Annotated in this window: 53 protein-coding genes (1 of these 53 running past the window's edge); 23 read left to right on the plus strand and 30 right to left on the minus strand. The window is 73.0% G+C overall.

The features are described from left to right. Window positions 1-47: 47 nt before the first annotated feature. From ODJ79_RS26650 to ODJ79_RS26660, 3 genes are all read right to left on the minus strand, one after another. Window positions 48-368, minus strand: coding sequence for a hypothetical protein (locus ODJ79_RS26650; protein WP_263026324.1), 321 nt, complete (start codon window positions 366-368; stop codon window positions 48-50). 284 nt (window positions 369-652) lie between these two features. Beyond that, window positions 653-1,219 (minus strand): Uma2 family endonuclease, encoded by a 567-nt coding sequence (locus ODJ79_RS26655; RefSeq protein WP_263026325.1) that lies wholly within the window; start codon window positions 1,217-1,219, stop codon window positions 653-655. Between the two features lie 83 nt (window positions 1,220-1,302). After that, window positions 1,303-1,686 carry an iron chaperone gene (locus ODJ79_RS26660; protein ID WP_263026326.1) on the minus strand — a complete coding sequence of 128 codons (384 nt, stop codon included), beginning with the start codon at window positions 1,684-1,686 and terminating at the stop codon, window positions 1,303-1,305. Between the two features lie 29 nt (window positions 1,687-1,715). Here ODJ79_RS26660 and ODJ79_RS26665 point away from each other — a divergent pair, with 29 nt between their 5' ends. Beyond that, window positions 1,716-1,943, plus strand: a complete 228-nt coding sequence (locus ODJ79_RS26665) for a hypothetical protein (protein WP_263026327.1) — start codon at window positions 1,716-1,718, stop codon at window positions 1,941-1,943. Here ODJ79_RS26665 and ODJ79_RS26670 read toward each other — a convergent pair. The 3 genes from ODJ79_RS26670 to ODJ79_RS26680 are packed head-to-tail and all read right to left on the minus strand — an operon-like array spanning window position 1,915 to window position 5,012. Next, window positions 1,915-2,484 carry a DUF4255 domain-containing protein gene (locus ODJ79_RS26670; RefSeq protein WP_263026328.1) on the minus strand — a complete coding sequence of 190 codons (570 nt, stop codon included), beginning with the start codon at window positions 2,482-2,484 and terminating at the stop codon, window positions 1,915-1,917. The two genes, ODJ79_RS26665 and ODJ79_RS26670, sit on opposite strands and share 29 nt — an antisense overlap. Then, a complete protein-coding gene (locus ODJ79_RS26675) occupies window positions 2,465-4,387 on the minus strand; it encodes an ATP-binding protein (RefSeq protein ID WP_263026329.1) in 1,923 nt (640 codons plus the stop codon). Before ODJ79_RS26675 ends, ODJ79_RS26670 begins: the two co-directional genes overlap by 20 nt. Before the next feature lie 4 nt (window positions 4,388-4,391). After that, the gene (locus ODJ79_RS26680) at window positions 4,392-5,012 is read right to left on the minus strand and encodes a response regulator transcription factor (RefSeq protein ID WP_263026330.1); all 621 of its coding nucleotides are present in this window, start codon (window positions 5,010-5,012) and stop codon (window positions 4,392-4,394) included. A gap of 189 nt (window positions 5,013-5,201) precedes the next feature. On the opposite strand from ODJ79_RS26680, the gene ODJ79_RS26685 reads away from it, so the two are divergent. The 3 genes from ODJ79_RS26685 to ODJ79_RS26695 are packed head-to-tail and all read left to right on the plus strand — an operon-like array spanning window position 5,202 to window position 10,539. After that, a complete protein-coding gene (locus tag ODJ79_RS26685; RefSeq protein ID WP_263026331.1) occupies window positions 5,202-6,890 on the plus strand; it encodes a transglycosylase SLT domain-containing protein in 1,689 nt (562 codons plus the stop codon). Window positions 6,891-6,915: 25 nt separating this feature from the next. After that, window positions 6,916-7,977, plus strand: coding sequence for a hypothetical protein (locus tag ODJ79_RS26690; protein ID WP_263026332.1), 1,062 nt, complete (start codon window positions 6,916-6,918; stop codon window positions 7,975-7,977). A gap of 9 nt (window positions 7,978-7,986) precedes the next feature. Continuing rightward, entirely contained in the window at window positions 7,987-10,539 is a 2,553-nt protein-coding gene (locus ODJ79_RS26695) for an Hsp70 family protein (protein ID WP_263026333.1), read from the plus strand. Here ODJ79_RS26695 and ODJ79_RS26700 read toward each other — a convergent pair. Next, entirely contained in the window at window positions 10,521-11,954 is a 1,434-nt protein-coding gene (locus tag ODJ79_RS26700) for a dynamin family protein (RefSeq protein WP_263026334.1), read from the minus strand. The genes ODJ79_RS26695 and ODJ79_RS26700 overlap by 19 nt on opposite strands. Window positions 11,955-12,034: 80 nt before the next feature. Beyond that, on the minus strand, window positions 12,035-13,834 hold the full coding sequence (locus ODJ79_RS26705) for a dynamin family protein (protein ID WP_263026335.1): 1,800 nt from the start codon (window positions 13,832-13,834) through the stop codon (window positions 12,035-12,037). Window positions 13,835-14,596: 762 nt separating this feature from the next. On the opposite strand from ODJ79_RS26705, the gene ODJ79_RS26710 reads away from it, so the two are divergent. Continuing rightward, a complete protein-coding gene (locus tag ODJ79_RS26710; RefSeq protein ID WP_263026336.1) occupies window positions 14,597-16,183 on the plus strand; it encodes an acyl-CoA dehydrogenase family protein in 1,587 nt (528 codons plus the stop codon). Between the two features lie 9 nt (window positions 16,184-16,192). On the opposite strand, the gene ODJ79_RS26715 is transcribed toward ODJ79_RS26710, so the two are convergent. After that, entirely contained in the window at window positions 16,193-17,665 is a 1,473-nt protein-coding gene (locus ODJ79_RS26715) for an ATP-binding protein (RefSeq protein ID WP_263026337.1), read from the minus strand. A 45-nt stretch (window positions 17,666-17,710) separates the two neighbouring features. Between ODJ79_RS26715 and ODJ79_RS26720 the strand changes: the two genes are divergently transcribed. Beyond that, window positions 17,711-18,652 carry an inositol-3-phosphate synthase gene (locus ODJ79_RS26720; RefSeq protein ID WP_263026338.1) on the plus strand — a complete coding sequence of 314 codons (942 nt, stop codon included), beginning with the start codon at window positions 17,711-17,713 and terminating at the stop codon, window positions 18,650-18,652. Window positions 18,653-18,656: 4 nt separating this feature from the next. Here ODJ79_RS26720 and ODJ79_RS26725 read toward each other — a convergent pair whose 3' ends face one another. Beyond that, entirely contained in the window at window positions 18,657-19,379 is a 723-nt protein-coding gene (locus tag ODJ79_RS26725) for an SDR family oxidoreductase (RefSeq protein WP_263026339.1), read from the minus strand. A gap of 101 nt (window positions 19,380-19,480) precedes the next feature. On the opposite strand from ODJ79_RS26725, the gene ODJ79_RS26730 reads away from it, so the two are divergent. Next, on the plus strand, window positions 19,481-20,281 hold the full coding sequence (locus ODJ79_RS26730) for a helix-turn-helix domain-containing protein (protein WP_263026340.1): 801 nt from the start codon (window positions 19,481-19,483) through the stop codon (window positions 20,279-20,281). Here the strand turns inward: ODJ79_RS26730 and ODJ79_RS26735 are convergent. Continuing rightward, window positions 20,278-21,231 (minus strand): aldo/keto reductase, encoded by a 954-nt coding sequence (locus ODJ79_RS26735; RefSeq protein WP_263026341.1) that lies wholly within the window; start codon window positions 21,229-21,231, stop codon window positions 20,278-20,280. The two genes, ODJ79_RS26730 and ODJ79_RS26735, sit on opposite strands and share 4 nt — an antisense overlap. Before the next feature lie 88 nt (window positions 21,232-21,319). Between ODJ79_RS26735 and ODJ79_RS26740 the strand changes: the two genes are divergently transcribed. Together ODJ79_RS26740 and ODJ79_RS26745 are read left to right on the plus strand one after the other, a co-directional pair. Continuing rightward, the gene (locus tag ODJ79_RS26740; protein ID WP_263026342.1) at window positions 21,320-22,510 is read left to right on the plus strand and encodes a cytochrome P450; all 1,191 of its coding nucleotides are present in this window, start codon (window positions 21,320-21,322) and stop codon (window positions 22,508-22,510) included. Window positions 22,511-22,520: 10 nt separating this feature from the next. Beyond that, window positions 22,521-23,396 (plus strand): LLM class flavin-dependent oxidoreductase, encoded by an 876-nt coding sequence (locus ODJ79_RS26745; protein WP_263026343.1) that lies wholly within the window; start codon window positions 22,521-22,523, stop codon window positions 23,394-23,396. A gap of 35 nt (window positions 23,397-23,431) precedes the next feature. Here ODJ79_RS26745 and ODJ79_RS26750 read toward each other — a convergent pair whose 3' ends face one another. Together ODJ79_RS26750 and ODJ79_RS26755 are read right to left on the minus strand one after the other, a co-directional pair. Next, entirely contained in the window at window positions 23,432-24,727 is a 1,296-nt protein-coding gene (locus ODJ79_RS26750) for a mannitol dehydrogenase family protein (RefSeq protein WP_263026344.1), read from the minus strand. 42 nt (window positions 24,728-24,769) lie between these two features. Beyond that, window positions 24,770-25,984 carry a cellulose-binding domain-containing protein gene (locus tag ODJ79_RS26755; protein ID WP_263026345.1) on the minus strand — a complete coding sequence of 405 codons (1,215 nt, stop codon included), beginning with the start codon at window positions 25,982-25,984 and terminating at the stop codon, window positions 24,770-24,772. A 281-nt stretch (window positions 25,985-26,265) separates the two neighbouring features. Here ODJ79_RS26755 and ODJ79_RS26760 point away from each other — a divergent pair, with 281 nt between their 5' ends. Together ODJ79_RS26760 and ODJ79_RS26765 are read left to right on the plus strand one after the other, a co-directional pair. Next, entirely contained in the window at window positions 26,266-26,577 is a 312-nt protein-coding gene (locus ODJ79_RS26760; protein ID WP_263026346.1) for a hypothetical protein, read from the plus strand. A 79-nt stretch (window positions 26,578-26,656) separates the two neighbouring features. Continuing rightward, entirely contained in the window at window positions 26,657-28,117 is a 1,461-nt protein-coding gene (locus ODJ79_RS26765; protein WP_263026347.1) for an SDR family oxidoreductase, read from the plus strand. Here the strand turns inward: ODJ79_RS26765 and ODJ79_RS26770 are convergent. The 7 genes from ODJ79_RS26770 to ODJ79_RS26800 all read right to left on the minus strand — a co-directional run bounded on the left by ODJ79_RS26770 (window position 28,089) and on the right by ODJ79_RS26800 (window position 35,794). Next, window positions 28,089-28,505 carry a hypothetical protein gene (locus ODJ79_RS26770; protein WP_263026348.1) on the minus strand — a complete coding sequence of 139 codons (417 nt, stop codon included), beginning with the start codon at window positions 28,503-28,505 and terminating at the stop codon, window positions 28,089-28,091. The two genes, ODJ79_RS26765 and ODJ79_RS26770, sit on opposite strands and share 29 nt — an antisense overlap. Before the next feature lie 414 nt (window positions 28,506-28,919). Further along, window positions 28,920-29,708, minus strand: coding sequence for a hypothetical protein (locus tag ODJ79_RS26775; RefSeq protein ID WP_263026349.1), 789 nt, complete (start codon window positions 29,706-29,708; stop codon window positions 28,920-28,922). Continuing rightward, window positions 29,701-32,655 carry a DEAD/DEAH box helicase gene (locus ODJ79_RS26780; RefSeq protein WP_263026350.1) on the minus strand — a complete coding sequence of 985 codons (2,955 nt, stop codon included), beginning with the start codon at window positions 32,653-32,655 and terminating at the stop codon, window positions 29,701-29,703. The genes ODJ79_RS26775 and ODJ79_RS26780 overlap by 8 nt, the downstream gene beginning before the upstream one ends. Then, a complete protein-coding gene (locus ODJ79_RS26785; RefSeq protein ID WP_263026418.1) occupies window positions 32,652-33,074 on the minus strand; it encodes a DUF5990 family protein in 423 nt (140 codons plus the stop codon). The genes ODJ79_RS26780 and ODJ79_RS26785 overlap by 4 nt, the downstream gene beginning before the upstream one ends. A gap of 44 nt (window positions 33,075-33,118) precedes the next feature. Then, on the minus strand, window positions 33,119-34,354 hold the full coding sequence (locus tag ODJ79_RS26790) for a RimK family alpha-L-glutamate ligase (RefSeq protein ID WP_263026351.1): 1,236 nt from the start codon (window positions 34,352-34,354) through the stop codon (window positions 33,119-33,121). A 24-nt stretch (window positions 34,355-34,378) separates the two neighbouring features. Continuing rightward, entirely contained in the window at window positions 34,379-35,389 is a 1,011-nt protein-coding gene (locus ODJ79_RS26795; protein WP_263026352.1) for an alpha/beta hydrolase, read from the minus strand. 39 nt (window positions 35,390-35,428) lie between these two features. After that, window positions 35,429-35,794 carry an STAS domain-containing protein gene (locus ODJ79_RS26800; RefSeq protein WP_263026353.1) on the minus strand — a complete coding sequence of 122 codons (366 nt, stop codon included), beginning with the start codon at window positions 35,792-35,794 and terminating at the stop codon, window positions 35,429-35,431. Window positions 35,795-35,927: 133 nt separating this feature from the next. Here ODJ79_RS26800 and ODJ79_RS26805 point away from each other — a divergent pair, with 133 nt between their 5' ends. Together ODJ79_RS26805 and ODJ79_RS26810 are read left to right on the plus strand one after the other, a co-directional pair. Continuing rightward, window positions 35,928-37,394, plus strand: coding sequence for an amino acid permease (locus ODJ79_RS26805; protein ID WP_263026354.1), 1,467 nt, complete (start codon window positions 35,928-35,930; stop codon window positions 37,392-37,394). Then, window positions 37,391-38,212: a universal stress protein gene (locus tag ODJ79_RS26810; protein WP_263026355.1), complete on the plus strand. Its 822-nt coding sequence runs from the start codon at window positions 37,391-37,393 to the stop codon at window positions 38,210-38,212. The genes ODJ79_RS26805 and ODJ79_RS26810 overlap by 4 nt, the downstream gene beginning before the upstream one ends. Window positions 38,213-38,247: 35 nt before the next feature. Here the strand turns inward: ODJ79_RS26810 and ODJ79_RS26815 are convergent, their stop codons facing one another. Next, window positions 38,248-39,141, minus strand: coding sequence for a serine/threonine-protein kinase (locus ODJ79_RS26815; protein ID WP_263026356.1), 894 nt, complete (start codon window positions 39,139-39,141; stop codon window positions 38,248-38,250). Between the two features lie 74 nt (window positions 39,142-39,215). On the opposite strand from ODJ79_RS26815, the gene speB reads away from it, so the two are divergent. Next, complete coding sequence (speB, locus tag ODJ79_RS26820; protein ID WP_263026357.1) at window positions 39,216-40,316, plus strand: agmatinase; 1,101 nt, start codon at window positions 39,216-39,218, stop codon at window positions 40,314-40,316. Here speB and ODJ79_RS26825 read toward each other — a convergent pair. The 4 genes from ODJ79_RS26825 to ODJ79_RS26840 all read right to left on the minus strand — a co-directional run bounded on the left by ODJ79_RS26825 (window position 40,278) and on the right by ODJ79_RS26840 (window position 44,148). Continuing rightward, the gene (locus ODJ79_RS26825; RefSeq protein ID WP_263026358.1) at window positions 40,278-40,901 is read right to left on the minus strand and encodes a TetR/AcrR family transcriptional regulator; all 624 of its coding nucleotides are present in this window, start codon (window positions 40,899-40,901) and stop codon (window positions 40,278-40,280) included. The genes speB and ODJ79_RS26825 overlap by 39 nt on opposite strands. A gap of 202 nt (window positions 40,902-41,103) precedes the next feature. After that, window positions 41,104-42,780, minus strand: coding sequence for a multicopper oxidase family protein (locus tag ODJ79_RS26830; protein ID WP_263026359.1), 1,677 nt, complete (start codon window positions 42,778-42,780; stop codon window positions 41,104-41,106). After that, entirely contained in the window at window positions 42,777-43,214 is a 438-nt protein-coding gene (locus ODJ79_RS26835) for a DUF6220 domain-containing protein (protein ID WP_263026360.1), read from the minus strand. Before ODJ79_RS26835 ends, ODJ79_RS26830 begins: the two co-directional genes overlap by 4 nt. Then, complete coding sequence (locus ODJ79_RS26840; protein WP_263026361.1) at window positions 43,207-44,148, minus strand: carboxymuconolactone decarboxylase family protein; 942 nt, start codon at window positions 44,146-44,148, stop codon at window positions 43,207-43,209. Before ODJ79_RS26840 ends, ODJ79_RS26835 begins: the two co-directional genes overlap by 8 nt. Before the next feature lie 143 nt (window positions 44,149-44,291). On the opposite strand from ODJ79_RS26840, the gene ODJ79_RS26845 reads away from it, so the two are divergent. From ODJ79_RS26845 to ODJ79_RS26855, 3 genes are read left to right on the plus strand one after another with little or no spacing between them, the layout of a single operon-like run. Next, on the plus strand, window positions 44,292-45,422 hold the full coding sequence (locus ODJ79_RS26845) for a sensor histidine kinase (protein ID WP_263026362.1): 1,131 nt from the start codon (window positions 44,292-44,294) through the stop codon (window positions 45,420-45,422). Beyond that, a complete protein-coding gene (locus tag ODJ79_RS26850) occupies window positions 45,419-46,081 on the plus strand; it encodes a response regulator (RefSeq protein ID WP_263026363.1) in 663 nt (220 codons plus the stop codon). The genes ODJ79_RS26845 and ODJ79_RS26850 overlap by 4 nt, the downstream gene beginning before the upstream one ends. After that, window positions 46,078-47,172, plus strand: a complete 1,095-nt coding sequence (locus ODJ79_RS26855) for a M20 family metallopeptidase (RefSeq protein WP_263026364.1) — start codon at window positions 46,078-46,080, stop codon at window positions 47,170-47,172. Before ODJ79_RS26850 ends, ODJ79_RS26855 begins: the two co-directional genes overlap by 4 nt. Before the next feature lie 161 nt (window positions 47,173-47,333). Here the strand turns inward: ODJ79_RS26855 and ODJ79_RS26860 are convergent, their stop codons facing one another. The 4 genes from ODJ79_RS26860 to ODJ79_RS26875 form a co-directional block, all read right to left on the minus strand. Further along, window positions 47,334-47,801 (minus strand): response regulator transcription factor, encoded by a 468-nt coding sequence (locus ODJ79_RS26860; RefSeq protein ID WP_263026365.1) that lies wholly within the window; start codon window positions 47,799-47,801, stop codon window positions 47,334-47,336. Between the two features lie 296 nt (window positions 47,802-48,097). Continuing rightward, window positions 48,098-49,006 (minus strand): hypothetical protein, encoded by a 909-nt coding sequence (locus tag ODJ79_RS26865; protein ID WP_263026366.1) that lies wholly within the window; start codon window positions 49,004-49,006, stop codon window positions 48,098-48,100. 43 nt (window positions 49,007-49,049) lie between these two features. Next, window positions 49,050-49,985 carry a sulfotransferase family protein gene (locus tag ODJ79_RS26870; RefSeq protein ID WP_263026367.1) on the minus strand — a complete coding sequence of 312 codons (936 nt, stop codon included), beginning with the start codon at window positions 49,983-49,985 and terminating at the stop codon, window positions 49,050-49,052. Between the two features lie 95 nt (window positions 49,986-50,080). Further along, window positions 50,081-50,233: a hypothetical protein gene (locus tag ODJ79_RS26875; protein WP_263026368.1), complete on the minus strand. Its 153-nt coding sequence runs from the start codon at window positions 50,231-50,233 to the stop codon at window positions 50,081-50,083. A 451-nt stretch (window positions 50,234-50,684) separates the two neighbouring features. Between ODJ79_RS26875 and ODJ79_RS26880 the strand changes: the two genes are divergently transcribed. The 6 genes from ODJ79_RS26880 to ODJ79_RS26905 all read left to right on the plus strand — a co-directional run bounded on the left by ODJ79_RS26880 (window position 50,685) and on the right by ODJ79_RS26905 (window position 55,353). Then, a complete protein-coding gene (locus ODJ79_RS26880) occupies window positions 50,685-51,620 on the plus strand; it encodes a glycosyltransferase family 2 protein (protein ID WP_263026369.1) in 936 nt (311 codons plus the stop codon). A gap of 8 nt (window positions 51,621-51,628) precedes the next feature. Then, a complete protein-coding gene (locus ODJ79_RS26885; RefSeq protein ID WP_263026370.1) occupies window positions 51,629-52,393 on the plus strand; it encodes a glycosyltransferase family 2 protein in 765 nt (254 codons plus the stop codon). Between the two features lie 102 nt (window positions 52,394-52,495). Beyond that, window positions 52,496-52,747, plus strand: a complete 252-nt coding sequence (locus ODJ79_RS26890; protein ID WP_263026371.1) for a hypothetical protein — start codon at window positions 52,496-52,498, stop codon at window positions 52,745-52,747. A gap of 68 nt (window positions 52,748-52,815) precedes the next feature. After that, window positions 52,816-53,478, plus strand: coding sequence for a hypothetical protein (locus tag ODJ79_RS26895; RefSeq protein WP_263026372.1), 663 nt, complete (start codon window positions 52,816-52,818; stop codon window positions 53,476-53,478). Between the two features lie 2 nt (window positions 53,479-53,480). Then, complete coding sequence (locus ODJ79_RS26900; RefSeq protein WP_263026419.1) at window positions 53,481-54,155, plus strand: nucleoside/nucleotide kinase family protein; 675 nt, start codon at window positions 53,481-53,483, stop codon at window positions 54,153-54,155. Between the two features lie 16 nt (window positions 54,156-54,171). Next, the gene (locus ODJ79_RS26905) at window positions 54,172-55,353 is read left to right on the plus strand and encodes a metallophosphoesterase (protein ID WP_263026373.1); all 1,182 of its coding nucleotides are present in this window, start codon (window positions 54,172-54,174) and stop codon (window positions 55,351-55,353) included. A gap of 10 nt (window positions 55,354-55,363) precedes the next feature. Here ODJ79_RS26905 and ODJ79_RS26910 read toward each other — a convergent pair whose 3' ends face one another. Continuing rightward, window positions 55,364-56,023: the 3' portion of an Hsp70 family protein gene (locus tag ODJ79_RS26910; protein WP_263026374.1), read on the minus strand. The gene runs 1,545 nt beyond the window's last position; 660 of the gene's 2,205 nt are visible here — the last part of the coding sequence; its start codon lies beyond the right edge, outside the window — the gene reads right to left on this strand; the stop codon is at window positions 55,364-55,366.

Raw genomic sequence — 56,023 nt, forward strand, 5'->3', positions numbered from 1 at the left:
GCTGATCATCGGCGGACATATCGATGGACCCAGGCCGATGCCGGCGCTCATCGCCGACGCTTCAGCAGATCTTGAAAGGCCACGATGATCGAAGCCGACCTGGCCTCGCGCCGCGCCGTCTCCGGAACCTCCTGTTCGAGGCGCGACCAAGCGTCAAGTGCGGTCCGGACGCCGGCCCAGATGAAAGGGATGGCCAGGGCGCTGGTCAGCAGAAACCAAGCGCTCAAGTCGGCGCAGGCGACGATCAGTGCCGAGATCATTCCCCAGGCAAGGCCGCCCACGTAGAGCCGGGCGGCCCGAAGCACGCGGGGGTAGGCGTCTGCCCGCCGGATCTCGTCGAACCCGGAGTACCTGTCTGTCGAGCTCATGACCGTGTCCTCGAAGCGCGGCGGGCGATTAGTTGATCATGCGCTGATGCCATGCCGTCGTCAACCATCGGGGAGGTGCGGCCGGGCGAGACCCGGGAAGCGGATCCTGCCCGGGCACCCGCGCGCGCAAAGTGCCGACACCCATCTCACCTCGGGACCGCGGCGCGGCCCCGTGCACGCCGATCGCCACCAGCGTGACCGCCACCGCTGACACGGCGACGGCGCGACGCTGAAGCCCGCGGTCAGGGTCCGATCATGACGAAGCCAGCCGGACTCCGGACAAATCAAATCTGGCCGAGATCGACCTCGACGAGGAATGGCGCGCTCAGCTTCACCACGCCGGTGAAGACTTCGCCACCCCGGTAGCGTCCCGTTGCCGGGTCGAGAACGTACGTGTAGACGAGAGGCGCACCGGTCGCGGCCTGCTCCACCCGCCAGTAGAACTGGATACCAGCCCTCGCGTACTGGTCGGCCTTGACGATCCGGTCGGTCGTCTCCGACCCGGGAGAAACCACCTCGACCACCAGAAGCACATGCTCGGGTCGTGTCGGCGTGATGTCGATGGTCTCCGCCCGGTAGACCGTCACGTCGGGACGACGGTTGTTCAGTGGCACGTCCTGGAGCCGGACATCGAAGTCGGTATCGGCGTTCCAATCCGGTCCCGCGGCAGCATCCAAGGCGTTCGCCAGGTGCCTGGCCAGGCGGTTGTGCCGCTTGGAGGCGCTCGGACTCACGAGGACCATCCCATCCACGATCTCGATGCCCGCACATTGCTCTTCGGTCCAGGTCGCGTATTGCTCGGCCGTGACCTGCTCATGCATCCAGGCCGGCGCGACCATCTCGACAGTCATACACACCTCCTGAATGGTGATCGGCGACCAACCTCAAGATAGCGTGGCTCCGGCGACAGGCAGATCGCTCAACGGTTCTACGCCTATTTGTCATGAGTTGGACCCCTTCCAAGCGCACCGCTGGCCGCGTCGATCTCGTCGCGGCGTTGCTCCACGAGGGCGTCGAACGCGTCGTCCGGGAGGTGCTGCCGGTCGGTGAACTTGATGCCGCCCTTGGTGGACTCGAAGCCCTGCCACCGCGCGGTCACGCTCTCGACGACCGCCGCGCTGAACGGGAACACCGAGTAGCCCCGCTTGGTGGCGACCACGCTGACCAGCGGCCGGTCGCGGTAGCGCAGCGCCGCCATGCCGTAGCTTCGGCCCTCCTCGGCCTGCGGCTCCACGCCGAGGGCCCGGGTCCGGTACCGCTCGATCACCGAGCGGGCGGGCTCCCCCAGGCCGGCGATGTAGTCAGTCAGCTCACCCATGCCAGCATCCTGACACCTACGATGTCGGCATGGCGGCCGGACGCGTCACCTGGCTGGGCGGGGCGGTCTGGGCCGGCTCCTGGTACCTGATGTATCTGGAGATCACGCGCTGGCACCACGTGCGGCCCTCGCTGGCCTTCAACTCGGACATCGCCCCGGGCGCCCGCCCGGGCGGCCCGCTGCTGCTGCTCTACGGCGTGTGCGTGGCCGCCCCGATCGTGACGATAGTCAGCGCCGTTCGGCGGCCTGGACGATGACGGTCTCGGTGGGCGGCCCGGCGGCGGCGCGCAGCGCGGCGTCGACGGTGACCGTGACGACCAGGTCGAGGCCCGGTTTCAGCTGACCGCCCAGGGCCGACCAGAAGTCCGAGTTCTCGCTGCCGTCGCCGCTGCGCAGCCGCAGGGTGGGCAGCGGACGCACCTCGGTGAAGCCGCCGCGCAGGTGGTCGGTGCTGATCACCGGGTTCAGCAGCAGGGCGTTCAGCACGTCACCGAGCAGCGAGTGCTCGTCGCGGACCTCGCTGGTCCAGGCGGTGACCAGGTACCGGCAGTCGACCCGGGGCAGCGGGTCGCGCCGGTACCGGCGGCCGTCGGCCTCCTCGACGATCACCTCGCCGTAGTCGCGTTCGGCCAGGTTGGGGCGGATGTCCCAGAGGTAGAGGTCGACCGTGGGCCGGGTGGACAGGGCCGCCGACCATTCGCCGTCGGGCGCGTCGAAGGCGATGTCGACGTCGCGGGCCGGCAGCGGCACCACGTCGCGCAGGAAGGCCTCGAGGGTTTCATCCAGCAGGTGCAGCATCGGTGGCGTCCTTGCTCACGAGGTCCCAGTAACGATCAAATTCTTTTTCCGTACGCAGGCGGCCCAGCTTCTGGAACTCCCGCTTCACGCTCAGCACCGCGTGCCGCATGGTGATCGGGCCGCCCTCCGCGGCGGCCAGGAACGCGGCTCCCAGCGCGGCGTTGCTGATCACACCACCGGTGATCTTGAACTGGCGGGCGAGGAAGTCAAGGTCGAGATCGCCGGCGACCGGCGCGGTGGACGGGAACGCCTGCCGCCAGATCAGCCGGCGTTCGGGCTCCTCGGGCGGCACGAAGTCGATCGCCACCGAGATCCGGCGGGAGAACGCGGCGTCGATGTTGCGCTGCAGGTTCGTGGCGAGAACCACCAGGCCGTCGTACGTCTCGAGCCGCTGCAACAGGTAGGCGACCTCGATGTTCGCGTACCGGTCGTGCGCGTCGCTCACCTCGGAGCGCTTGCCGAACAGCGCGTCCGCCTCGTCGAAGAACAGCACCAGGTCACCGGCCGCGGCCGCCCCGAAGATCCGTTCGAGGTTCTTCTCGGTCTCGCCGATGTACTTGCTGACCACCGCGGACAGGTCCACCTTGTACAGGTCGAGGCCGAGCTCGCCGGCGACGACCTCGGCGGCGAGCGTCTTGCCGGTGCCGGACGGGCCGGCGAACAGGGCCACCACGCCGGTGCTCGGGGCGGTCCGGAAGCGCCACCGGCCGTAGACCGTGTCCCGCTCGCGGTGCCGGGCGGCCAGCTCGCGCAGCTGGGTGGACTCCTCGGCGGGCAGGATCAGGTCGGGCCAGCCCCGCCGCGGCCGGATCCGCACGGCCACCCCGTCGAGATGGCCTCCGGCCAGGCGGCGTACGGCCGGCGCCACGAGCCCGCCGTCGGTGTGCGCGGCCGTCGCGACCAGGCGCAGTTGCTCCCGGCTGAGGCGGTAGGCGGGGTCGGGGTCGCGGCCCATGGCACGCTGCCAGTCCTCGGGGCCGGCCGCGCCGTCGAACACGGCGATCTCGCGCCAGGGCCGGTCGGGGACGGATTCGAGGGGCTGCTCGCCCCGCGAGGAGAGGACCCAGCCGAGGTGGGTGGCGCGCTGGATGACGTCGCGGCCGGCGGCCGGCAGCGCGGCCGGCAGATCGACGACCACGGTGGACCGGGTGATCGTCGCCTCGCGGATGACGGCCTGCCAGGCGAGGTCGGTCTCCGGCGGCGGCACGACCAGCAGCCGTTGGCCGCCGAGGGCGTGCAGGCGGCTCTCCCGGTCGCCGCCGTGCACGAGCACCAGTTCCGATTTTCCGGAAATAGTGCCCGAACGGGCGGCGGTGCCGGGCGGGAGGGCAGGGTCGGGCGAGTCGTCGCCGGCCAGGTGCCAGATCAGCCGGGCGGCGGGCTCGGCGACCTGCGTGCCCCACGGGCCGTCGCCGGTGACCCGGGCCAGGGCGGAGCGGATCAGGCCGCCGCGCGGGGCGACGGCACGAACGCCGACGTGATCGTCCTCGACGAAGATGCGGCCGAGGGTGGCCAGGGTCAGCCGGGGCAGCTGCACCGAGTCCTGGATGTAGCCGACCAGCCGCTGCCGGGCCGGCGACATCTCCACCGCCAGCAGCAGCGCCAGGACCTCGGCCTCGCCGACGGTGAGTCCCGCGTTCTCGGCGACCGTCCCGAACGGTCCACTGAGCTCGAACGCCTCGCGGGCCTCGACGACCGGCCCGGCGGCACCGGCTCGCACCGCGGCGACCCGTTCCACGCCCGGGCCGTCGAGGCCGGGCAACCCGGCGAGCAGGCGTTCCACCTCGTCGTCGGTGACGTACAGGCCGGCGAAATCTCTCGGTGGCCGGCCCTCGGCCAACCGGCAGATCAGGGCCTCGCGCTGGAGCAGCGCGTCGGCCAGCATCATCCAGGCCTCGGCCACCGGGTCAGATCACGCCCTCGCGCGTCGCCACCGCGACGGCCTGTGCCCTGGTGCGGCAGTTCAGCTTGGTCAGCACGTCGTGCACCACGTTCTTGACCGTGCGCTCGGAGAAGCACAGGTCCTCGGCGATCCCCCGGGTGTCCATCCCGTCGGCGAGCAGCCGCAGCACCGACCGCTCCCGGGGGTTGAGCCCGGCCGGTCCGAGGTGCGAGGTCTGGGTGACGTGCAGCAGCAGGCGGGACAGCATGTCGGCGGGCAGCGCCACGTTGCCGGCGACCACCGAGCGCAGGCTGGTGACGAGGTTTTCGGCGGTGAGCGTGCGGTGCGGCAGGATCGCGCTGACCCCGGTGTCGACCATCTCGCGGACGGCCTGCTCGGTGACGTCGCGGACGGTGGCGACCAGCCGGGTGCCGCGGTCCTCGACCAGGCGGACGGCGCGGCGCAGGGTGGGTCCGGCGTACTCGAAGACCAGCACATCGAGATCGGCGATCACCGGCTCGGGGGACAGCACCGCGCTCTCGCCGCGCACGACGAAGTCGGCCTGCTGCAGGCAAGCCGCCATGCCACGGCGGACGATGGCATGACTGTCATCGATCCACACCGTGGCCAGTCGTGTTGAGTTCATGCGTTGTTCCCCCTGGTCAGTGCCCAATGAGCGGGCAACTGCCCAGACATGATGGCCCGAAAAAGTCGATCAGAACAATAGCTCGATCGGCTCTGTCGTTGATCCAACTCTGTTGCCCCTTTCGCTGCCCTTTCGCGCAACCCGGACGTCCCGTATACAGAGTGGATTACCGTGTCTACCCTCGGGGACATGCCGAGGTACTCCGCCGAACAGATCTACGGTTTCGCCCGACGGGCGGGCTTCTCGCCCGACGAGTCGGCGACCATGACCGCGATCGCACTGGCCGAGTCGGGTGGCAACTCCAAGGCGCACAACCCGGTGGGCGAGGACTCGCGCGGCCTGTGGCAGATCAATGGAAAGGCCCACCCGGACTTCCTCACCAAGTACAACCTGTACGACCCGCTGGACAATGCGCGGGCCGCGTTCGAGATCTCCCACCGGGGCGAGGACATCTCACCCTGGACGACCACGCACGGCGGTCTCAGCTCGCGCTACGTCCGGTTCAAAGAGGAGGCTCAGGCGGCCGCGGTCGCGTACGGCGACGGTTCCGGCCGCGGCATGTGGAGCGGCACCCGCGGCTACGGCGACCACGAGCCGGCCCACGGGATGACCGAGCTGCCCGGCGCCGCGGTGCACGACGTGGCCGGCACGCCGATGGCCGACCTGGTGAGCCGGACCGCCGCGCCGGCCGGCAACAACGCCGCACTCGACACTTTCCTGCGAGTTGCCAAGGCGCAGATCGGCGACCGTTACGTGTTCGGCGCGAAAGAGGACCTCACCAATCCGAACCCGTCCGTCTTCGACTGCTCCGACTTCACCGAATGGGCGGCCTACCAGGCCGGGACGAAGATTCCGCGCACCGCCACCGAGCAATACCTGTTCTTCAAGAAACAGGGTTTGCTGATCGACCCGGCAAAGGCCAAGGACACGCCGGGCGCGCTGCTGTTCCACTTCGACCGCGAGCCGCGCCCGGGCGACGGCCGCACCCCCGGCGCGCACGTGGCGATCAGCCTCGGCGACGGCCGGGTCGTCGAGGCGGCCAACCCGCGGGCCGGGGTCCGCGAGGCCAACGCCGGCAACCGGTTCGAGTTCGCGGCCATCATCCCCGGCATCTCGGACGGCACCGCCACCCCGATCGACAACCCGGTGATGCAGCCGCTGTCCACGCTGGTGCCGCAGACCCCGCTGACCCAGACACTCCCGGTCCAGCCGCCGCCGGATCTCGGCGGGCCGGATTCCGACCACGACGGGCTCAGCGACGCCCTCGAGCGGCGGCTCGGCCTCGACCCGCTGCGCGCCGACACCGACGGCGACGGCCTGTCCGACGCGCAGGAGCTGGTCACGTACGGGACGGACGCCCGCAAGGCGGACTCCGACGGCGACGGGCTCAACGACGCGTTCGAGCTGGCCCAGGGCCTCGACCCGCGCTCGCCCGACTCCGACCACGACGGGCACATGGACGGCTCGCTCACCCCGCTGACCCGGGTCGACTCGGACGGTGACGGCCTCGACGACAACCTCGAGCAGGTGCTCGGCACCAACCCGACGGCGGCCGACTCGGACAACGACGGGTTCAGCGACGCGCTCGAGTACCAGGACGGCTCGAACCCGCTCGACGGGAACGACAACCCGCTGCTGCACCACCCGGCCGGCGCGGCGAACGGCGGCCAGCAGATGCTCGGCGCCCAGCAACAGATGTTCGGCGGCCAGCAGCAGATCTTCGGCGGCCAGCAGCAGACCTACGGCGGGACCATCTACGGCACCGCGCAGCCGATGACCCCGGAGCCGTTCGGGACGCAGCAGGAGGACCCGCTGGGGACGCACCCCGCCGACCAGATACCGGGCGGTCAACTTACCGACCTGAGCGATCTTCACTGACCGGGTTGATGCGACCATCGTGGACGTGGAGCTGACCCTGCCCGACGAACCGGTTGCTCTCGCGCCCGGCGTACCCACCCGCGTGCCCGTCCAGCTGCGCAACCCGTACGCGCAGCCACTCGACCTGCGGATCTACCTGGCCCGTGGCCGGGCCGCCGGGTGGGCCACGGTCGAGCCGCCGCAGCTGAGCCTGCGGCCCGGCGAGACCGCCGAGGTGGCCGTCGTGCTGACCACCCCGGCCGAGCAGCCGCCCAGCTCGTCGCTGGTGCCGTTCACCGTGCACGCCGAGGAGGCGTCGACCGGGGAGCCGGCCGGGTTCGCGACCGCCCTGCTCAAGGTGGCGCTGCCGGTTCCGGTCACCGGGTCGCTGGTCGCCCGGCGGGAGAAGCACACGTACGACCTGTGGCTGGCCAACGACACCCGGCGCGCCGCCCCGCTGCGGATCACCGCCGAGCTCGACCCGCCGTCCGGGCAGGTGCGCGTGGAGCCGGACGCGGTGCTGCTCGAGCCGGGTGCCCGGGCCACCGTCGCGGTGCGGGCCAAGCCCGGCCGCCCGGTCACCGGCCAGCCCCGCCCGTTCGCCGTCCTGATCAAGGTCAGCGACGTGTACGACACGGAACGCCCGCCGTACCTCACCGAGGTCGCCACCGGCAAGAGCAAGCCACTGGTCCGCGCGGTCGTGCTCGGCACCGTCGCGATCGTGGTGCTGGTCGCCGCCACCGCCCTGATCGCGCTGCACACCGGCGGGCACGGCCTGTTCACCGGGCGGCTGTTCAAGGGGCGCGACCAGGCCGCGGCCGCGCCGCAGCAGCAGCCGGTCGAGCAGGTGACCGTGACCCGCCCGTACGCGCTGATCGACGTTTTTCCGCACAGCGGCGGGCAGGCGGCGGCGCAGGCCGAGCTGACCCGGCTGACCGCCGGGGGCATGCCGGTGCGGCTGGTCGACAGCTTCGCCACCGACGTGCTGTCCGACCAGAACGGGGGGTTCTGGGTGCTGCTGCAGGACGGATTCCGCAACCAGCAGGAGGCGGCGACGTACTGCGAACGGTGGCGGACGCTCGCGCCCAAATGCCAGGTCACGTCTTAGGGTCGGGGGATGGCGATGCGGTACGGGTTGGGGATCGACCTCGGCACCACGCACACCGCGGCGGCGGTGTTCGTGGACGGCCGGGTCGAGGTCGTGCGGCTGGGCAGCCGGCGCGCCGAGATCCCGTCGCTGGTCTTCGTCAAGCCGGACGGCGGACTGCTGATCGGCGAGGCCGCCGAGCGGCGCGGGCAGTCCGAGCCGGGCCGGCTGGCCCGCGAGTTCAAACGCCGGATGGGCGACCCGGTGCCGATCCTGGTCGGCGGGGCGCCGTTCTCCGCGCACGCGCTGACCGCGAAGCTGCTGCGGCACGTGCTGGACACGGTCATCCAGCAGCAGGACGGCCCGCCCGCCGCGATCACGGTGACCCACCCGGCGAACTGGGGGCCGTACAAGAAGGAGCAGCTCGACCAGGCGATCAAGCTGGCCGACGCCGGGCCGGTGCGGCTGCGCAGCGAGCCCGAGGCGGCGGCGCTGCAGCACGCGACCGCGCGGCGGATCGCGAACGGCGAGACCGTGGCCGTGTACGACCTGGGCGGCGGGACGTTCGACGTGGCCGTGCTGCGCCGCGAGGGCGACGGGTTCGTGCTGCTCGGCCAGCCCGAGGGTGTCGAGCAGCTGGGCGGGATCGACTTCGACGAGGCGGTCTTCGGGCACGTGCTCAGCGTGCTCGGCGGCATGGCCGACGGGATGGACCCGAACGACACCGAGGCGGTGGCGTCGCTGGCCCGGCTGCGGCGCGACTGCGTGGAGGCCAAGGAGGCGCTCTCCTTCGACACCGAGACGATGATCCCGGTGGCGCTGCCCGGCCTGCACACCCGCGTACGGCTGAACCGGTCGGAGCTGGAAGGCATGATCTCGCCGTCGCTGGACGACACGATCACCGCCACCCAGCGGGCGCTGCGCACGGGCGGGGTCGACCCCGGGCAGCTGAGCGCGTTCCTGCTGGCCGGCGGGTCGTCGCGGATCCCGCTGGTGTCGCAGTTGCTGTCGACCGAGTTCCAGCGGCCGGTGGTGGCCGACCCGCACCCGGAGCACAGCATCGCGATGGGCGCGGCGGTGTCGACCGCGGCGGTCCTCGGCGGTGGGTCACCGTTCTCGAGCGCGACCCCGGCGCCGGGCGCGACGCCGACGCCGCGGCCGGAGGCGACGAATGTGGTGGACATGCCGGTCGGCCGGCGCTCGCCGGTGGTGTCGCCGCAGCGTGGCGGGGCCGCGGGCGCGGCCGTCGCGGGCGGGGTCGCGGGCGGGGCGATCGCCGGCGCCGCCGCGGCCGGCGCCGGGATGTCGGCCGCTCCGCCGATCAGCGGGCCGCCCATCTACAGCGGAAACGCGCCGATCAGCGGCGGCGCGCCGGTCACCTACTCCCGGGGCGCGGCCGCCATTCCCGGCACGACGAACCCGCCGACCACCATCGACCCCGCTCCCACTCCCCCGTACGGGCTGCACGGCGGAAGCGGCGGAAGCGGCGGAAGCGGCGCCGCCCCGATCGTGCCGGGAGGCGGCGGAACCGCCATTCCCTGGCCGCCGCCACCGCTGCCGGCCGCGCCGGGCGGCGACAAGCGCAACCTGGTGAAGTTCCTCGCCATCGGCGCCCTCGTCGTCGCCCTGCTCGCCGGCGGCACCACGGCCGCGCTGGTCTACCTGAACAAGAAGAACGACACCTCCGCCCGGAACACCCCGCTGCCCACGACCGCCGCGACCACCCCGCCGGTCTCGGCGAGCCCGGCGCAGGCCTTCCCGACCGACACCATGCTGATCCGGGTGGACACCGGCGGCCCCACCGGCAGCTCGACCCGCAAGTACAAGGTCTACTACTTCACGCCGGGCACCGCGGCCCGCACCCCGCTGCCCAACTCGGTGTACGGCGACGTGCTGCCGAAGTGGTCGCACTCGCGCCGGCAGATCGCGCTCACCCACGCCTCGCCGGACAGCAAGGTCCACTCGATCTACGTGATGAACGCCGACGGCAGCGACCGGCACCTGGTCGCCGACGACGCCGACGGCCGGGTGGCGTGGTCGGCCGACGACACCCAGATGGCCTTCATGAAGAAGTTCAACGGGGTGCTGCAGATCGCGGTGCTCACCCTGGCAACCGGCGAAATCAAACAGCTGACCCACTCGACGATCCAGAAGGACGACGCGATGTGGTCGCCGGACGGCAAGACCATCCTGTACTGGCTGAACAAGGGCGGGATCAAGCAGATCTACGAGCTGCAGGTGGCGAACCCGAAGGAGCCGGGCCGGCAGATCACCACGCCGGACGTCGGGCCGGCCAACGATCCGGTCTACTCCCCCGACGGGCAGCAGATCCTCTACACCCGCGAGCTGACCGGCGACACCTCGGACATCTGGATGGTCAACCTGGACGGGTCGAACCCGCACCGGATCACCTCGAACCCGGCCCGCGAGATGGACCCGACCTGGTCACCGGACGGGAAGTGGTTCGCGTTCGTGCGCGGCGACTTGAACCATCCGACCATCGTCATCGAGCGGCCCGACGGCACCGGCGAGGTGACGCTGACCAAGCCGCCCGCGCGCGAGGCTCACCCCTGCTGGTTCTGACCCCGGTACTGCTCCGCCAGGATGCCCTCGCAGCTGCGGGCCACCGCGCGGGCGGCGGTCTTCAGCTCGCGCGCCGAGAACGGATGCTCCGCGATCGCCTGCCAGCGGGCGAGGGCCTCGGTCGCGCCCGCGGCGATGCGCCCCGGTGCGGCATTCGGCGGAAGACCCAATCTTGCGTACGCCGCGGCGCCCGCCCCGCCGAGCAGCAGGTCCATCTCGGCCAGTTGGTCGTCGGTGGCCGGCAGCCGGCCCGAGCGCACCTGGTGCAGCAGTCGCAGCTCGACGAACTCGTGCGCGCTGGCCCGGATGCGCTCGGCCTCGGCCGCGAGCGCCGATCCGGGCGGGATGCACTCGTCGAGCACGGCCAGCGCCGAGCGCGCCTTGAGCACCTCGCTGCGGCCGACGAACTGGGCGGCGAACACCTCGCGCAGCCGGTCGATGCCGCTGTGCTCGGTCAGCGCCCGGGCGAGGGCCCCCGAGTCGGCGACCGTCCGCTCCCGGATCAGCCGCACCGACAGCCGTACGCCGAACAGGCCCAGCCGGGCCAGCACGCGGGCACGGTGCTCGCCGGAGGCCGCGAACCGGTCGGCGGTCAGCAGCAGCTCCACCACCTCGTCCATCGGCTCGGCGGCGATCGCGGCGAGAACCTGGTATTCCTGCTCGCGCAGGGTCGCGCCGGCCGCGCCGAGCAGCCCGGCCACCGGGACCACGACCGGGCAGAGCCGGCGCAGCCGCTCGTCCGTCGCGTAGCGGGCGGCGACCCGGGCGGCCGAGTCCATCGCGTCGAGGCGGCAGCCGCCGATCTCGTCGGCCCGCGACAGCACGCCGACCGCGTTGACCGGCGTCCCCTGGGACAGGCCGTCGCCGTGGAACGACTCCAGGAACCGGACGTCGCTGCCGTGCATGTGCCGCAGCAGGTAGATGACCGCGTCGGTCTGCGCGGCCCGCTCCCCCTCGGCCTCCAGGAACGCCATCGCGCGCAGCGAGACGTCGGTGGAGAGCGAGGCGATGCCCGGGGTGTCGATCAGCGTGTGCTGCCGCAGCCGGCTGCTCGGGACCCGCACCTCGAGGTGGTCGATCTGCTCGGCCGGGCGGCCCAGCGAGATCTGCACCGCGCCGTCGCGCCGGGTGAACGGCCGCGCCTCGGCGGTGCCACCGGCCAGATGGGCGGTGACCGCGTACGTCGGACCGTCGGCGTACCAGGTGACGATCCGGGTGCACTCGCCCGCGTCGGTGGCCGCCAGCTCCTCGCCGACCAGCGCGTTGAGCAGGGTGGACTTGCCGGCCTTGACCTTGCCGGCGATGGCCACCCGCAGCGGCTCGTCGATCCGCCGGCGCGCCTGCACGGCCCGGGGGTCGCGGGTCTCCTGCACCGCCCGCTCCAGCAGCACCCGCACCTGATCAAGAAGGTTCATGCTGTGTCTCCTGGGCGTGGACTCGTGGCCCTCGGGATCATGCGGGCCTCGGCGGCCCGCTCGCGCTCGGGACAGCTCGCTCACGCCGCGAGCCTGTCCAATCGGCGGCGCGCCTCGGCCAGCTGCGCGACCTTGGCGTGACGCTGGTCGGGCGGCAGCTCGGCGATCTCGCGGACCGCGGCCTCGGTCGCCGCGGCGGACCGCTCGACGGCCTGCGCCCGGTTGGCGAACTCGTCCCGCAGGAAGCGCTGGGTGCGGCGGATCGCCTCCCGGCAGTCGCGTCCGACGTGGAAGCCGACGTCGTCCACGTACCGTCGCAGTTCGGCCTTGGCCTGCATCCGCCGCTGCAGCACCTGCCGCTCCCGCTCGCTCTTGATCATCCGGCGGCCGAGCGTCATGCCGGCCAGCAGGCCGATCGGCGCGAGGGCCAGGCTGAAGAACGCACCCACCGCGCCGATCATGTAGATCCCGCCGTACGTCACCCGGGCCGCCGTGAAGGCGCCGAGGAACTGCTGCACGCCCGACTTCTGGAAGCTCACGTCCAGCTCGTCCACCTTCCGCAGGGCCAGCTCGGGAGCGGGCAGGTCGACGTCGAGGCTGTCGTACTCCAGCCCGAACCGCTCGGCCACGTCGTGCGCGAGCTGCTCGGTGCGGGTGACCAGCAGCATCAGGTTGTCCACCGCCGCCGAGGCCGCCTCCCGCTGCGCCCAGGCCTGGAAGTCGCGCCAGGTCTCCTTCGGGTCGGACTCGTCGATCAGGTCCTCGCCGCGGCGCACCATCAGCCGCAGCCGCTCGCGCAGGTCGTGCTCCACATCGGAGCTGAGATCCTGCACGCCGTCGCCGAGCACGGTCTGCCAGGAGCCGCCGGCCAGCCAGGCGCCGCGCCGGGTCTTCTCGGCGTATCGCCGTACCACCTCGGGCGTCTTCGCCGGGGCCGCGGCGACGGCCTGCTCGGCCTCGACCCGCTCGCGCAGCTGCGCGACGACGAAGGCGAGCTCGGCCCGCGCCGCCGCGGTCCTGGTCGCCGCCGCCGCGCCCAGCACGTCCCGGCGCAGCACGTCGACCAGCCGCGGGAAGCCGGACTCCTCGTTGAGCTGGGTGGAGTCGCGGGCCTGGGCGCGCATCCGCAGGAACGAGGAGACCGCGACGATCGGGACGTCCAGGCCGGCCCGTCGCAGGTGCCCCTCGTTGATGTCGACGATCCGGCGCCACTCGCCGTACAGGTCGGTCTTGGTGATCACGAGGAAGGCGCGCGGGCAGCGTTCCAGGGCGCGGCGCAGGAAGTCGACCTCGGGGGCGGTGAGCTCCTGGGCGGCGTCGGTGACGAACAGGGCCGCCCCGGCGAGGGAGAGCGCGGCCAGCGTGAGGTTGCCCTGGGCCGAGTCGAGCCCGCCGACGCCCGGGGTGTCGATGATCGACAGTCCGGCCCCGAGCAGCCGCCGGTCGAGGCGCACCTCGACGCCGCGGGTCACCGGCGGCACGTCCCCCTCGGCGGCCGGCGCCGAGGCCGTGCTGCCCTCGGTGATGTACCGGCGCAGGTCGTCGAAGGGGATCGGGACCGGCTCGTCGACGCCGTCCAGCCGCAGGAACGCGGCCGGCGGCCGGCCGAACCGCAGGATGGTCGGAACCGCGGTCACGATGTCCGCGTCCACCGGGCAGATGTCGGTGCGCAGCAGGGCGTTGACCAGCGTGCTCTTGCCCTGCTTGAACTCGCCGACCACGGCGACGGTCGCCTCCTCGGACCGCAGCCGCTGCGCCGCGGCGTCCAGCCGTCCGACGAGATCGCCGCGGCCGGCCGCCTGCGCCAGGGCCCGGGCGTCCGCCAGCCCGTCCAGCACATCGCCCTCGGGCCGGGCCGCCTGCGTGGATGTCGAGGTCACCGACCGCCCCGCCCCCTCCTGGTCCTTCGTGGCGCGTACCCGGCCATTCTCCACCCACCGGGCACCCGACCCACCTGGCGCTCCCCGACCGCCGGACGTACCAGCCTGAATCCACACCGGATTCGGATCAAGTCCCGATCCGGATGGGTGCTCCGCCGGACAGAAATCCGACACCCACAACCCACCCTCGATGTGCGACCTTATGACTCTGTCGCTCGATCGCGGCGCATCCGGCAGTCCCGAGGGCTGGGCGCGCGCAGCCGCCCACCACTACGATGCTTGAGCCTCACCGTTGGGGCCCACCGACCTCCGCACGTACCTCGCGGCACGGCACCCCGCGAGGTGCGTGCGGAGCCCCTCCCCCCTCGCTCCCCCGGATGAAGCGCGCTCGATCTTGGAGAAAGGGCGCGCGCAGCTCGCACGAACGCTCCACTTTCGCCCGTCGCCGCGCGACCTTGGCGAAAAGCGCGCACAGCTCGCACCAAAGCGCCACCCGCACCCCGCCGGCCCGCGACGGCGCGGAGCTCGGCGACTCAGGTGGGCGCGACGCGCGGGACGGCGCGACGCACGGGACGGCGCGACGCACGGGACGGCGCGACGCACGGGACGGCGCGACGCAGGGCGAGTGGCGGCGCGACGCAGGGCGAGTGGCGGCGCGACGCCGAGCGGGCCCGCGGACCGGGCGGCGCTGAACGGGCCGGCGGGATCGGTGCCGGTGGTCGGGGCGTGGCCTCGGAAGCTACCGGCGAGTAGATTGCGGGTGTGACGACCCACGAGGTGTTCAACCAGGCCCCGCCGCTTGTCGACTACGACGTCTCGGCCGATGCCGCGCTGCTGGCCGGCGTGGCCCGGGAGGGCGCGCCCTGGGCGGTCGGCGATCTGCACCGGCTCGGGAAGCTGGCCGGGACGGCGGAGCCGCAGCGGTGGGCGGACGAGGCGAACCGGTACGAGCCGCGGCTGATCACCCATGACCGGTACGGGCACCGGGTCGACGAGGTCGAGTTCCACCCCTCCTGGCATCGGCTCATGGGGGTGGCGGTCGGCGAAGGGCTGGCCGGGGCCGCCTGGGCGGACGACCGCGCCGGGGCTCATGTCGCGCGGGCTGCCGGCCTGTATGTCTGGTCCCAGGTGGAGGCCGGGCACTCGTGCCCGATCTCGATGACCTACGCCGTCATCCCCGCCCTGCGGAACAATTCCGACCTTTCCGAAATGTATGAGCCGCTGCTCGCCGGCCGCGAATACGACCCCGGACTGCGGACACCAACGACCAAGCGCGGGCTGCTGGCCGGCATGGGCATGACCGAGAAGCAGGGCGGCTCGGACGTCCGGGCCAACACCACCCGGGCGACCCGGTCCGCCGACGGGACCTGGCGGCTCACCGGTCACAAGTGGTTCACCAGCGCGCCGATGTGCGATCTGTTCCTGGTGCTGGCCCAGACGGCCGCGGGTCTGTCGTGTTTCCTGGTGCCGAGGGTGCTGCCGAGCGGCGAGAAGAACGTGTTCCGCATCCAGCGCCTCAAGGACAAGCTGGGCAACCGCAGCAACGCGTCCAGCGAGCCGGAGTTCGAGGACACCGTCGCCTGGCTGGTCGGCGAGGAGGGGCGCGGCGTCCGCACCATCATCGAGATGGTCGCGATGACCCGCCTCGACTGCGTGACCGGCTCCGCCTCCGGCATGCGCGCCGCCCTCAACCAGGCGATGCACCACGCCCGGCACCGCTCCGCCTTCGGCCGGCTGCTGGCCGATCAGCCCGCCATGCGCAACGTCCTCGCCGACCTGGCGATCGAGTCCGAGGCGGCGACCGTCCTGGCCATGCGCCTGGCCGGCGCCGTCGACCGGGGCGAGCACGCGTTCCGCCGGCTGGCGATCGCGGTCGGCAAGTTCTGGGTGTGCAAGCGGCAGCCGGCCGTGGTCGGCGAGGCCCTCGAGTGCCTGGGCGGCAACGGCTACGTCGAGGACTCCGGCCTGCCCCGGCTCTACCGGGACGCCCCGCTCAACTCGATCTGGGAGGGCTCCGGCAACGTCCAGGCCCTCGACGTGCTGCGCACGCTGCACCGCGAGCCGGATAGCCTGGAGGCGCTGCTGGCCGAGGTGTCGGGCGTCGACCGGCGGATCGACGAGGCGGTCGCCGGCCTGCGCACGATGGCCATGGACGAGGGACAGGCCCGCCGGGTCACCGAGCGGATGGCGGTCGTCCTGCAGGCGTCGCTGCTCGTGCGGCACTCCCCGGCCGAGGTCGCCGACGCGTTCTGCGCGACCCGGCTGGCCGGCGACTGGGGCCACACCTTCGGCACCCTGCCCGCCGCCGTCGACACCGCGGCGATCATCGAGCGGGCGGCGCCGCAGTAGTCCGGCGGGTCAGCGGGACCCGAGCAGGTCCCGTACGCTCGCCAGCAGCTCGTCCTGCGAGATGGGGGCGACGTGGCCGCCGGTCCGTGCGTCCTGCATCGCCTTGGCCAGCTGCACCCGGCGCAGCACCTCCTTGATGTCCGCCCCGGTCATGCCGTGGCTGGCGTGCGCGAGCGCCACCAGGTCGAGGTCGTCGGCGAACATCTCGAAGCCCGGCTGCTCGTGCGCCGCGATCAGCCCCTGGATCATCTTGCGGAAGATCTCGGCCCGGCTCGCCTCGTCCGGTTTCGGCACGCTGAGCTTCACGTCGAAGCGGCCGGACCGGATCAGCGAGTCGTCCACCCGGTGCGGGAAGTTCGTGGTCGCCACGACCAGCACGTTCGGGTTCTCCTCGATCAGGTCGTTCATCTCCTGCTTGAAGATCCCGGCGACCGCGTTCAGCGCCTGGCTGGCCGCGTCGCCGCCGGCGCCCGCATAGCTGACGATCGAGTCGAACTCGTCGAACAGCATCAGCGTCGGCACCCGGTAACGCCGCGCGTCCCGGAAGATCTGCTTGATGTTGCGCTCCGAGCCGCCCAGCCACTTGTCGAGGATCTCCGGGGTGCGGATCTCCCGGAAGTCCGCGCCGATCTCGTTCGCGAGGGCCCGGGACAGCATCGTCTTGCCGGTGCCCGGCGGCCCGTACATCAGGATGCCCTGCGGCCGGCGTGCGCCCCAGCGCTCCATCGCCTCGGGGTGCCGGAACGACACCGCGATCTCGCGCAGCTCGGCGACCACCTCGGTGAGCCCGCCGACCATGTCGAGCGTGACGGTCTGGGTGGTGGGCGCCGTGCGCGGCGGCACCGCGTCCCGGCTGATCACAAACTTGCGCCCGGTCAGCGAGTTCTCACCGGCCAGCTCGAGCACCGCCTGCAGGGTGAGCCCGACGAAGGCCTGCAGGTGGGCGGGCGTCACGTCGTCCCGCGGCACCTCGGCGAACAGCCGCACGACGGTGCCGCTCTCGTCGTACGTCACGGTCGCCTGCAAACCCACGACGGCGTCCGCGAGGGTGGCGGGCCGGCGGTTCGCGGCCGGCTGGGTGGGTCGATCAAGACCAAGCTTGCGGTACGCCGCGACCGCCGCCGATCCGACACTGTCCACGATCCGGGTGGTGATCGGGTCGCCCTGCTCGATCCGCTTCGCGAGCAGCAGCCCGACCGGGTCCTGCCCCAGCACCAGCTTGCGGATGCGCTCCTTCGAGTACGGCTCGTCGGCCGTGGAGATCGCCGCCGAGAACGCGTGCACCGGCCCGCCCGGCCGATCGGCGCCGGCCACGCTCAGGTCCACCCGTTTCACCGGCTCCGGCCAGCTCGCCTGCCGCAGCAGGTCGACCGGGTTGACCCGGGCCGCGGCCAGCAGGGTGGCCGCGTCGACCATCTCCACGGTGGCGCCCGCGTACTCGAAGATCTCGCCGCGCTGTCGCGCGAAGCTCGCGTCTGGCATGCACCAACAGTGACACGGTTGCACCAGATCGCTACTCTCCCCACCATGATCAACAATGCCAAGGTCGCCGTGGTCGGCGTCGGCAACAACACGTCGGCCCTGGTCCAGGGGCTCGCCTACTACCGTGCGACCGGCTCCGAGGTCGGCGTCCACCGCCCGTCGATCGCCGGGCTCGGGGTCGGCGACATCGACGTGGTGGCGGCCTTCGCGCTCTCCGACGACAAGGTCGGCAAGGACCTGCACGAGGCGATCTTCGCCCCGCCCAACAACGTGCCCGCGCTGCTCCCGTCGCTGCCGCCGGCCGGTGTGACCGTGCAGCGCGGCCTGGTCGACGAGACCGGGGCCGACCGGGTGGTCGCCGCGCTGGCCGGCGCCGAGGTGCTGCTGTACTCCGCGCCGAGCGGCCGGCCGGAGACGGCCCGCGCGTACGCGGCGGCCGCCCTCCGGGCCGGGGTGGCCTTCATCAACACCACCTCGGACCCGGTCGCCCGCGACTCGTCCCTGCTCGACGCGTTCGCCGCGGCCGGGCTGCCGCTGATCGGGGACGACCTGGCCAGCCAGTTCGGCACCTCGGTGCTGCATCGGACGCTGCTGCGGCTGCTGGACGAGCGGGGGCTGACGCTGACCAGCACGTACCAGGTCAATCTCGGGGGCACCGAGGACTTCCGCAATCTGGTGGAGAACCCGAACACCAAGAAGCAGTCCAAGGTGAACGCGGTCGGCTCGGACAAGGTCCAGATGGCGCCGCTGGGCTACCTCCCGCAGTTGCGGTCGCAGAAGGTCGCCCACATCAACGTCGAGGCGCAGGGCTGGGCCGGGACGCCGGTCAGCCTGGAGGTCCGCCTGCGGGTGGACGACCCGTCGGGCGCCGCCGGCGTCAATGTGGACCTGATCCGGGTGGCGGCCGCGGCGCTGCGGTCCGGCGCGGGCGGTTATCCGGCCGAGGCGGCCGCCCTGCTCAAGTCCCCGCCCGGCACCGCCGTCTGACCCTTCACACCAAGCGGTGACCGCCCTCGACGTGCAGGGTCGTCCCGGTGATGAACTCGTTGCCCAGCAACGCCCGGAAGGCCTGCGCGATGTCGGCGGGACGCCCGACCCGCCCGGCCGGGAGCTTGGCGGCCATCGCCGCGAGCCGCTCGTTCTTGGCCGGGCCGGCGAGGTCGTCCCAGATCGGGGTGTCGACCCAGCCCGGCGAGACGACGTTGACCCGGATCGGGGCCAGCTCGACGGCCAGCGTGCGGGCCAGCGCCTCGAGCGCGCCGTTCGCGGTGGCCAGCACGGACGAGCCGGGGCTGGGCCGATAGGCGGCGATGCCCGAGGTGAACGTGATCGAACCGGTCGCCATCACCGCCGCCGCGTGCTTGGCCACCAGCCACGGGCCGATCACCTTGGTGCCGAGCACGGTCCAGGCCGCCTTGAGCGGGAAGCTCTCGATCGGGCTGTAGGAGCCGTTCGCGTCGGCCGCGGTGACCACGACGTGATCGACCGGGTCGGCGAACAGGCGCTGGACGTCGTCCTCGTCGGCGATGTCGGTCCGGCTCGCCGTGACCGACGCTCCGAGGCGCTGCCGGGCCGCGGCCAGCTTCCGCTCCGACCGGCCCGCCAGGTGGACCCGGGCGCCCTCCGCGACCAGCAGCTCGGCCAGGGCGAACCCCATCCCCGAACCGCCACCGACGATGACCACCCGCTTGTCGTTCATGTCGTTGTTTGCCATGCGGCCCAGCCTGGGCGTCGCGTGGCTCACTGGGAAGGCCGCGGCACGCCTGGCCCTCGCGGGGCCAGGGCGGGACCGGTGCGGGGTGGCAGACTCGGGGCGTGAGCGACCTCGGTGATTTCCTGCGCGGCCGGCGGGCCCGGATCGGTCCCGCCGAGGTCGGGCTCGCGGCCGGGGTGGGCCGGCGGCAGACCCCCGGCCTCCGCCGCGAGGAGCTCGCGGCCGTGGCCGGGGTCAGCGTCGACTACTACATCCGCCTCGAACAGGGCCGTGACCGCAACCCCAGCGCTGCGGTGCTCGACGCGCTCGCGGACGCGCTCCGCCTGGACGCCGACGAGCGCGACCACCTGCATCGCCTGGCGGCCGGCCGGATCACCGGGCGGCCCGCCCCGGTGAGCGCCCGCCCCGGCCTGCGCCAGCTGCTGGAGACCGTCCGGCCGGCCCCGGCGTTCGTGCTGAGCCCCGGCAGCGACATCCTCGCCGAGAACCCCGAGGGTCTGGCCCTCCTGCCGGGTCTCGCCGACTGGCCCCGGGCACGCCGGAACTTCGTCCGCTACATGTTCCGCCATCCGTCGGCCCGTGAGGTGATCGCCTCCTGGCCGCGGATGGCCCGGGACTGCGTGGCCCACCTGCGGACGATCCCGCCGGAGCAGGCCGCCGGCCTTGCCGCCGAGTTGAGCGCGACCAGCAAGGAGTTCGCCGCCCTGTGGCGCGACTACGACGTACGCGTGAAAAGCGGAACCGACCGCACCTTCCGCCACCCCGCGGTCGGCCGCCTGGAGCTGCGCTCGGAGGTGCTGTCGGTGGCCGACGGCCAGCGGCTCGTGGTGTTCCAGGCGGCGCCGGGCAGCCCCTCCGCGGACGCGTTGGCGCTGCTCGCGCTCGCCGCCCAGGAAAGCTAACGGCGCACCGCCTCGACCGCAGCCATCTCGGCCGCCGACAGCGGCCCCCGCGCCTCGGCCTCGACGCACTCCGCCAGCTCGGCCCGGTTCTTCACGCCGAGGACCACGGTCGCCACCCCGGGGACCGACAGCGCGTACCGGTGCGCGAGCATCGAGGGCGTCTCCCCGACCGACGCCGCGAGCTTGCGGAACGGCTCGGCCCGCGCGAAGTCGGCGGCCGCCGGGTGGCCGGCCGGCACCGGCCGGTCGAGCCCGGACGTGAGCGACCCCGCCGCCACGGCCCGGATCCCGATCACCGCGACGCCGTTGGCGCCGGCGGCCGCCAGCAGGGCCGGGTTCTCCGGTGCCACCCCGTCGAACCCCCACAGGTCGCCGGGCGTGTCGAGGGCATTGACCACGATCTGCGCCGCATCCGGCCGTGGCGCCGTCCGCAGCGCGTCGAGCACCGGAGCCGGGTGGCCGACCGCGGTGATTCCCCAGCCCCGGATCAGGCCCTCGTCCACCAGCTGCGCGAAGACCGGCAGGACGGCGTCCCGGTACGCGTCCCAGCCGAGGAGGTTCGTCCCCGACGGCGACCCGTCCCGCGGCCGCAGATGGGTGTGCAGCAGGAGAAGGTCGATCCGGTCGCGCCCGATCCGGGACAGGCTGGCCGCCAGGCTCCGCCGGATCCGCCCCTCGAAGTCGCGCTCGGTGTCGTCCGGCAGCTGCACCTTCGTCGTGATCATGACGTCGTCCGAGGGCCGCAGCGCCTCGCCCGCCGCCCGCTCCGACTCGGCGCCGATGCCGTAGGCGGGCGCCAGGTCGAGCATGGTGATGCCGGCGTCCAGGGCCGCCCGGATGGTGGCGACCGCCTCGGCCCGATCGGTCGTTCCCCACACCCCGGCGATTCCCCCGCCGCCGAGGGTCAGCGCGCTGATCCGCCCGAGCCGGCCGAAATCTCTGATGTCCATGATGGATCCTCCCCGTCCGCGATCGACGCTCTCGACGGTAGGACCTGGAGTGCACTCCAGTTCAAGCCCCGGCGCTAACCTGCGAGGCATGACGATCGACTTCACCGATCCGGAGGTCATCCGCGACCCGTACCCGGCCCTCGCCCGGCTGCGGTCGCGGGCGGCGGTGAGCCGGCACGAGCCGACCGGCACCTGGCTGGCTGCCTCGCACGCCGCCGCCGACACGGTGCTGCGCGACCGCCGCCTGGGCCGGTTCTGGACCGACCGGGAGCCGTCGGCCGTGTGGGAGCCGTTCAACCTGCTGCACCGCCACCAGATGATGGAGAACGAGCCGCCCGACCACACCCGGCTCCGCGGGCTGGTGGCCAAGGCGTTCGCCCGCGGCCACGTGGAACGCCTGCGCCCGGCGGTCGCCGCCGAGGCCGCCCGCCTGGTCCGCGCGGCCGGTTCCGAGTTCGACCTGCTCACCGCCGTGGCCGAACCCCTGGCGGTCACCGTGATCGCCGAACTGCTCGGCGTCCCCGAGCCGGACCGGCACCGGCTGCGCCCGTGGTCGGCGGCGATCGTCCGGATGTACGAGGTCTCCCGTACGCCCGAGGCCGAGGCCGCCGCCCTCACCGCGTGCCGCGAGTTCGCCGACTACCTGCGCGATCTGGCCGCCCGCCGGGAGGCCGACCCGCGCGACGACCTGATCACCCACCTCGTCGCCGTCCGGGACGGCACCGACCGGCTCACCGCCGACGAACTGGTCGCCTCGGCGATCCTGCTGCTCAACGCCGGGCACGAGGCCTCGGTCAACGCGCTCGGCGGCGGCGTGGTCGCCCTGCTGCGGCACCCCGCGCAGCTGGCCCGCCTCCGGGCCGACCGTGCCCTGGTACCCACCGCCGCCGAGGAGATGCTCCGCTACGACCCGCCGCTGCACATGTTCGTCCGCACCGCCGCCGCGCCGGTGACCATCGCCGGCGTCCGGATCGGTGCCGGCGAGCAGATCGCCGCCCTGCTCGGCGCGGCCAACCGCGACCCGGCCGTGTTCGCCGCGCCGGACACCTTCGACGCCGGCCGCGACCCCAACCCGCACCTCGCCTTCGGGGCCGGGCTGCACTTCTGCCTGGGCGCGCCGCTGGCCCGGATCGAGCTGGCGGCCGGCCTGACCGCGTTGCTCGACCACGCCCCGGACATGGCGCTCGCCGCGGAGCCGGTCAACCGCCCGACCTTCGTGCTGCGGGCCTACACCGCGGTGCCGCTCCGCCGGCGCGCTCGAGCGTCGTCCGGCCGATAGGCTCCGGTGCATGCGGATCTCGATCTGGCCCGGCGCCGAGCACCCGTACTCCGAGGTGCTGTCGATGGCCCGGCACGCGGCCGAAACCGGGTGGGACGGCGTCTGGTTCGCCGATCACTTCATGCCGAACGACGAGGACGACAGCGGCCCGATCCTGGAGTGCGGCTCGGTGGTGGCGGCGCTGGGCGCGACCGTGCCGCGGGTGCGGATCGGCACCCTCGTCTACGGCAACACGTACCGCCACCCGGCCGTCGTGGCCAACATGGCGGCGACCGTCGACCGGATCAGCGCGGGCCGGTTCGTCCTCGGCGTCGGCGCCGGATGGCAGATCAACGAGCATCGGCAGTACGGGATCACGCTGCCCCCGCCGAGGGAGCGGATCGACCGCTTCGAGGAGGCGGTGCAGATCATGCTCGGCCTGCTGCGGCAGCCGCGCACCACCTTCGAGGGCAAGCACTACCAGGTCGTGGACGCGGTCTGCCGGCCGCAGCCGGTGCAGGAGCCGCTGCCGCTGATGATCGGCGCGAAGGGCGAGCGGCGGATGCTCGGCATCGTCGCGAAGTATGCCGACCTGTGGAACGCGTGGGGTGTGCCGTCGTTCATCGCGCACAAGTCGGCGGTGCTCGACCGGTTCTGCGCCGAGGTCGGCCGCGATCCGAAGGCGATCGACCGGACGGCGCAGGCGCTGGTGTCGGTGGGCGAGCCGCTCCCGGACGACGCGAGCGGCCCGCCGGTGATCGGCGGGTCGCCGTCGAGGTTCGCCGACGCGGTCGCGGAGTACCGCGAGATCGGCCTCGACGAGCTGATCATCCCCGACGAGCTGCTCGGCACCGGCGCCGCCAAGCTGGCCGCGATGGACACGATCCTGGGCATCGTCCGCGGCTGACGCCCGGAAGTCTGCGCCGGAAGAGACCGCGCCGTTCAGCCGGCGGGCTTGAGCGTCGCCCGATCGATCGCGGTCACCAGCGCCTCGTCCTCGGCCAGATCCGGCGCCAGCAGCGCGAGGACGTCGCGGACCCGCCCGGCCCGGGCCTGGAACGGCCCGGCGCCCGCGTCGGCGACCGGTGCGCCGAACCCGCGCAGGTGGTCGATCCAGGCGGCGACGATCCGGATCGCGCCGGCCGGCAGCCGCCCGGCCGCGACCTCGCCGCGCAGCACCGGCAGCACGCGCACCGGCAGCTTCTGCGAGCCGTCCGCGGCGATCTGGGCGAGGGTGTGCCGGATCCGCCGGTTGCCGAACCGGGTCAGCAGCGCCTCCCGGTAGGCGGCCAGCTCGCCCGGGGGCAGCGGGACGTGCCGGCTCGCCTCGTCCCACCACTGCCGCAGCCAGCCGCGGCACTCCGGGTCGGCGACCGCATCGGCGACGGTGGCATGACCGCGGGCGCTCCCGGCGTACGCGAGAAGGCTGTGCCCGCCGTTGAGGAGCAGCAGCTTGCGCTGCTCGTGCACGGTGATGTCGGGGACGAACCGCGCTCCCCCGGCCTCCCAGCCCGGCCGGCCGGCCGGGAAGACGCCGCTGAGCACCCATTCCGTGTACGGCTCGGTGACCACCGGGACGGCGTCCTCGAACCCGGTCAGCGCGGCCGCTGCCCGGACGTCCTCACCGGTCGTGCGCGGCGTGATCCGGTCGACCACGGTGGACACGAACGCGACGTTGTCCCGGATCCACGGCACCAGCGCCGGCTCGGCGAGCGTGGTGAAGTCGAGCAGGACCCGGGCCACCGCGGCGCCGTTCTCCGGCAGGTTGTCGCAGGGCACGATTGCGATCGGGCCGCCGCCGTGGATGCGGCGCTCGGCGAGCCCGGCCATCAGCCGGCCGGGCACCGTCTGCACCGGCTCGCCGCGCAGCCATGCGGTGACGTCGGCGGCGGCCCGGCTCTCGTCCAGGCCGCCGCCGGCGTCGCGCAGGTAACCCGCCTCGGTCACCGTCAGGGTCACGACGGCCGTGCGGTGCGCGGCCAGGTGCTCGCGCCACGCCTGCAGATCGTCCGACGGGTACGCGGCGTCCAGCGCCCCGATGATCGAAGCGTCGTCGTGCTCGGGGCCGCGCACCAGCAGCGTGTACCGGCCGTGCTGGCCGTTGAGCGCCGCGGCCGCGCCCGGTGACCGGCCGGTGAAGGCCGCGATCGGCCACTCCCCGGCGTCCGGCGCGACCGACGTGTACCACGCCTGATGCGCCCGGAAGAAGTTACCGAGGCCCAGGTGGACGATCCGCATGGTTCCATCCTGGTTTCCGCCGGTGCGCTCTGCAACCAGCTCTCAGCACCCGTTGCGCATCGCGCTCACCGCCACGTCGTCGTACCAGAGGGTGTCCGCGCCCGAGCCGTAGCTCTCCCAGCCGAGCTTGAGGTCGGTGAGCTTGGGCCGCCAGGTGCGGTTGAGCCACTGGCTGTCGATGTCGTGGGTCGGCACCCCGTCCTCGAGCAGGCCGGGCACCGAGGTGCCGTTCAGCCAGGTCTGCATCGTGCCGTCCCGTCCGTCCACCTTGAACTCGACGCAGTTCCAGGTGTTCACCGGCAGCGGCGCGGAGAGCGCGACGCCGGCCGGGCTCTGCTCGGGCAGGGTGGCGTCGTCGGAGGCCCGGTTGAACTGCAGGGCACCGTTCTGGCCGCCGAAGCGCAGATCCTTGCCGCTGTCGTTGGCGTCGGCCAGGGCGACCGCGGCGACGTGCGCGGTGGGCAGCGCGGTGGTGTGCCGCACCCAGTAGCGGACGTACCAGACGTTGCTGGTGGTGCCGAGGATCTGGGTGCTGCGGACGAAGACGTGGTTGCAGTAGCCCTCGGCGCCGTTGATCCGCAGCGAGGTGCTGCCGCTGTGCGCGACGGTCCGGTCGATCGCCGCGGTGCCGGCGCCGGAGCAGTCCGGGTAGGTGACCGCCCAGGTCCCGGCGGGCGTCGTGCCGGTCTGCGACTCGAACCCGTCGCAGACCGCCGTCGCGACACAGTTCTGGGCAGGCGGCGTCGTGGGCGGCGTCGTGGGCGGTGTGGTCGGTGCCGTGGTCGGCGGTGTGGTCGGTGCGGTGGTGGGCGGAGTGGTGGGCGCGGTGGTGGGCGGTGTGGTCGTCGGGGTCGCGTCCGGTCCGCAGGCCACGCCGTTGAAGGCGAACGCGGTCGGCGTGGCGTTGGTGCCCGAGTACGTGCCCTGGAAGCCGAAGCTGGTGGACGCTCCGGCGGCCAGGCTGCCGTTCCAGGCGACGTTGGTCGCGGTGACCGCGCTGCCGGACTGGCTCACTGTCGCATTCCAGGCACTGGTCACCTTCTGATCACCGGCGAACGTCCAGGACACCGTCCAGGCGCTCACCGCCGCCCCGAGGTTGGTCACCTTCACGTCCGCGGTGAAGCCGGTGGACCAGGAGTTCGGGGTGTAGACGACGGCGCAGGCGGTGGCCGCGGTCGCCGCGGACGCCGCCGCGACGACCGTGCCGGCGCCGGCCACGACGGCGGCCACGGCCAGGGCAAGTGTTCTTCGACGCATGAGGTACTCCCGGGGATCGAGGGGGACGGAGGACAGCTGGGAGCGCTCCCAAGTATATTGATGACTGTAGTTGTCTTTGGGCGGGCGCGGAAGCGGCCGGGTTTGTACACGCTGAGCGACATGATCACCACCCCTCGTGAGTACGATATCCGTCGATTCCTTCGCGCGCGAAAGAGGCAAACACCGTTAGGTTCGGTCGGCTAACCGACAGGCCGATATGCAGGAGGCCACTCGGCGCGATTAGGTGGTTCTCGCTCGCACAGCGACCCGGGGTGGAGGAGATGGTCACGGTGACGAACGCGGTGGTTTTCGTGCAGCAGGACAGATTCGAGGTGAACGCCGCGCGCTGCCTCGACTACTGCGCTGTCCGCCGGTACGCGGTGGCCGGCCTGATCAGCGGAGACTGGCCCGCCGCGCTGCAGATGCTCGACGACGGCCTGGCCTCGGTGATCATCGTCTCCACGCCCGCCCATCTGGAGCAGGCTCAGCTGGCGGCCCCGCGCGGCGAGTCCCGGGTGGAGATCGTCCCCAAGCGGCTCAACCGGCGGCGCCCGGCCACCCGCCCGGTCGCGCGGATGGCGACGCTCACCTAAGCGGAGGGACTTCGCTGCCGACCGTTGGGGCTGGTTACAGTTCCTTGCGGTGCAGAGCAAGCGAAGGAGACGTACGGAGATGGCGCGCGACGCCGATACGACCCCGACGGGGCCCGGGTTCTCCGCGCCGTCCGCAGGACCAGGCGCCGGTAGTGACATAGCCCCTGAGCGGCTGGCGGTCTGCCTGGCCGTCCTGGCCGAGGCCGAGGCGCTTCCGCCCGAGCATCCCGACGCGGTGGCCGTGCGGCGCGCGACGGCCGGTCTGTTCAAGACGGTCAAGCTGCAGCGCCGGCGGGAGCGGCGGGACGCGATCCTCGCCGCCGATCGCGAGGTCACCGAGGCGACCGCGACCGGCGCGCCGGGCCGGATCGACGACGAGACCGCCGGCATTCCGCTGCGGACCAGCGTCACCGGCGGCACGGCCGGGGTGCTGCGCCAGCCTCGCGGCTGCTACACCTGCAAGCAGCGCTACACCGTGGTCGACGCGTTCTACCACCAGCTCTGCCCGGCCTGCGCGGCGCTCAACCACGCGAAACGCGACGCCCGCACCGACCTGACCGGACGCCGGGCGTTGCTCACCGGCGGCCGCGCCAAGATCGGCATGTACATCGCGCTGCGGCTGCTGCGCGACGGCGCCGACCTGACCATCACCACCCGCTTCCCGCACGACGCGGTCCGCCGCTACTCGGCGATGCCGGACAGCGCCGACTGGCTGCACCGGCTGCGGGTGGTCGGCCTCGATCTGCGCGACCCGGCCCAGGTGGTCGGCCTCGCCGACTCGGTCGCGCAGCGCGGCCCGCTGGACATCCTGATCAACAACGCCGCCCAGACCGTACGCCGCACGGCCGGCGCCTACGCGGCGATCGCGGCGGCCGAGGGCGAGCCGCTGCCCGCCGGTCCGCTGCCTGAGCTGGAGTATTTCGGCACGGCCGGGGCCTCCCCCGCGGCGGCGCTCACCGCGGGCGCGTCGACGCTCACCCCGCGGCAGGTCACCGAGCTCGCGCTGGTCGCCCGCTCGGCCGAGATCGACGCGGGCGGCCTGGTCCCCGACGTCACGCCGACCAACAGCTGGAGCGACCGGGTGCACGAGGTCGACCCCCTCGAACTGCTCGAGGTCCAGCTGTGCAACGTGACGGCGCCGTTCGTACTGGTCAGCCGGCTGCGCGAGGCGATGACCCGGTCGAGCTTCCCGCGCCGCTACGTGGTGAACGTGTCGGCCATGGAGGGTGTCTTCGCCCGCGGCTACAAGGGCGCCGGCCACCCGCACACGAACATGGCGAAGGCCTCGCTGAACATGCTGACCCGCACCAGCGCGGACGACCTGTTCGCCGACGGGATCCTGATGACCAGCGTGGACACCGGCTGGATCACCGATGAGCGGCCGCATCCCACCAAGACCCGGCTGGCCGGCGAGGGTTTCCACGCGCCGCTCGACCTGGTGGACGGCGCGGCCCGGGTCTACGACCCGATCGTCCGCGGCGAGCGCGGCGAGGACCTGTACGGCTGCTTCCTCAAGGACTACGCGCCCGGCGCCTGGTGACGGAACGAGCCGCACCCCGCGGGGTGCGGCTCGCCTCTCTTGCCGGTAGGTCAGCCGAGATCGGCAACGACCGAGTGGCCACCGCCACCGCCACCGCCGCCACCGCCACCGCCACCGCCGCCGCCAGGCCAGCTAGGACCGCCGCCGCCAGGCCCGCCAGGACCGCCGGGACCGCCGCCGCCAGGCCCACCAGGCCCGCCAGGACCGCCAGGCCCGCCAGGCCCGCCAGGACCGCCGCCGCCAGGACCGCCGCCACCGGGACCGCCAGGACCGCCGCCGCCGGGACCGTTACCGCCGCCGGGCCACCACGGGTGGTGCGGATCCCACATACCGTGGCCTTGCCACCACTGGCCGGACCAGTGGCCCGGCCAGTAACCCGGCCAGCCATTACCCCAGTCGTAGCTGTTGACGATCAGGGCGACGTATCGGGGGCCACTACGGCATTCGAAGCTGTACCACCATCCGCGGCGCTGGCCGAACCAGCCGGCCCGGTTGCAGGCCCAGTAGCTGGGGAAGAACCCGACGAGCCGGTATCGGCGCGCCTGCGTGGTGAGGGTGGAATCGGACTGCGTGGTGGCTCGAACGGCCGAGGTGTCCGACGCGGCAAGAGCAGGTCCACCACCGACTGCTACGGCGCCCGTGGTGGCCAGGCCGAGGCCCGACATCAGGAGCGTCCGGGTAAATCGGTTCATGTCACACCTTCTCTAGACAAATTTCCATGCCTGCCCAGGGAAACATGACCGCGGAACGTTACCTGAGGGTATCTGTGGGTCCATGCCGATCGTGAACGAACGGACTCCGCCTACCTCTCGCGCCCATCCGGCGCCTCTTCGGGCTCTTCCGGCAGGGCGAGGTACGCCGGGCGCAACAGGTCGGCAATCGGGCGGCCCTCGTGCGCCAGCGGCGGCGGATCCAGCTGGTCGAGCAGGGCGTCGGGCCGCGAGACGGCTCCCGGACGGCCGGTGATCGCGGCCACGGACGTCACCTCCGTCCCCCAGAACTCCTCTTCCCACCCGGCTTCCGGAGGGGGCGGTTCGGAAACATCAGAGTCTTCGCTCCTGGCCGCCGGCCCCGCCGCCGCCCTCAGCTCCCGCAGGTGCAGCAGCAGCTCGTCCCGGTGCCGCCCGCGCCAGGCGAAGACGCCGAACGGGTCCTCCTCGAACGAGCGGGCCAGGGCGTAGCAGGTCGCGGCGAGATGCACGCACGGCATCGGCCACCGCTCGCAGCCGCAGTCCATCGCGACCTCGTCGAGCGACAGCGGCACGAGACTGAGCCCGGCTCCGGCGAAGACCGCGCCGATCCCGGCCGGCATCCGGCCGGCGAGCAGGTCGGCCGCGAACCGCGCCTCGGCGACGAGGTCCTGCTCGACCCGCGCCCACTCCGAGGCGCCGAAGGACCGCACCGCGATCCGCGCCCGGAACGCCTTGGGGTCGTCCGGCCCACGCACCAGCGCCACGACCAGGCTGCCGGAGATGGTCAGCTGCCGGACGTGCCCGTTGCGCTCGTCGCGCCGCCCGCGGGCGAACGTGGGACCCATCCGCAACGACTCGAAGGTCCCGAGAAAGGCAAGGGCGAGCGGATCGTCAGTCAACTATCGCCTCCGGTGCCAGACGGACCAGGTCACGCAGCTCGGCGGTGTCCAGGACGGTGAGCCAGCTCTCGCCGTTGCCGACCACCCGGGAGGCGAGCATCCCCTTGTCGGCGAGCAGCCGGTCGATCCGCTCCTCGAGGGTGCCGAGGCAGACCAGCGTGTGCACCCGCACGTCGCGCCGCTGCCCGATCCGGAACGCCCGGTCGGTGGCCTGCGCCTCGGTCGCCGGGTTCCACCAGCGGTCGACGTGCACGACGTGGTTGGCCGCGGTCAGGTTGAGCCCGGTGCCGCCGGCCTTCAGCGAGAGCACGAAGATCCCCGGTCGCGGGTCGTCCTGGAACGCGGCGACCATCGCATCCCGGTCGGCCCGCGACGTGCCGCCGTGCAGGTAGCGCACCGGCACCCCGAACCGGGCGGCCAGATGCGGGGTGAGCATCGCGCCGAACCTCGCGAACTGGGTGAACACCAGCGCGCTCTCCCCGTCGGCCAGCGCGGCGTCCAGGATCTCCTCGAGCCGCTCCAGCTTGCCCGACCGGCCGGGCAGCGGCGAGCCGTCCCCGAGCAGCAGCGCCGGGTGCACGCACACCTGTTTCAGCTTGGTCATCGCGGCCAGCACGATGCCCTTGTTCCACTTGTCGCTGCTCTCGGCGAGGTGGGTGGTCATGTCGTCGAGCACCGCGCGGTACAGCGTGGCCTGTTCCGGGGTGAGCCCGCACAGGTGCCGCACCGCCCGCTTCTCCGGCAGGTCGCTGATCACCGCGGCGTCGGATTTCGCCCGGCGCAGCAGGAACGGCCGGGTGGCGTGCCGCAGCCGGGCCGCCGCCTCCTCGTCGCCGAACCGCTCGACCGGCACCGCGAACCGGGCCCGGAACGTGTGCGCGGAGGCGAGCAGGCCCGGGTTCAGGAAGTCGAGGATCGACCACAACTCGGCCAGGCGGTTCTCCACCGGCGTACCGGTCAGGGCGATGCGCACCCGGGCGGGAAACTTGCGGACGGCCTTGGCCACCGCGCTGCCGCTGTTCTTGATGTGCTGCGCCTCGTCGAGCACGACGCGGTCCCAGTCGACGGCGGCCAGCTCGTCGGCGTCGCGGGTCGCCGTGGCGTAGGTGGTGAGCACGATGTCGGCGCCGGCCAGCGCGGCCGGCTTGGGCCGCTCGGCGCCGTGCAGCACCGTCACGGTCAGCGAGGGCGCGAACCGGGCCGCCTCCCGCTGCCAGTTGCCGAGCACCGACAGCGGGCAGATCAGCAGGGCCGGCCCGGCCCGCCGGTGCAGCAGCAGCGCGAGCAGCTGAACGGTCTTCCCGAGGCCCATGTCGTCGGCGAGGCAGGCGCCCAGCCCGAGACCGTCGAGAAAGGCCAACCACGAGAAACCCCGGATCTGGTACGGGCGGAGCACGCCCACCAGACCCGGCGGCGGATCGAGCAACTCGAGCCGCTGGTCGAGCTCGCCGGAGAGCAGGTCGGCCAGCCACCCCTTGCCGCCGACCGCGGTCACCGCCAGCGGCAGCTCCTCCGGCGGCAACAGTTTGATCGTCCGAAGTGCCGTGCCCGCGGTCATCGACCCGCCGCCGCGCTCGAGGAACCGCAGGCCCGCCGCGAGATGGCCGGGGTCGAGGTGCACCCAGCGCCCGCGCAGCCGGACCAGCGGCACCTTGGCCCGGGCGAGATCGACCAGCTCGGACTCGGTCAGCGGCTCCCCGCCGATCGCCAGCCCCCACCGGTAGTCGACCAGGTGGGCGAGGTCGGCCGCCTCGTCCCGCAGCACCGGGGTGATCGGGTCGCGGCCGCGCAGGTCGAGGGCGAGGCCGAGGCTCTGCCGTTCCCGCCACCAGGTCGGCAGCAGCACGCCGTAGCCGGCCTCCTCGAGGACCCCGGCCTGGCAGAGGAACGCGTGCGCCTCGGCGGTGTCGAGCACCATGTCGACCGGCCGCGGCACGCGCAGCGCGGCCTGCAGGCCGGGGAAGAGGCGGGCGGCCCGGCCCAGCCCGCCGAGCAACCGCTCCTGCGGATGCCGGGTCCAGCGGCGCAGTGGGGCGTACTCGTCCCGCCAGATGTCGGCGGCGGTGACCAGGGCGCTCGGCTCGTCCACCGCCTGCAGCAGGAACTCGAGCAGCCAGCCGTCGCGGCCCCGCGCGCCGGCCTGCGGATCGGTGGCGTCCGGCTCCTCGTCGAGCTCATGCAGGTGGCTGAGCCGGAAACACAGGCGGACGGCGGCACCGGCGGCCGCGCTCGCGTGCCAGGCGTCGAGGCGCTCGGCCAGCTCGTCGGCGAGCGCCGGGGCCGCCGTGAACGCGGCGTCGCCGGTGAGCGCGGCCAGCCAGCCGTCGCCGATCTCCACCCCGGACAGCGCCAGGCGGGTGCGGACCAGGCCGTCCACCAGCCGGTGCAGGGCGGCGGCCTGCAGCTCGGCCGCGGGCAGCGCGCCGGTCGCGGCGCGGCAGGCGGGCGGCATGCGGCGCAGCAGGCCGGCGTGGTGGATCGCGTCGAAGCCGGTCAGGACCGGGCGCCACCGGGCCGTGGGGCCGCCGGGGAGCACCGCCGGCAGCACCCGGCCGCGCCGGACCAGGTCGGTGGCGAACGAGCAGAGGTCGATCAGCCACCGGGCGTCGTGCCCGACGCGGCCGTCGAACTCGTCGGCGAGGTCGTCGTCGACGAACGGCACGGCCACGGCCGGCACCCGCCACGATCGCGGCCGGGGCGTCCCGCGCCGCGGTGCGAGCCCGAGCTGCGGCGACGGCAGCGGGCCGACCGTGGTCGAGGGCAGCACCAGGGCGACGTCCGCGAGGTCCTCACCCGCCGGCAGCCGGTCCCGCTCGACGGCGAACGGGTGCCCGCTCCCCCGCCGGAACTCAGCTGCCAGGTCGGACTCGCCCCAGAGGCAGAGCGCGCCGTCGGCACCCAGGAAGCCGTGCAGGACCCGGACGCCGGCCTGAACCACAGCCGTCATGATCGGCGCGTCCAGACGATGTCGGGCGGCCGCACGCGGGCGCATCTCGGGTCGCCGCACTCGTCGGTGAGGCCGAGCTCCCCCACCAGGACGCCGCCGTCCTGGTAGGCGTCGCGCAGCACCGCGGTCGGGATGTCGCCGAACATCAGCTTGGCGCGGCGGAACATGTCGAACCTGTCACCGTCGACGTTTCCCCAGCTCAGGTAGAGGAAGCGGGCCCCCGGCCGACCGTGCACGAAGGGCCCGCCCACATCGAGGAGGTCGTCGATCTCCCGCACCGTGACGTCGAACTCCCAGGCGACCGCCCCCGCGGTCACCGGGAAGCGCTCGACCACCTCGGCCTTGCGCTGCACCCCGACATGCACGTTCCGCAGGCGCAACTCGTCGCCGCCGGGCAGGTCCCGCCCCTCGATCCGCATCCGCACCCGACCGACTCTAGGCCGGGGGTACGACACGTCGCCGGTCAAGCGTTGTCACGGACCCAGGCATCGACCAGGCCGCCGAAGTGGCCGAGGAACTTCTCGTGCTCGTGCAGGGGGTAGGTGGCGCGGACCGTCTCGCGCAGCAGCGAGCGGAACTCCTCCGAGCTGACCCAGTCGTAGACGATCTCGTTCACCCGGGACAGGTGGGTGTCGCAGAAGTCGCGGTAGCGGTCCGTCTCGAAGTACTCGTCGGCGAGCCGGCGATATTCGCTCAGCTTCTCGGCGTACGACCGGGACGGGTCGTCGCCGATGGCGAAGTACCGGGCGGTGTCCGTGTCGAGGCGCGGGCGGCGGCCGGTGACCACGCAGTAGACCGTCCAGCGCAGCAGGGCCGCCATCGCCCACGGGAAGTAGTAGTGCAGCGAGGTGATGGCCACGTCCGGGCAGGCGTTCGCGTAGTCGATCGGGTGGACGTCGGTGCCGCGCACGAGCGCCTCGCACGAGTTGAACTCCCAGCGGAAGAACGCGTTGACCAGCCGGGAGATGGTCACCACCTCGTCACCCACGTCGGCGGCGAGGAAGTTGTGGTCGACCTCGTAACGGGCGTGCATGGGCTGCTCGGGGCGGAACTTCATCACCATCGTCTCCGGGCCGATGGTCAGCGAGCGGGCGAAGACGTCGTAGTTCTCCACCGCCGCCTGCAGGTGCATCAGGCGCTCGCCGGAGGCGTCGTAGGCGGCGTGCAGCTCGGTGGGGTTGCGGATGCGGGAGACGCCGACCCAGGCGCCGCCGTCGTACGGCTTCATGTACATCGGATAGCCGACCTGCGCGGCGGTCTCGTCCAGGTCGAAGGCCTGGTTGTAGCGGGCCGCGGTGTACGCGTACCGCGAGTTGTCCAGCGGGTTCTTGTACGGGACCAGCACCGTCTCCGGCACCTTGAGGCCGAGCCGCATCATCGCGCAGTAGGCCGCGTGCTTCTCCATCGACTGGAACGTGAACGGACTGTTCAGCAGGTACACGTCGTCCATCAGGGCGATCTTCTTGAGCCACTCGCGGGGGTGGTAGTACCAGTACGCGAGGCGGTCGATGACCAGGTCGTGCTTCGGGCGGTAGCGCAGGTTGAACGGCTCGATGGTGACCCGGACCGAGCCGGTGCGGTGGGTCCGGCCGTCCGGGCCGGTGACCACGCCGAGCCGGCGCAGCAGCGCCTCGTACGCGCGCGGCCAGTCGTCCTCGGTGCCCAGCAACAGTCCGATGGTGTGCTCGACGTCGGCCACGTCGTCCTCCCGGGGTAGAAGAAGCTACGGCCAGACCCGCTGCAGCAGCGAGGTCAGATGCGGGTCGAGGGCGTCGCGCCACCCGATCCAGTTGTGCGCGTCACGGTTCTCCGCGAAGGTCACCTCGTAGCCCTGCCGGCGCAGGGTCGCGGCCAGGTCGCGGTTGTTGGCGAGGTTCTCCTCGACCCGGCCGCAGGTCAGCGCGGCCGGCACGGCGGGACCGGCGTCGGCGCGGAGCACCTGGCTGACGAACCGGGTGATCCGCTGGTAGCGCGCGAAGCCGGACTCCTGGGCGTCGAAGCGGGGCTGGAAGAAGCTGCCGGACTGCAGGAACAGGCCGGCGAACAGCTCCGGAGCGGTGCGCTGGGCGTGCAGCATGCCCAGCGCGCCGAGGCTGACGCCGGCGCCGATCACCGGCGCTGTCGCGCCGAGCTGCGCGAACACCTGCGGCAGGAGCTTGGTGGTCAGCATTTTCGCGTACGCCGGGGAGGCCGAGTACGACTCGAACCGATCCTCGGCCGCCAGCAGTACCAGGTGGAACGGTTCGACCCGGCCGGCCGCGATCGAGGCCGCGGCATACCGGCCGAGCCCGGCGTACCGCTGGTAGTCGGTGCCGTCGTGGGCGATCAGCACCCGGTCGGCGGGGCAGGCCGGCGACCAGGCCCGGATCAGCGGGCCGAGGTCGTGCCAGTCGCCGTCGGCGGGCGGCAGGTGCAGCCAGTCCGGCTCGCGGTAGTCGGGGCACCACAGCACCGAGGAGTCGCCGTAGCCGCCCGGCGCCCGCCGCGGGTTGCCCGGGTCGCAGATCGTCTCGCGGTGACCGTCGCGGTGGGTCAGCTCGAGCCGGTACTCGATCCGGGCCGCGTCCGGCCGCGGGAGCCGCAGCTCCCAGCGCCGATCCCCGGGCGAGTAGGCGAACTCGGGGGAGCCCAGGAAACCGCACACCAGCCGTACGGCGGACAGCTCTTGCTCTTGATCGGGCAGCCGGAAGCAGGCGGTGTCGCCGTCACACCAAGCCCCGGCGACCCGCTTCATGTCCGCACATTAACCGGCGGCCGCCGATCGCGCGCGGGATCAGAGATCACCGTTGGACAGCGAGAACGTCACGGCGGACGACGGGGACGGCGGCAGCCCGAACATCTCGGTCAGTCCGGTGACGCGCAGTTGCCGATGGACGAACTCGCTCGGGTTGCGCAGCAGGAACCGGGTGCCCACCTCGCGGGCCGCGCGATGGCCGCTGACCAGCGTGCCGATGCCGAGCGAATCCATGAAGACCACGAAGGTCAGGTCGACGATCAGGGTGACCGGGCGCTCCCGCTGCAACGTGCCGAGGATGGCCGTGCGCAGCGCGTCCACGGTGGCCGCGTCGAGACTGCCGCGGACCTCGATGACGAGGACGCCGTCAGCCTGACGGCGAATCGTCACCACCGCCTCTCCCATCGCCTCACCGTACCGCCCTGCCCCCGCGTCCGCAGGCGGCCCACCGGTTTCGGTACCGCTCTCGACTTGCGGACGGTAACCACCTGAGCACAAGGTGAGATCGGTAGCCGCCAATGGCAAAGGATGGTGGACCATGGCAACGACATCGGGCCGGCCGGGGATCTTCGCGGTACGGGACGTGCGCTCCCTGATCACCGAGACGGCCGAGGAGGGGCACGGCCTCAAGAAGGCGGTCGGGGTGACCCAGCTGACCGCCATGGGCGTGGGCGCCATCATCGGCACCGGGATCTTCGTGGTGATCGGCAAGGGCGCCGGGATCGCCGGCCCCGCGGTCATCCTGTCGTTCGTGCTGGCCGCGGTGGCCTGCGTCTTCTCCGCGCTGTCCTACGCGGAGCTGGCGTCGTCCATCCCGGTCAGCGGCAGCGCGTACACCTACTCGTACGCGACGCTGGGCGAACTGGTCGCCTGGATCATCGGCTGGGACCTCATTCTCGAGTACGGGGTGTCGGTCGCCGGCATCGCGGTCGGCTGGGGCGGCAACCTGAACGCGTTCCTGGACGCCGCGTTCAACTACCAGCTGCCGGACGCGATCGCGAAGTCGCCGTCCGAGGGCGGCACGTTCAACCTGCCGGCCGTCTTCGTCGTCCTGGCCATCACCTTCGTGCTGGTCCGGGGGGTGACCGAGTCCGCCCGGGTCAACCTGGTCATGGTCGTCATCAAGCTCGCCATCCTGGTGTTCTTCCTGGTGGTCGCGTTCGCGAACTTCGGCACCGGCAACTTCACCCCGTTCGCCCCGGCCGGATTCCACGGGGTGACCGCCGCCGCGGCGGTCATCTTCTTCGCGTACATCGGCTTCGACGCGGTCTCCACCGGCAGCGAGGAAGCCCGCAACCCGGCCCGTGACCTGCCCTGGGCGATCATCGGCTCGCTGCTGATCTGCACGGTGTTCTACGTGCTCACCGCCGTCGGCGCGCTCGGCATCGCCTCCCCCGACACTATGAAGGGCAGCGACGCACCCCTCGCCACCGCGCTGGACAAGGGCGCCGGCATCGGCTGGGCGGCGGCGATCCTCGCGCTCGGCGCGGTCGTCGCGATCACCAGCGTGGTTCTGGTGATCTTCTACGGCCAGACCCGGATCATGTTCGCGATGTGCCGGGACGGGCTGATGCCGCAGCGGCTCGCCGTGGTCAACCAGCGCTACGGCACCCCGGCCCGGCTGACCGTCGGCCTAGGCGTGCTGATCGCGATCCTGGCCGCGCTGGTCCCGCTCGGCACCATCGTCGAACTGGTCAACATCGGCACGCTGTTCGCGTTCGTGCTGGTCAACATCGGCGTGATCATCCTGCGCCGGACCCGGCCGGAGATGCCGCGCCCGTACCGGGTGCCGTGGGTGCCGGTGCTGCCGATACTCGGGGTGGCGTTCGCCGTCTACCTGATGACCGACCTGCCGGCCCTGACCTGGTTGCGGTTTGGCATCTGGCTGGCGGTCGGATTGCTCATCTACGCGGTGTACGGCTACCGCAACTCCCGGGTCCGCACCGAGCCGGTGGCCGGCACGCCGGGCTGGGCGCGCGAGCCCGAGCCGGGTGACGAGCCGTGACCGGGCCGGTGATCGCGGGCGCGCCCGGCACCGGGGCGCTCACGCTGGGCCGGTGGCTCGCCGAGACCCTCGGTGCGCCGCTGATCGTCGCGGTGGTGCACCCGGCGCCCTCCGCGCTCGGCTCGGGCCGGGTGGACGCCGAGTGGGTCGCCGACCGGCATCGGGCCGCGCGGCAGGTGCTCGACGAGGCACGCTCCGCGCTCGGTGACGCACCCGCCGAGTACCGCACGATCGCCTCCTCGTCGGCCGCGCACGGGCTGCACGATCTCGCCGAGCAGGTGGATGCCTCGGTCATCGTGGTCGGCCGGCCGGGCAGCACGGCCGAGCGGCTGCTGTCCGGCAGCGTCTGCCCGGTCGCGGTGGCACCGGCGGACCACACCGACCCGCCCGGCGCGTTCGGGACCATCGGCGTGGCCTACGTGGACACCCCGGACGGGCGCGCCGCGCTGACCCAGGCGGCCGCGCTGGCCGCCCGCACCGGGGCCCGGCTGCGCCTGTACACGGTGGTCGCCTCGGGCCGGGGCGCGGTGCCGTTCCTGACCGGGCAGGACGCCGAGCAGGCGTTCCTGGAGACCGCCCGGGAGGTGTACGAGCAGTCCCTCGACGCCGCGGTCGCCTCGGTACCGGACTGCGACGCCGACGGGCGGGTGATCGGCGGCAACGTGGTCGACGTGCTGGCCGGCCTGGACGACGTGGACGTGCTGTTCTGCGGCTCGCGCGGCTACGGCCCGGCCCGCCGGGTGCTGCTCGGCGGTGTCTCGGCCCGCCTGATCAAACGCGCCAAGCGCCCGGTGGTGGTCGTCCCGCGCAGCGGCTGACGGTCCGGCAGGCCGGCGGTTGGCCCGCGCGGCGGCTAAGGGGCGCGGTGCCGGCCGCCGGCCTGGGAGGTGGGCTGGTCGATCCAGTTCGAGACGACGACCGGGGCCAGGTCGCGCAGCGGCACGTAGACCCGGGCGTCCACCGCCTCGCCCAGCAGCAGCGCGGCGACCAGGGCGGTCGGGCGCTCGGCCGGGTCCTTGGCCAGGCAGCGCGAGCAGAGGTCGACCACCTCGCCCGGCAGCGCGGGAATCTCCGGCAGTGGCTCTGGGTCGCGCTTGCAGGCCGCCTCGACCAGCTCGGTCGGCGAGGCGGCGGTCCACGGCAGGCGGCCGGACAGGCACTGGTAGAGCAGCGTGCCGAGGGCGAACATGTCGGTCGCCGGGGTGGCCGGATGACCCGCGAAGCGCTCCGGCGCCACGAACGCGGGGGTGCCCATCACCGGGCCGTCCGGGTCCGGGTCGGCCGAGCCCACCGCGGCGGCGATCCCGAAGTCGAGCACCTTCGCCCCGGACGGGGTGAGCATGATGTTGCCGGGCTTGATGTCGCGGTGCACCACGTGCTCGGCGTGCGCGGCGGCCAGGCCGGCGGCGACCTCGGCGCAGATCCGCACGGCGATCCGCCAGTCGAGTGGGCCGGCCCGCAGGTGCTCGCCCAGCGTGCGGCCCTCCACCAGCTCCATCACGATGTACGGCTGGTCGGCGCAGGTGCCGAAGTCGTGCACGCCGGCCACGTTCGGGTGGGCGAGCCGGGCCGCCGACCGCGCCTCGGCCTGGACCAGCTCGGCCGTCACGTCCTGGCCGGGCGCGATCACCTTGACGGCGACCGGCCGGTCGAGCACCGCGTCGTGGCCGTGCCACACTTCGGACATACCGCCCCGGCCGATCCGCCGGAGCAGCCGATACCTGCCGCCGAGGGTCCGCGCTGCCATGACCGGCGCGGTACCCGGCGGAGATCCCGCACAAACGCTGTACTCCGATACTGTATGGCGATACAGTTTCGCGGATGACGCGCTATGGACCGATGTTCGGCCCCGACTACACCTTCCTGGGCGTGCCCGCGTGCGACTGGGCGTCTCCCGACACCTACCCGGACGCCGACGTGGTGATCATCGGGGCGCCGTTCGACGGCGGCACCTCGCATCGGCCGGGCGCACGCTTCGGGCCGCAGGTCATCCGGGGTACCGACTACCTGCCGCACGACGGCTCGCGGCCGCACATGGCCATGCGGGTGGATGCCCTGACGGGCGATTTGTCCGTCATGGACGCGGGCGACCTCGAGGTGTTCTCCGGCGAGATCCAACGGTCCTGCCAGACCATCGAGGACGCCGTCGCCTTCATCGCCGGGAACGGGGCGATCCCGCTGATCCTCGGCGGCGACCACACGGTGACCTGGCCCGACGTCACCGGCGTCGCCCGCCACCACGGCGCCGGCCGGATCAGCGTGATCCACTTCGACGCGCACGCCGACACCGGGGACATCGAGTTCGGCAGCCTCTACGGCCACGGCCAGCCGATGCGCCGCCTGATCGAGTCGGGCGCGGTCCGCGGCGACCGGTTCCTGCAGGTCGGGCTGCGCGGCTACTGGCCGGGCCCGGACGTGCTCGACTGGATGGCCGACCAGGGGATGAACTCGTTCCACATGAGCGAGATCGTCGACAAGGGCCTGGACACCGTCCTGAGCCGGGTCTTCGAGATCGCGATGGACGACTGCGACGGCGTCTTCCTCTCGGTCGACATCGACGTCTGCGACCCCGGCCACGCGCCCGGCACCGGCACGCCCGAGCCCGGCGGCCTGACCGCGCGGCAACTGCTGGACGCGGTCTCCCGGATCTGCCACGAGTTGCCGGTCGTCGGCATGGACATCGTCGAGGTGTCCCCGCCGTTCGACCACGCCGAGATCACCGCGATGCTCGGGAACCGGGTGGTGCTCGAGGCGCTCTCCGGGATGGCCCGGCGGCGCAAGGACGGCGACGGCCCCCGCTGGAACCGGGCCACTCCCCTGCTGGAGGGCCGCGGGACCCGTTCACAGGGCCACGGGACCCTTTCACCGGGCCGCGGGACCCTTTCACCGGGCCGCGGGACCCAGCCCGACCAATCGGCCTAGCGCGTCGGTCAGCAGGTCGCCGGCCATCGCGCCGGTCACCTGCGGATCGCCGAGGGCCACCGGCAACGCCAGCCCGTCGATCAGGGCCAGCGCCTGCCGGGCCACGTCGATCGGCGCCGCGTCGGTGCCGAACCGCCCGGCCGCCACCCCGGCCGCGACGATCCCGGCGAGCAGCTCGTGCCAGCGCGTGTAGTCGCCGAGCACCTCGGCCCGCAGCTCCGGGTCGCGCAACGCCCACCGCCACGACTCCACCCAGAGCCGCCACCCGGTGTCGCTGCCCACCGCGCCGGTGAGATGCTCGGCGATCGCGACCAGCCGGTCCCACGGGTCGGTCACCGCCGCGAGCCGCTCGCCCACCGCGTCGAAGTCGCTCTGCGCCGCGAACCGGAACACGGCGATGAGCATGTCCTCCCGGCTGCCGAAGTAGTACTGCAGCGTCGACACGCCCACCCCGCTGGCCGCGGTGACGTCGGCGAACCTGGTCCCGTCCGCGCCGCGCTCCGCGACGACCGCACAGGCGGCGGCCAGCACGTCGGCCCGCTTCCGGGCCGCCCGCCGCCCGCTGCCGCGGATCACGTCGCTCACCGCGCATGTCTATCACGACCATCAGGTACGGGGCGCACGTCCGAGCGCCGGTCCGCACCGGGGAGACGGCGAGCGCAACCACCGATCTCAGCCCGGCGCGGGCGGCACGGGCCGGACCACCCACGCACCTCGCCGTGCGCCACGGGACCGGACCCGACTCGTACGTCATGAGGTTTGGCGGTGCGGGCCGCGGCGGTCCCTCCTACTCGTACATCAGGTGCAGCGTCATGCCGGCGGCGGCGTGCGCCAGGTTGTGGCAGTGGTTGGCCCAGATGCCGGGGTTGTCGGCCCGGAAGGTGACCTTCCAGACGTCGCCGGGGCGGACGTCGAACGAGTCCAGCCACAGCGGGCTGCCGGTGGCGGGCCGGCCGTTGCGGGACAGGACCAGCACGTGGTGGCCGTGCAGGTGCCAGGGGTGGACGACGGCGGAGCGGTTGACGATGGTGAACTCGACCCGGTCGCCGAGGCGCACGATCTCGGGCGCGATGTCCGGGTCGGCCGCCCCGTTGACCGTGTGTGCGTAGCGCGGGAGCAGCCCGTGCAGGTCGAGCCCTCGGTCGAGCACCAGCGTGAACGATGTGTCGTAACCGGTCCACGGCGGCGGCGCGGGCGTGCCGTAGGTGAGCGGGTCCAGAGCCGGCCACCCGCCGGGGGAATCGGTCACCGAGCCGGTGGACCAGACCCGGCGGCCGTCGACGAAGAGCGCCACGGGCGTGGCCGGGGCGGTGAACGTGAGGTCGTAGCGGCCGCCGGCCGGGATCAGGACGGCGGTCCTCGACAGCGGGGTGGGCCCGCGCAGGTCACGACCATCGATCGCGGCCACCAGGAACGGGGTACCCGCCATGGCGTACCGGTGCGTGGTGTTGTCCGTGTTCATCAGTCGAAGGCGGACGGGCGTTCCCGCGCCGGCGCGGGCGACCACGGCCGACGGCAGCGGACGGCCGGACAACGTGTGGACGGGCACGGTCACGTCGAGGCCGGTGACCGGAGCCGGGCGGACGACCAGCACGCCGTAGAGGCCCATCCGCACGCCCTCGTCCGACGCCTCGTGCGTGTGGTACCAGTACGTGCCGGGCCGGTCGGCGCGGAACCGGTAGACGAACTCCTGCCCGGGCAGTACGGCCGCCTGGGTCACGCCGGGCACGCCGTCCATCCCGTTCGGCACGTCGTAGCCGTGCCAGTGCAGGGTGACGCCCTTACCGATGTCCTGGTTGCGCAGGGTCACCTCGAGCACGTCGCCGACGGTGGCGGCCAGCTCGGGTCCGGGCACCTGCCCGTTGAACGCCCACGCCGCGACCTCGTGACCGTCCACCTTGACCTTCGCGGTGGCGGCGGTGAGGACGAACCGTTTGGTAGGCGCGCCGATGTCGGCGGTCGGATACGCGTGGTGGTGCACCGGCGAGGGGGCGCCCGGGGCGACGGCGAAGCCGGTCCCGGCCACCAGCGCCAGCGCCGCCACCGCGAGCACCGGCCGGGACCGCGCGGTGATCCCGGTCGCGACGGCCACCCCGGCGGCGGCGAGCAGCGCCACGCCCGGCGTGACCGGGTAGGCGTGCAGCACCGTGACGAGCAGGCCGGCCGTGGTCGCGTACCCGGCGAACAGCAGCGCGGCCGGGGTGCGCCGGGCCACCGCCACCACGATCGCCGCCAGGGACAGCGGCGCGGCGAGGAGCACCTTCTCCGCCGCGAACCACCAGCCGGCCCCGGCCAGCGACACGATGGTGACCGCTCGGGCCGACGTGGCGACCAGCGCCACCACGCCGAGCCCGAGCGCGGCGCGGCGGTGCCCCGTGGCCGCCGCCGCGCCGCTTGCCAGCCATCCGGCCGCCGCGAGAACCGCGATCAGCAGGTCGGCGGCGAGCAGGGAACCGGTGCTCATGGCTGGTCCACCAGGACCGGCTCGCCGGTGGGTGCGGAGAGCTTGCGCGCACCGCGCAGGACGGCGACCACGACGTGCACCGCGATGATGCCGTTGAGGGCGTGCAGGCCGCCGACGATCAGCCCGGCCGTGGTGGTCCGGCCGGACGCGTCGGTGAGCCCGCCGGCCAGCCCGGCGAGCAGCGCCTGCAGCACCACCAGCCCGAGCGGCAGCGCGGCCAGCCCGATCAGCTTGCCGGGCGCCTTCGCCAGCGCGGCGAGCAGGACGGTGAGCAGGGTCAGGAGCGGGATCACCGCCATCCCGGTGATGCTGTGCAGCCGGTAGGAACTGTCGCCGCCGGCCGGTTTGGTGAACGCGCCGACCGCGGCGAAGACGAACTGCAACGCGAACACGGCGAGCAGCACGCCGCTGGCGATGACGAAGGCCTTACGCATGGCGGGTCCCCTGCCGCAGGGCGCGGGCCACGTGGTCGGTGGCGGCGATCGCGCCGTAGCCCAGCAGGCGCACGAGGTCGGCGTCGCCGGGATGGGTCAGCCGCCACAACCCGACGTCGCCGACGCTGATCGCGCCGGGCGCGAACGCGGCCAGCAGCACGATCCGGGCGCCCACCCGCTCGGTCGCGGGCAGGTCGCGGACGAGGTCGCCGGCCCAGTCGGCGGGCCGGTCCGGATGCCGACCGTCCTCCCACCGCACGGTGCCCGCGACGGTCTCCCGGGCGGCCTCGCTCAGCAGGTCCCCGCCGCGCAGGGCGACCTCGCGCAGGGCGGCGTACGCGGCGTCGACCGAACAGTCACCGGGTTCGACGAACGACCGCGCGGTCCGGGCGTACAGCCGTCCCCCGGCCGACCGCACCGCCGGGAACCGCTGCATGCCGCCGGGCAGCAGGTCGGGGGCGAGCAGCGCGGAGACGATCCGGTTGATGAAGTGGAAGGCGAGCAGCGTGCCGGTCAGCTCGGGGCCGTGCGCGCCGGTCCAGCGTGCGGCCCGCGGAGTGCGGCTCGCCTCAGCCCAGTCCGCCAGCGCGGCGTGCCGGGCCGAGGCGGGCGGCACGCCACCGGCGATCCGCTCGGCCAGCTCGTGCTCGCCGAGCGCGTGCAGCATCGTCACGTGCGCGTCGACGCAGAACCGGCACCGGTTGGCCCGCGACACCGCGGCCGCGACGACCTCCCGCTCGACCCGGTCGGCGGGCCCGGCGAGCAGCGCCTCGCGCATCAGCGTCCAGGTGGCGGTCAGCAGACCCGGCGCCACCGAGAGCGCCTGGAAGGTCGGCGCCGGACCGATGAAGTCCGCGCGCAGTTGCCGGTAGACCTCGGCCACCGGGCCGGCAGCGGACCGGGCCGGTGGCGGGGCGAAGAATCGATATGCCATACGAAGAGATGCTCGGCGCGCCGGGCCGGGAAAGCGTCGTGCCGCCGCAGGCATCCGACCGGAGCGCGGCACGGCGGGCGCGGTACTCCCACGTACTGCGAATGCAGGATGACCCCTCCCGGCGGCCGTCCTAGAGTGCGGTCATGCGTCCGGATCTGCCCTACGTCCTCGGCGGCGTCACCGTCGGCGCGCTGCTGTTCGGCCAGGCGGCGATCGCGCCCGACGCCGGCCCGGTCCGCCCGCTCGACGTCGCGCTCATCCTGGTCACCGCGGTGGCCGTCGCGCTGTGCCGGCGGTTCCCGGTGCCGGCCCTGCTGGTGACGACCGCGGCGATGCTGGTCCTGCACGTGCGGGTCCACGCCGGCGTGTCCGCCGCGTTCCCGGTGCTCGGCACGGTCTACGTCGCCTCCTGGCGCGGCTACCGGGTGGCGGCCGGCCTGGCCAGCCTCGTGTTCCTCGCCGGGTTCCTGGCCAAGGACATCTCCACGGCGCCGCCCGGCCGGCCCGGGCAGCAGATCATCGAGCGGACGTCGCTGCTGCTGGGCTGGTTCGTCGCCGCCAATGTGGCCGGCCTGGTCGCCCGGCAGCGCCGCAGGTACCTGGAGCAGGTGGAGCAGCGGGCGGCCGAGGCCGAGCGCACCCGGGAGGAGATGGCGCTGCGCCGGGCCGGCGAGGAGCGGCTGCGGATCGCCCGGGACCTGCACGACTCGCTGACGCACAGCATCTCGGTGGTGAAGGTGCAGGCCGGTATCGCCGTGCACCTGGCCCGCAAGCAGGGCGAGGAGCCGTCCGCCGCGCTGCTGGCGATCCAGGAGGCCAGCAGCGAGGCGATGCGCGAGCTGCGGGCGACCCTGGAGGTGCTGCGCTCGCCGGCCGACGCCGACCGGGTCGGGCTGGCCCGGGTGAACGAGCTGGCCGAGCGCACCCGGGCGGCCGGCGTCCCGGTGCAGGTGACCGTCACCGGCGAGCCGCCCGCGCTGCCCGACGAGGTCGACCAGGCCGGCTACCGGGTGGTGCAGGAGGCGCTGACCAACGTCGCCCGGCACGCCGGACCGGCGACCGCCGAGGTGCGCCTCGAGTACTCCCCCGCGCTGCTGACCGTCTCGGTCACCGACGACGGCGGCGCCCTGCCCGACGGCGCGGTGACGCCCGGGGTCGGTCTGCGCGGCATGCGGGAGCGGGTGACCGGGCTGGGCGGGACGCTGCACGCCGATCGCGGGGACAACGGCGGGTTCGCCGTACGGGCGACCTTCCCGCTGGACGGCGCCGCGTGATCCGGGTGCTGCTCGCGGACGACCAGGCGTTGATGCGGGCCGGGTTCCGGGCGCTGCTGGACGCCGAGGACGGCCTGGAGGTGGTCGGCGAGGCCGCGGACGGGGCGGCCGCCGTCGACCGGGCCCGCCGGCTGCGCCCCGACGTGGTGCTGATGGACATCCAGATGCCCGGCCTGGACGGCATCGAGGCCACCCGCCGGATCGCCGCCGACGCGGGGCTGGGCGGCGTGCGCGTGCTGATCCTGACCAACTTCGGGCTCGACGCGTACGTGTTCGCCGCGCTCCGCGCCGGGGCCAGCGGCTTCCTGCTCAAGGACGCCGACCCGGCCGACCTGCTGCAGGCCGTGGCGGTGGTGGCCCGCGGCGATGCGCTGCTCGCCCCCGCGGTCACCCGCACGCTGATCAGCGAGTTCGTCACCGCCCCGCCACCGGCCGACCCGGCCGCCGGACGTGACGTGCTGACCGCCCGGGAGCAACAGATCGCCGAACTGGTCGCCCGCGGCCTGAGCAACGACGAGATCGCCGACCAGATGGTGATCAGCCCGCTGACCGTGAAGACCCACGTCAACCGCGCGATGATGAAGCTGCACTGCCGGGACCGCGCCCAGCTGGTGGTGTGGGCGTACGAGTCCGGCCTGATCGCACCGCGACGCCGATGATCGCCGCCACTTCGATGATCGACCGCCTGGCCGAGCTGATCGCCATCCGCTCCACCGCCGACCGCCCGGCCGAGTTGCGCCGCGCCCTCGACCTGGTGATCGCCGAGGCCGGCACCGGCTTCGTCGTCCGCCGCTTCGAGTCGAACGGCAAGCCCAGCGCCCTGCTGACGCCGGCCGGCGCCGGCCCGCTCCGGGTGATCCTCAACGCGCATCTCGACGTGGTTCCCGCCGCCGACGAGCAGTTCGTGCCGCGCCGCGACGGGGACCGGCTCTACGGCCGGGGCGCGCACGACATGAAGGCCGCCGCGCTCGTGCTGACCGCCGTCTTCCGGGAGGCGGCGGCCACCCTCCCGTACCCGATCGGCCTGCAGTTGGTCACCGACGAGGAGGTCGGCGGCGCCGACGGCACCGGACACCAGCTGGCGCAGGGCGTGCGGGCCGGCTTCGTCGTGATCGGCGAGCAGAGCGCCCTGCGCGTGGTGACCGAGTCGAAGGGCATCTGCCAGGCCCGCCTGACCACCACCGGCCGCGCCGCCCACGCGGCCTACCCCTGGCTCGGCTCGAACGCGCTGCTCACCCTGCACACGGCGATCTCGCGGCTGCTGGCGCGCCACCCGGTCCCGGCCGCCGAGGACTGGGTCACGACGGTCAACGTCGCCCGGATCACCACGCCGAACCAGGCCTACAACCAGGTCCCCGCGGCCGCCGAGGCCTGGCTGGACATCCGCTTCCCGCCCACCGACCCCGACTTCGCCGGCCGGGACCGCGCCGAGATCGCCGCGCACCTCAGTGGGATCACCGGTGTCCCCGCAGTCGTCGACGCGCTGGGCCCGCCACACCACGCCGACCCGGACGGCCCCGGCGTGCGGGCCCTGCGCGAGGCGATCCGCGCCACCGGCCACCCCGCCGACCTGCTGCGCAAGCACGGCGCCGCGGACGGCCGCTACTACCACGCCCTGGGCATCGACGCGGTCATCTTCGGCCCGTCCGGCGACGGCCAGCACGGCCCCGCCGAATACGTCGACCTGCGCTCGCTACGGCCCTACCGGGACGCGCTGCGCGGCTTCCTGGACAACCTGGCGAAGGCTTGACGCCGCGAGGTCTTGGGCCGGGCCCACCCGGCGGCCGGGCGCGGAGCCGGTGTGGCGGCCAGGCCGTCCGCTGCACCGGGGACCGGTCCTCGTCGTACGGGAAAGGGCGCGGAAGGGAAACGCTCAGGTCTCGTCCGCCCGCCGGCGTCGCTGATGCGTGGTCAGTCGCCGTTGGCGAGCAGCAGCCAGCGGACCCGGCAGATCAGTTCGGCGGGGCTGAAGGGCTTGATGAGGTAGTCGTCGGCGCCGACGGTGAGGCCCAGGTCGATGTCGACCTGGCGGTCCTTGCCGCTGAGCATCAGCACCGGGATCTGGGCGGTGGCCGACGAGGAGTGCAGCTCGTAGCAGACGCTCAGGCCGTCCATGCCGGGCATCACCACGTCGAGGATCACCATGTCGGGCTGCTCGCGGTGGACCAGGTCGAGGGCCTCGGTGCCGTCCTCGGCGGTGATCGCGTGGTAGCCGGCCGCGACCAGCTTGGCGGCGACGAGGTTGCGCACGGCGTCGTCGTCGGCGGCGATGAGGATGGTCGGCTCGGCCACGTCCGTCGGCCGGTCGGCCACCGGCGACAGCAGGGACAGCGACGGCTCGGTGAACGTGAGGACGGTGGACGCCGCGGCAACAACCACTTGCTTCTCCTGATCGGGAGGCTTCGCTTTGCTGGGAGCGGCCCGACTATCGGCACGCGGCGACGCACCGGCAGAAGAATCTTGGTTGCAGGCCGGGAGCGGTCGTGGGCGACACCGGCGGCCCGGGGAAGGGAATGGCGGAGTCCCGTCCTTGTGAGACGAGCCCCGCCACTGACAGTGCGGCCGTTTACCGCGCGCACCTTGCGTCGATCGAGGACGGTAAGGCACCCGCCTGATGGCGATTTGCCCGGCCCCGCCGATCGTGATCGCGCTCTCAGAGACCGGCGGGCCGGCGATCAGGCCGGCTCGGTCCGCAGGTCGTGCGCGCCGTCCTCGCGGGTGGCCTCGTAGTAGATCCGCTCGCCGCCGCCGGGCAGCGTGACCAGGCTCAGGTAGCGCAGCCCGTGCGGCGGGTGCGGGCTGCCGACCGGCCCGTCGGCCGCGGTGAGCTCGCCGAACGTGCCGTCGGCCTGGCGCTTGCCGCGGGCCACCCCGGTGCGCTCCTCCCAGTTCTCGGCGGCCGTGGCCCGCCCGTCGTAGGCGACCGTGATCTCGTCGCCGTCCACCCGGACCGACGAGACCCGCACACCGCGGGCGTCCCACTCCCCCGGCCGCGGCGCGAGGGCGGTGCCCCGCCAGGTCCAGTGCACGCCGTCCGGGCTGGTCGCGTACTCGGTGGTCATCCGGTCGGCGTCGTCCCAGCTCTCCAGGGGGTGCACCGAGGCCCACAGGTGCCAGCCGTACTCGTCGTGGTGCAGCACCGGATCCTTCACGCCGGCCGTCTCGCCGCCGGGCAGCACCGTCCGGGGTTCCGCCGTCGCCAGGCCGGCCGGTGTGGCCGCCTCGAGCAGGTCGACCCGCCAGTGTTTGGTGCCGGGGGTGGCGACGCTGACGTAGAGCCGCCACCGCCCGTCCGCGGTCCGCACCAGGGCCGGCCGTTCGAGCGACTCCGCCCCGAACCGGTCCTTGGTCACCTCGGCCACCGTCTCGAAGCTGATCCCGTCGCGGGAGCGGGCGACGACGTTCGCGATCCCCCGCCCCTCGCCGATCGGCAGCCGCAGCCGGTACGCGAGGTAGACCCATCCGTCCGCGACGATCGAGCTGGGCGCGCCGGCCCAGGAACCGGGTTCGTCGCCGGGCGGCTCGACCACCACGGTGGTCTCCTCCCAGTTCGGCAGCGGCAGCGTGACGGTTCCGATGGTCAAGGCGGCCTCCCTAGCAATTCGGACTAAAAGGTATATTAATGCCCTATTTGACCTTGGCGTGCCGGTCCACGGACAACCAGTCGTCATAACGCTCCCCGGTGACCTCCTGCAAGATCGCGATGTCCGCGGCGAACAGCGGCAGCAGGGCGGCCCGCTCGGCCGGCGTGGTCACCGGCCGGGCACCGGTCTTGCGGTGCAGCACGGTCAGCAGCGGCCCGCGCGCGGCCAGCCGCAGCGGCACCGGGAAGCGATGACCGAAGGTGCCGCCGGTGCGCAGCAGCCAGCGCAGCGCCGCGTTGACGGCGGTGTCCTCCACCACGTGCCGGTTCACGTTCTCCTTCGGGATCTCGGTGAGCACCCCGGTCTCCGCGCCGAGGAACGCGCAGACCCGGTCGAGGGTCGCGGCCGGGTCGTCCTTGAGCTCCCGGTAGCGCAGCAGCAGCACCTGCTCGCGCGGGACATGCCGGTACAGGTGCTCGATCTGCCGCCCGTAGAGCCCGAGCCCGGTGTAGTGCCAGAACGCCGCCCAGCCGGCCGCGATCCGGGCCGGCTCAGCCCGGCAGGCGGCCAGGAAGTCGGCCTCCGGCTCGAGGCCCGCGTTCCACAGGTGGGTCCAGTTGGAATGCGCGCGGTCGACCGGGTCGCGCAGCAGCAGGATCAGCCGGGCCTGCGGGACGAGCGCCTTGATCCGCGCGTGCGCGCCGAGGTCGTGCAGGTAGAACGGGGTGGCCTCGCCGAGCAGGGCGCCCGCGGGGGCGGCGGCGAACAGCGCCTCGTAGTCCTCCCGGCGCCAGACGTGCTCCTGATAGGTCTGCACGTCGCCGGGGCCGCCGTGGCGCGGCGGCGGGCCGTCGGTGAGGAAGAACTTGGGCTCCTTCACCGGCGACAGATACAGCCCCGGATGCGGCGCCAGCGCCGCGTGCAGCGCGGTCGTCCCCGCCTTGGGCACGCCCGCGATCAGGAAATCGGGAAGTGGCATGGGGGTCCCTCCTGTCGTACGCCCGCACGCTCGAAGTGGCACCTAGCCTACAGACTTAGTAGGTTTTCGCGACCCCACGCCACTTACTGGGACGGTCAGCGGCTGCGGGCCAGCCGGCGCCACCAGCTCCCCCGGCGGAACCGCACGCACGCGCCGGGGTCGCAGAGCGCGCAGTCGGTGCCGCGACGGTGGTGCTCGTGCGCCGCGCGCGGGTGCCCGCAGACACAGACTGCATCTTCGGCTTTCATGGCATCACCATCGGTAAGGGAGGCCGTCACCTATCGACCTCGGCGGACACGGGCGCGGCCATTCCCGGCCGACCCTAACGGTACTGCAGCTCGATCGTGACGCTTCGTAATGTCGCCGTGCGGCGGGGCGCCATCGTTAGGTTTTTCCGACATTTTTTTATTGTACGGATTAGAGGCTGTGTATCTGGTTTGCCCCGATGGCCCGGTATACGCCAGATACGGTCGTCGAACCCGCGATTGGCCGTTACCCAGGGTCATCGCCGTGACATCCGTTCACCAGAGAGTCCGTCGAGGTCAACGCCTTGAGCGCCACGCTCGCCATCTAGTGATCACGGTCGCGTTTGACTCTGCGTAATGTCGGGTTACGGTGATCGGCACAGCGAACGACGTGCGGATCAACCCCCTGATCCCACCCATACGGTCGGTTCGCGGCCCGGGAAGGGATCCGGACATGGAGCTCTCGCACGCCACCGGCGACACCCTCGGTGACGCTCCGACGTCACCGAGCGTGAGTGTGGTCATCCCGGCGCTCAACGAGGAGCGCAACCTCCCGCACGTCTTCGCCGCCCTGCCCGCGGACATCGCCGAGGTGATCCTGGTCGACGGCGGCTCGGTCGACCGCACCGTCGCCGTCGCCCGCGAGCTGCGTCCCGACGTGGTCGTGGTGCAGCAGACCCGCAGGGGCAAGGGCAACGCCCTGGCCTGTGGCTTCGCGGCCAGCACCGGCGACATCATCGTGATGATCGACGCGGACGGCTCGACCGACCCGCGCGAGATCCCGCTCTTCGTCAAGCGACTGCTCGACGGCGCCGACTTCGTGAAGGGCTCGCGCTTCACCCACGGCGGGCACAGCCACGACATCACCCGGCTGCGCCGGCTCGGCAACGACGGGCTCAACCTGGTGGTGAACGTGCTTTTCGGCACCGACTTCACCGACCTCTGCTACGGCTACAACGCCTTCTGGCGCAGCGTCGTGCCCACCCTCGGCCTGCCCGACACCCGGCTCCCGCAGCCGGCCGGCGGCGGCAAGCTCTGGGGCGACGGCTTCGAGATCGAGACGATGATCAACATCCGGGCCGTGGTCGCCGGCCTCGAGGTCGGCGAGGTCGGCAGCATCGAGCACGAGCGCATCCACGGCGGGAGCAACCTCAACACCTTCCGGGACGGCTTCCGGGTGCTGCGCACGATCCTCAGCGAGTACGGCCGGGCCCGTCGCCGCCGCACCACGACCGCCCCCGTGCACCGCCAGGTGACCACCGAGTCCCGCGGCGACGCTCCCCGTCCCTCGCTGAGCACCATGCCGCTGGACAAGGCGCTGCCGATGAACACCCGCCGCGCCACCGCCGGCAACCGCAAGCCGGTCCGCATCTCCTCCATCGAGAACTGAGCCACGCCGTGGACGTCAGCGTCGTCATCCCGGCCGGGCCGCCCAGCCAATGGCGCTCGCTGGTGCGGGCCGTCGCGTCGGTCCGGGCGCAGACCTACCGGCCGGCCGCGGTGCTGGTCGTGGTTGACCAGGACCTCGCCTACTTCCGCCGGGTCCGCCGCGACCTGGCGGGGGTCACGGTCCTGGAGAACGACCGGGGGCCGGGCGGCAGCCGGGACACCGGCGCCTACCACGCCGGCACCGAGCTGATCGCCTTCCTCGGCCACGACGTGATCGCCGACCCGGGCTGGCTGGCCGGGCTGATCCGCGCCCTGCAGGACCCGGCCGTGGTCGGCGCCGGCGCCGGTCTGCGCCCGGACTGGCGCAACGGCCGGCCACGCTGGCTCGCCGACGAGCTGACCTGGACCGTCGTGCCACCCGCCCGGCCGGCCGGGATGGTGGTACGGCGCAGCGTCTTTCGCGAGGTCGGCGGCTTCGGGCGGCGGGCCGCCGAGCTGCCGCTGCGGATGCGCACGCTGTCCGGCGGCCGCTGGCGGCACGTGCCGGACGCGGTGCTGCGGCACGAGGTGCCCGGTTCGGCCGCCTCGTTCCCGGCGTACCTGCGGCGCTGCTTCGCCGAGGGCCGGTCCGCGCTGCGCCCGATGCCGGAGGCGGTGCTGGGCAACCTGCGCGCGGCCTTGCGCGGGCGCGGGGTCGACCACGCGCTGCGCGCCGGCGGCGCCCTGGCCGGGATGGCCGCGGCCGGCGCCGGCCTGATGACGGCCCGCCGATGATTTGCCGGCCTTGGGCGGTTTTATTCATCTGCCGAAAGTTGGATCACGAACCGGACCCGGGACAGAAGCGGCCGGGCGGCCCGAAGCGGAAGGCTGTCCGTCATGTCCATCGATCCGTTCCGGCTCGCCGAGGCCACCGCCGGCGCCGGTTTGGCGCTCGGCTCGGCCACCCTTCCGGTCGCCTGGCACGCGCTGTCGCCGGGGCTCGCCGGGGTGCTCGCGGCGGTGTGGGTCATGCTCACTTCCGGCGTCTACGCGTTACACGCAGTGACGTTCGATTGCTTTCGGCTCACTGGTCAGCACCGTTTTCGGCACCGTCGAAGGAATTTTTCGTTCACCCGCAGTGAGGAGTGAACCGTCCCCGCGCCACGCTCGTATCCCCCGGCACCAAGTTGGCGCTTCACCCACCGGGAGCGACGAGGATGTTCCGACTGATCCAGCTGCACTCCGAGAACGGCGTCCCCCGCATCGGGGTCGAGTCCGACGGATATGTCAGCGCCCGAACCGCGCTGGCGCATTACCGCAGCCGCCCCGCCGCCTACTTCGGGGTCGGCCGCTTCGACCACGAGGGCACCCTCGCCGAGATCATCCTCGATCGGCTCTGCGGACCGCTGGGCGACTGCCCGCGACCGGCGTCCGTGGTGCACGCGCGCAGCTACCAACGGCTCTGCGCGACCTGCTCGCTCGGTCTCGAGGTGCTGACCGTGCCCGAGCTCGCCCGGATGCTGGGCATCGCCTGCCGCCTCGCGCCGATGCTCGCCCGCTCCGGCCGGCACGCGCGCCTGGAGATGGCCTCGCCGTCCGGCAACCGGATCGCCCGCGAGTTCGCCACCCACGTGCACGACCCGATCTGGCGCCGGGAGGTCTGCGCCGAGCTGGCCGCCGATCCCAGCTCGGTCAACGGGCTGCTGATCGGGGTGGGCGCGCTGACCCATCGCGACGTGCTCGACCTGTACCCGCGGCTGCGCTCGCTCGCCGACGAACTGCCCGGGAGCGTCCGGGACGAGCTGACCCGCGCCACCGCCCGGCCGCTCTCGCCCGCCGGGGTCGCCGGCCTGCGGATGGGTTTATCGTTCCAGCCGTGACCCTGACGTTCGACGGGCTCGCCGCCCGGGCTCGCGGGCTGGTGGCCGACGGGCGGCGGGCGGTCCTCGGCATCACCGGCGCACCCGCCGCGGGGAAGACCACGCTCGCCGAGGAACTGGTCGCCGCCCTCGCTCCCGATCCACCGGCCGGCCTCACCCCCGGCCGGTGGGTCAGGCACGTGCCGATGGACGGGTTCCACCTGGCCGACGTCGAGCTCGAACGACTCGGCCTGCGCGACCGCAAGGGCGCCCCGGACACGTTCGACGCGCTCGGCTACGCCGCCCTGCTGCGCCGCCTGGTCCAGGACGAGGACGAGATCGTCTACGCGCCCGGCTTCGAGCGGGTCATCGAGCAGCCGATCGCCGGCGCCATCCCGATCGAGCGCACCGCCCGGCTGATCATCACCGAGGGCAACTACCTGCTGCTGGACGCCCCGCGCTGGCGCGCCGTCCGGCCGCTGCTCGCCGAGGTCTGGTACGCCGACCTCGACCAGGACACCCGGATGGACCGCCTGATCGCCCGGCACATCCAGTTCGGCAAGCCCGAGCCGGCCGCGATCGCCTGGGCCCGCGGCACCGACGAGCGCAACGCCGCCGTGATCTCCGCGACCCGCGACCGCGCCGACCTGGTCATCCCGCCGACAGTGATCCACACCTTCGGCACTCCCCCGGCGTGAGTGGCATAGTTTTCTGGTGTCTGTCGGTGAAGAAGTAGAGACCCGCCCGCGCCGGCGCCGCTCCCGCGCCGTCCGGTTCGCGCTGATCGTCTCGGCGATCCTGCTGCTGCTCTTCGGCGTCCCGTGGTGGACGCTGCTCGCCTCCGGCAACGACTGGCCCACCCCGGTCCTGGTCACCGGCACGATCGTGGCCGCCGGCGCGCTGCTGCTCTTCCCGTTCCTGATGTTCAGCGGCCACGGCGGCAGGCACCGCGACGGCCCGGCGAAGATCGCCGACACCACCCTCGGCATCGTCTGGGTCCTGTTCGTCTGGTCGCTGATCGGGCAGGTGCTCACCGCGGTCCTGTGGGCGGCCGGCGTGGCCGGCCCGGCTCGCTACCGCATCGCCACCGTGGTGGTCACGGTCGTCGCGGTGGTCCTGCTCCTCTGGGGGTACGCCGAGGCCATGCGGGTGCCACGCGTCCGCCGCGTCGAGGTGACCCTCGATCGGCTCGGCCGGGGCCTCGACGGCCTGCGCCTGGTCCTGATCACCGACACCCACTACGGCCCGATCGACCGGGTGCGGTGGTCCCAGGGGGTGACCGCGGCGATCAACAAGCTGGACCCGGACGTGGTCGCGCACACCGGTGACATCGCCGACGGCGAGGTCGCCCAGCGGCGCGAGCAGGCGGCGCCGCTGGGCGACGTGCGGGCGTCGCTGGCGCGGGTCTACGTGACCGGCAACCACGAATACTTCAGCGGCGCCCAGCGCTGGGTGGAGCACATGGCCTCGCTCGGCTGGGAGGCCCTGCACAACCGGCACCTGGTCGTGTCCCGCGGCGGGGACTCGCTGGTCATCGCCGGGGTGGACGACCGGACGGCGGCCGGCTCCGGCGTGCCCGGCCACCACGCCGACCACGAGGCGGCGCTGGAAGGTGCCGACCCCGCGCTGCCGATCCTGCTGCTGGCGCACCAGCCCGTGCAGATCGCCGGTGCCGTCGCGCACGGGGTCGACCTGCAGATCTCGGGGCACACGCACGGCGGCCAGATCTGGCCGTTCCACTACCTGGTGCGCCTCGACCAGCCGGCGCTGCAGGGCCTGTCCCGGCATTCGCCGCGCACCCAGCTCTACACGAGCCGGGGCACGGGGTTCTGGGGGCCGCCGTTCCGGGTGTTCGCGCCGAGCGAGATCACCCTGCTGACCCTGCGCGCCGCCTGACCCGCGTTCCTCAGCAGGTCACCGTGATCTGGTCGAAGCGGGCGTGGAACGGGGCGGGCCTCGCCCCGGCCTGGGCCCGGTTGAGGGCGGCCACGCCGACCTGCACGGTTTCCGGCAGGGTCATCGTCACGGTGGCCAGCTCGGCGAAGTCCGGCTTGTCGGCCGGACGCCAGGCACCGGTGACGGTATCGCCCGACCGGGTCATCCGCAGCACTAGCCGGGTCGCTTCGGTCCGGACCGGGTGCTGGGTCGGCAACGGCCCGTGCACCCACCTGTGCGGGCCGCCGTCCCGGTACTCGAAGCCCACCGTGCCGTTGCCGCCGAAACCGCGCTCGATCCGGACGTACCGATCCGAGCCGTTCCACAGCAGCAGGCCGGCGCCCTGGTAGAAGACGGCCGGGTCGGCCTCCACCGTGGCCTCCAGGACGAAGTCGCCGGTCACCGGGCGCAGCAGCATCGGCGCCGTCATGTTGGTCCGGTAGATGTCCGTGCCGTTCGGGGCGTCCAGGTCGGCCGCGCCGCCGCTCACCGTGAGCTTCAGGTCCGGCCGGCTGAGCTGCCAGGCGGGGTCCACCGTGGTGCCGGCGAAGTCATCGGAGAAGCCGCAGGCCGGGGCGCTGGCGGCGGCCGACGGCTGGAGGGCGGCGGCCTGGCGGTTGTCGTGGTGCAG

The organism is Actinoplanes sp. KI2, from assembly GCF_025630775.1.
Classification (GTDB): domain Bacteria; phylum Actinomycetota; class Actinomycetes; order Mycobacteriales; family Micromonosporaceae; genus Actinoplanes.

Coding starts and splice junctions, on each gene's coding strand:
- ODJ79_RS26650 (WP_263026324.1), bottom strand. CDS start 368: ATGAGCTCGACAGACAGGTACTCCGGGTTCGACGAGATCCGGCGGGCA.
- ODJ79_RS26655 (WP_263026325.1), bottom strand. CDS start 1,219: ATGACTGTCGAGATGGTCGCGCCGGCCTGGATGCATGAGCAGGTCACG.
- ODJ79_RS26660 (WP_263026326.1), bottom strand. CDS start 1,686: ATGGGTGAGCTGACTGACTACATCGCCGGCCTGGGGGAGCCCGCCCGC.
- ODJ79_RS26665 (WP_263026327.1), top strand. CDS start 1,716: ATGGCGGCCGGACGCGTCACCTGGCTGGGCGGGGCGGTCTGGGCCGGC.
- ODJ79_RS26670 (WP_263026328.1), bottom strand. CDS start 2,484: ATGCTGCACCTGCTGGATGAAACCCTCGAGGCCTTCCTGCGCGACGTG.
- ODJ79_RS26680 (WP_263026330.1), bottom strand. CDS start 5,012: ATGAACTCAACACGACTGGCCACGGTGTGGATCGATGACAGTCATGCC.
- ODJ79_RS26685 (WP_263026331.1), top strand. CDS start 5,202: ATGCCGAGGTACTCCGCCGAACAGATCTACGGTTTCGCCCGACGGGCG.
- ODJ79_RS26695 (WP_263026333.1), top strand. CDS start 7,987: ATGGCGATGCGGTACGGGTTGGGGATCGACCTCGGCACCACGCACACC.
- ODJ79_RS26700 (WP_263026334.1), bottom strand. CDS start 11,954: ATGAACCTTCTTGATCAGGTGCGGGTGCTGCTGGAGCGGGCGGTGCAG.
- ODJ79_RS26715 (WP_263026337.1), bottom strand. CDS start 17,665: ATGCCAGACGCGAGCTTCGCGCGACAGCGCGGCGAGATCTTCGAGTAC.
- ODJ79_RS26720 (WP_263026338.1), top strand. CDS start 17,711: ATGATCAACAATGCCAAGGTCGCCGTGGTCGGCGTCGGCAACAACACG.
- ODJ79_RS26725 (WP_263026339.1), bottom strand. CDS start 19,379: ATGGCAAACAACGACATGAACGACAAGCGGGTGGTCATCGTCGGTGGC.
- ODJ79_RS26735 (WP_263026341.1), bottom strand. CDS start 21,231: ATGGACATCAGAGATTTCGGCCGGCTCGGGCGGATCAGCGCGCTGACC.
- ODJ79_RS26740 (WP_263026342.1), top strand. CDS start 21,320: ATGACGATCGACTTCACCGATCCGGAGGTCATCCGCGACCCGTACCCG.
- ODJ79_RS26745 (WP_263026343.1), top strand. CDS start 22,521: ATGCGGATCTCGATCTGGCCCGGCGCCGAGCACCCGTACTCCGAGGTG.
- ODJ79_RS26750 (WP_263026344.1), bottom strand. CDS start 24,727: ATGCGGATCGTCCACCTGGGCCTCGGTAACTTCTTCCGGGCGCATCAG.
- ODJ79_RS26755 (WP_263026345.1), bottom strand. CDS start 25,984: ATGCGTCGAAGAACACTTGCCCTGGCCGTGGCCGCCGTCGTGGCCGGC.
- ODJ79_RS26760 (WP_263026346.1), top strand. CDS start 26,266: ATGGTCACGGTGACGAACGCGGTGGTTTTCGTGCAGCAGGACAGATTC.
- ODJ79_RS26765 (WP_263026347.1), top strand. CDS start 26,657: ATGGCGCGCGACGCCGATACGACCCCGACGGGGCCCGGGTTCTCCGCG.
- ODJ79_RS26770 (WP_263026348.1), bottom strand. CDS start 28,505: ATGGCTGGCCGGGTTACTGGCCGGGCCACTGGTCCGGCCAGTGGTGGC.
- ODJ79_RS26780 (WP_263026350.1), bottom strand. CDS start 32,655: ATGACGGCTGTGGTTCAGGCCGGCGTCCGGGTCCTGCACGGCTTCCTG.
- ODJ79_RS26785 (WP_263026418.1), bottom strand. CDS start 33,074: ATGCGGATCGAGGGGCGGGACCTGCCCGGCGGCGACGAGTTGCGCCTG.
- ODJ79_RS26795 (WP_263026352.1), bottom strand. CDS start 35,389: ATGAAGCGGGTCGCCGGGGCTTGGTGTGACGGCGACACCGCCTGCTTC.
- ODJ79_RS26800 (WP_263026353.1), bottom strand. CDS start 35,794: ATGGGAGAGGCGGTGGTGACGATTCGCCGTCAGGCTGACGGCGTCCTC.
- ODJ79_RS26805 (WP_263026354.1), top strand. CDS start 35,928: ATGGCAACGACATCGGGCCGGCCGGGGATCTTCGCGGTACGGGACGTG.
- ODJ79_RS26815 (WP_263026356.1), bottom strand. CDS start 39,141: ATGGCAGCGCGGACCCTCGGCGGCAGGTATCGGCTGCTCCGGCGGATC.
- speB (WP_263026357.1), top strand. CDS start 39,216: ATGACGCGCTATGGACCGATGTTCGGCCCCGACTACACCTTCCTGGGC.
- ODJ79_RS26830 (WP_263026359.1), bottom strand. CDS start 42,780: ATGAGCACCGGTTCCCTGCTCGCCGCCGACCTGCTGATCGCGGTTCTC.
- ODJ79_RS26835 (WP_263026360.1), bottom strand. CDS start 43,214: ATGCGTAAGGCCTTCGTCATCGCCAGCGGCGTGCTGCTCGCCGTGTTC.
- ODJ79_RS26840 (WP_263026361.1), bottom strand. CDS start 44,148: ATGGCATATCGATTCTTCGCCCCGCCACCGGCCCGGTCCGCTGCCGGC.
- ODJ79_RS26845 (WP_263026362.1), top strand. CDS start 44,292: ATGCGTCCGGATCTGCCCTACGTCCTCGGCGGCGTCACCGTCGGCGCG.
- ODJ79_RS26855 (WP_263026364.1), top strand. CDS start 46,078: ATGATCGCCGCCACTTCGATGATCGACCGCCTGGCCGAGCTGATCGCC.
- ODJ79_RS26870 (WP_263026367.1), bottom strand. CDS start 49,985: ATGCCACTTCCCGATTTCCTGATCGCGGGCGTGCCCAAGGCGGGGACG.
- ODJ79_RS26875 (WP_263026368.1), bottom strand. CDS start 50,233: ATGAAAGCCGAAGATGCAGTCTGTGTCTGCGGGCACCCGCGCGCGGCG.
- ODJ79_RS26880 (WP_263026369.1), top strand. CDS start 50,685: ATGGAGCTCTCGCACGCCACCGGCGACACCCTCGGTGACGCTCCGACG.
- ODJ79_RS26890 (WP_263026371.1), top strand. CDS start 52,496: ATGTCCATCGATCCGTTCCGGCTCGCCGAGGCCACCGCCGGCGCCGGT.
- ODJ79_RS26895 (WP_263026372.1), top strand. CDS start 52,816: ATGTTCCGACTGATCCAGCTGCACTCCGAGAACGGCGTCCCCCGCATC.